The sequence below is a fragment of the Mesorhizobium sp. M4B.F.Ca.ET.214.01.1.1 genome (genome assembly GCF_004791545.1).
Lineage (GTDB): Bacteria > Pseudomonadota > Alphaproteobacteria > Rhizobiales > Rhizobiaceae > Mesorhizobium > Mesorhizobium abyssinicae.
Genome location: NZ_SRUX01000004.1, coordinates 1 through 57,671 on the forward strand (window position 1 = coordinate 1; position 57,671 = coordinate 57,671).

Below are 57,671 nucleotides of genomic sequence, written 5' to 3' on the forward strand. Positions count from 1 at the left end.
GCGTGCGCAAGGCGGCGAGCAGGATTCGCATCACCGGGCAGCTTATCGACGCGACAACGGGAGCACATCTATGGGCCGACCGTTTCGACGGCGGGCTGGAGGACGTTTTTGACCTGCAGGAGGAAGTCACCCGCAGTGTCGTTGGAGCGATCGCTCCGAAGCTGGAACAGGCAGAGATCGAGCGGGCCAAGCGCAAGCCGACCGAGCACCTTGACGCTTACGACTACTATCTGCGCGGGATAGCAAGCCTCCACCAGTTGACCAGGGAATCCACCGCAGACGCCCTTCAGTTGTTTTACAAAGCCATCGAACTCGACCCTGAATTTGCCTCGGCATACGGCATGGCCGCCTGGTGTGCCGTCATGCGCAAGGCCAACGGCTGGATGACGGATCGCAAGCAGGAAACCGCCGAAACCGAGCGCCTGGCTCTGAAGGCCGTGGATTTGGGCAGGGATGACGCGATCGCTCTTTCCCGCGGCGGGACCGCGCTCGCCTACGTCGTGGGCGACAATAATAGCGGGGCAGCGTTCATTGATCGCGCGCTTGCGCTCAATCCGAACCTGGCTACCGCGTGGCTATTCAGCGGCTGGGTCAGGGCCGACCTCGGCGATACGGAAACTTCGCTCCGGCACCTGGCGACCGCGATACGCATGAGCCCAGTCGACCCGCTCATGTTCGACATGCAGAATGCGGTTGCGGTGGCTCATCTCTTCGCTGGTCGATTTGAGGAGGCATCATCTTGGGCTGAAAGGTCGTTGCGGGAAAAGCCCGACTTTTTGGGGTCGTTGCGCTTTGCCGCTGCAAGCTATGCTCACGCGGGCCGAACCGAGGATGCGCAAAAAGTGGTGAGCCGAATGCTCGCCCTCGATCCCGGCCAACGAATTTCCAATCTCGCCGACGTCGTTTCAACTAGCCGTCCGGCCGATATGGCTCTGCTTGCAGAAGGTTTGCGAAAGGCGGGGCTGCCGGAATAGCGCTGTCAGGCTGGCGCATCGATCGCGAGTTGGTAGTTATGACGTGGGCAGCCTGGTGGCACGATGTCGCCGCCAGATAGCAACCAGATCCGTCATGTCGGCGGCCCTCGCGACCAATGGGGTTGGGGTTTCGATTAGCCCAAGCGGCGCAGGCGATCGCTCATTGGCTGGAAGTCACGTGTGCCTGCCAGGGGTCCCCGGATAATTGAGATTCGGGGGCTCCGGCGGAGAATGGGTCTCCGCCGGAGCACGCAACATCACTTCATCAGGTCGGTCCAGATACGGGTATAGAGTTCGTCGACCTCGGCGGGGCAGACTTCCTGCCAGCCGCCGGCGGCAATGTACTCCGCCGGAATGTTCAACTCGGGCGCGGCCTTGATGTCGTCGCGCATGAATTGGGTCGAGCCCTTGATGCCGTTGGCATAGGTCGCGAAGTTCGAAATCAGGGCCGCGTTTTCAGGCGCCATGATGAAGTTCAGGAACTTCTTGGCATTGTCCGGATGCGGCGCGTCGGCGAGAATTGCTACGCTGTCCATGAACAGCGAATAGCCTTCCTTGGGGAAGCCGAGCTTTATGTCGGCATTGACCTGCCGCGCCCGGAATGCGGCGCCATTGTAGTAGAGCTGGGCCAGCGTATCGCGGCTGTCCATCTTTTCGATGCCGTAATCCATCGAGACCCAGGACTTCTTGGCTTCAAGCAGCTTGTCTCGAACCTTCTTCAGCAGCGCCTTGTCTCCGGTGCACCAAGTGCCGCCCACGTACCGGATGGCGGCATAGAGAACATCGTTCTTCTCGGGCACGACATTGATCTTGCCCTTCAGTTCCTGCGGCGGATCGAGCCAGATTGCGCTGGTGTTGATGTCACCCTTGTAGACGGAAGTGGCAACGACCGGCCCAGTCATACCCCACTGCCACGGCACAGAGTAATGACGGCCCGGATCCCAGCTGACATTCACCCAGCGTTCGTCGACATTCTTGAAATTCGGCATCTGGTCGGGCCGCGATTCAAGGAGGAGCCCCTCTTTGATCCAGATCGGCACGAAATTGGCCGACGGAACCACCATGTCGAAACCCGAGCCGCCCGCCCTGACCTTGGACAGCGCGGTATCGTTGGAGTCGTAGTCCGTCACCGTGACCTTGATGCCGGTTTCCTTCTTGAATTTTTCCAGGAGTTCCGGGCTGGTGTAGTTGCCCCAGTTGTAGAGGCTCAATTCTTCCTCCGCGAGGGCCGCTGAACTTGCTGCCGCGAGCAGCATCGCCGATGTCAGCGCCGTCAATATGGATCGCATGCTTGTCACTCCTCTGTAAGGTTGCTTATTTTTTGCGGTTGATCAGATGCACGGCCGTCACCAGAAGGATCGAGGGCACCAGAAGCATGGTGGCGGCAGCATTGACTTCGGGGGTCATGTCTCGACGGATCTGACCCAGCATGTAGGTCGGCAGGGTTTCCTGTCCGCCGGACTTCACCAGATCGGTGATGACGACATCATCGAGCGAAATGACGAAGGCCAGCATGAAACCCGCTACGATGCCGGGCGCCAGCCTCGGAAGCGTCACATGCAGGAACGCCTTCCACGGATCCGCATAGAGATCGGCTGCCGCGGTTTCGAGGGTCAGATCCATGCCTTCCAGCCGAGCGCGGATCGGCAGATACGCAAACGGGATGCAGAAGGCCGTGTGCGCCAGGACCAGATAGCCGGTGCCCGAGTAGCCGGTTGCCGACTTGACTGCGGCGAACACGATCAGAAGCGAGATGGCCGTTACGATTTCAGGAACGATCAGAGGCTGGTTGATCAGGGCGTAGGAGACCAACTGCCCGCGATAGGCGTCGGTTCGGGTCATGGCAATGGCAGCCATCGTGGCCATGACGGTCGCCAGGACGCCGGCCACGGTGGCAAGAAACAAAGAGAAGAGGGCTGCGTTAATGATCAGGTCGTTGTGCCAGGCCTTGACGAACCAATCGAACGAGAAGCCGCCCCAGACGCCGAGCGAGGAGGTCGCGTTGAAGGCGAACACGACGAGGATGAGGATCGGCAAATAGAGAGCGACGATCGCCAATCGCGCAATGATGCTGAAGCCTGGCTGCGCCTTCAAATCGAATGCGTGCTGACTAGCCGCCATGCGCATTCTCCTTACCCGAACTTCCGCGGATGTAGATGATGAGCGCCACTGTCACGATCACCAGGAGGCAGATGGACAGTGCTGCCCCGAGGGGCCAGTTTCGACCCTGACCGAACTGCAGTTCGATCAGGTTGCCCATCATCATGTTCTTTCCCCCGCCCAGGACGCGCGGCGTCACATAGGCGCCGATTGCGGGGATGAAGACGAGGATCGATCCGGCGATCAGGCCCGGCTTGCAGGAGGGGATGACGATATGCCAAAGCACCTTTGAGCGCGTCGCATAAAGATCGTACCCTGCCTCAACAAGGTTGAAATCCATCCGCTCGAGGCTCGCATAGATCGGCAGCACCATGAGCGGCAGGTAGACGTAGACGAGCCCCAGGAGAACCGCCCCGTCCGTGAAAAGCATCTGCATGGGCTTGTCGATCAACCCGGCCCAGATGAGGATGTTGTTGACCGGCCCCTGATTGGACAGGAGGCCCATGATCGCGAAGGTGCGGATCAGAAGATTGGTCCAAAAGGGGATCGTGATCAGCAGCATCCATTGGGACCGGACCTGCTCGGGCCGGGTGGCGATGTAATAGGCGGTCGGGAAGCCGATGAGCAGCGTGGCCAGCGTCGCTACCAGTGCCAGTTTGATGGAACGCCAGAAGATGATGAGATTGGCGTCGGCCAGTACGAGCGTGTCGTCAAAGGGATCCCGCTCCACAAAGACATTCGTCCAGCCGTCGAGGCTGAAGTGACCGAGCGCGACCCCGCCGAAGGCACCCTTTGCCATCACCGAATAGACAAGCATCACTGCAAGCGGCCCGACAGAGGCGATCACGATGGTCGCTAGCGCCGGCGCCTTGAGCAACCAGCGGCGCCGGCCTTCGGCGGTTCGGCGTGTGGCCGCCATCTCAGCGATGCTGGACATGGTCGCCTCCGAGCAGCCGGGCGCTATGGCTATGGATTCGCAGCCATACCTGTGTGCCGGACGTCCTGATTTTCTCTTGTTCCGGGCTGTTGGTCAGGCGGGCCGTGAAAGTCGAACCGTCGTTCAGGCGCAATTGAAGGCGGGTGTCCGTCCCAACGAAAACCTCGTCCTCGACGACTGCAGGAATGCAGTCCGATGACGGGGAGTCGAGGACGTCGACATGTTCCGGGCGGATCAGGACCTGAACCGTCCCGTCGCCGGAAGTTCCGGCTTTGCCGTAGGCGGTAGCGACAGCGCCAGCAATTCTGACCTGGTGAGCATCCGCAGCCGCCTGCCCGACAAGCCGGCCGCTCAGAATGTTCGATTCGCCGATGAAGTCGGCGACGAACCTGTCCACCGGAGCGTTGTAGATTTCCCGCGGACGGCCAACCTGGAGCACCCGTCCACGGTTCATGACGGCAATGCGATCGGACATTGCCAGGGCCTCCTCCTGATCGTGCGTCACGAAGATAAAAGTGATGCCGGTTTCGGTTTGGAGCCGCTTCAGTTCGACCTGCATTTCCTTTCTCAGCTTGTAGTCGAGGGCCGACAACGGTTCATCGAGCAAAAGCACTTCCGGTTGCGGAGCCAGAGCGCGGGCCAGGGCGACACGCTGCTGTTGCCCGCCGGAGATTTCACTGGTCCGCCGGTCGGCAAGCGTTTCCATCCGCACGAGTTTCAGCATCGCGGCCACGCGATCCACGCTCCGGGACTTCGTCCAGCCCAGCATTTTCAGTCCGAAACCGATGTTCTCGGCGACAGACATGTGGGGAAAGAGTGCGTAGTTCTGGAAAACCGTGTTGATGGGCCGCCGAAACGGCGGAAGCGCCGCAATGTCCTTGCCGCGGAGCAGGATTTGTCCATTGGTCGGAAAGTTGAACCCGGCGATCAGCCTCAGAAGGGTCGTTTTTCCGCAGCCGGACGGACCCAGCAACGTAAAGAACTCGTTTTCGGCAATGTCGATCGACACATCGTCAAGCGCCAGAAAGGCCGAAGCGCCGGTCCCATAACTCTTATGCAGGCCGATCGCCTGGACCGCCAGGCGACGATCGGCGGTTTGCGGCTGGATGGGTTGGGACAATGCCAGCATATCAGGCCTCGAAGGTCACGCGACCGCCGCAGACGGTGAGTGCGGGTGAGAGGGTGTTGATCTCCTCGGGTGAAACGGCCTCGATATCGCCGGATAGGAGGACAAAATCGGCGAAATGACCGGGTTTGAGTTGTCCCTTCCGGTCCTCCGCGTGTTCGGCATAGGCGCCTTCGATCGTGTAGGCCGCAATCGCCTCGTGGACGGTGTAGCTCTGGTCTGGCAGATGCGGCGCCCAGGGCTTGCGGTTGACGGCCGCGTGGATGCCAGCCAGGACATCAATTCGCGCCACCGGCCAATCCGACGCGAAGACAACATGGGCTCCCGCCTGCTTTAAGGTCCGCCAGGCATAGGCAAGCGGCCAGCGATAGGGCCCGATGCGGGTCTTGGCCGGTTCAAGCGGGAAATCCATCACGCCTGGGGGATGCGCCGGCTGCATGGATGCGATCGCGCCAAGGGCAGCAAAGCGCGGAATGTCGGTGGGCTGGATGACCTCGATGTGCTCGACCCGGTGGCGCGCGTCCCGCGGGCCATTGGCCTTCACGGCGGCTTCATAGCCGTTCAGGACCGAGCGCACCGCGCCGTCGCCGATCGCGTGCACGGCGATCTGCAAACCGCGCCGGTCCGCCTCGATCGCCATTTCCGTGAATTGGGCCTGGGTGAAGAGCGGTTCCCCGGTGAAGTCGGGCCTGTCAGCATAGCCGTCGACGAGATAAGCGGTGTAGCCTTCGATCACGCCGTCATAAAACGCCTTCACGAGACCGGAATTCAGCCAGTCTCCGCGATAGTCGTCATTCATGCGGGACGCCTTTTCCAGCATGGCCACCGTCATGAAGTTCTTGAAATGGAAGGGAACCTTGACGCGGCAGAGCAGGGCGCCCTGTTCCTGGATCTCGGTGAGCAGTTCCAGCGTGTAAAGATTTCCGTCCATGTTGTGGATCGACGTGATCCCGTGCCTGGCGCACCAGGCCAGGGCGGCTTTTATGGATGCCCGGTCCAGCGCCCTTTCCTCTGGCGTTGGCGGTTCGGGCGGCTCGCCTCCCGTGGAAAGCCCCAGCGACGAACGAAAGGTGCCGGCATAGACATTGACCGGTCCGAAGGCCTCGACTTCGCGCAGTTCGCCGGTGGCGAGGGCGTCCCCGCCCATGACCACCTCGTTGCCGGGCCCCAGTGCCTTTCCATGGAGAAGCCCGACTTCCTTGAGCAGTATGGTATTCGCCCACATCGTGTGATGGTCGAAGGCCACGAAGGCCAGCGGCCGGTCATCGAGAATGCTGTCGAGGAAATGCCGGTCGATCGGCCTGCCGTCGAGCATGTCGTAATCGGCACCTTGGCAGAAAAGGACCTTCGCCTCCGGATTTGCCGCCGCGTGAGCCCGCACTTTGTCGCGGATCGCGGCTTCACCCTTCGTGCCCGTCAGCAACAGGTCATTGAGGATGGCGCCGCCGCCAAACACATGCATGTGCGCTTCGATGAAGCCCGGCAGCACGCTTCGGCCGGCAGCGTCGATTATCCGCGTCGAATTGCCGGCAAGCGGCAGCACTTCGGTTGCGTCGCCAACAGCGAGGATTCGTCCGTTGGCGATTGCCATCGCAGAAGCCGTCGGCCGGGTCGGGTCCATGGTCAGAATTCTTGCGTTCGTGACCACCATGTCTGCTTGCATCAATGACGTTCCCCCAGCCTGCCCAATTCCCCTTTCGGGTAGGGCAGCAATTGACTACGCTTTTTGCATACTTTGTTGTATACAATATGCGCTTGCGAATGCGCGAGTCAACCGGTACCTATTTGCCGCGTTGACGCCAGCCGGTGTTAGGAGCCCCGATGAACGACGTTGCCCGCGGCCATTTGCGTCAGTCGACCTATGAATCGATCAAGGCGATGATCGTGACCGGGCAGCTGTCACCGGGTAGGCGAATTACGGAACTCGAGCTCGTCGAACAGCTTCAGGTCAGCCGGACGCCGGTGCGCGAGGCGCTCAATCGATTGGAGCGTGACGGGCTTGTGGTCGAACGTCCCCGCACCGGATTTGCGGTGGTTCAATTTGACGAGACGATGCTTCGGAATGTGTTCGACATCCGGGCTGAGCTGGACGCCTATGCGACGACCTTGGCGATCGCCCGCATCACCCTCGATGAAGTGGAGCTGCTGCGCGGCTTGGTCGCGGACTGCGAGCGCCTGGCGCAAACCGATTCGGCTCCTCGCGCCCGGCTGGAAGAGATGCAGACCGGCATGGAAATCCATCGCGCAATCGCGCGATTTAGCGCCAACGCCATGCTCGCGGAAATGCTGAACGGACTTTTGGACAAGTGCCAGGTCTATGTCTGGATGGAGTTGACCCAGTTGAACGACTGGAAGGCGGCGCGTGACGACCATCACATGATCGTTGAAGCGATCGCTGCCGGGGACGCCGACACGGCCTGCCGCGAATCCCGCCGTCATATCCGGCAATCGAGGGATGGCATCCTGGACCTCATGCTCAGGCAGCGCGATCTGCGCGACCTGTATCTATCCCGGACCGAGGAGTTGCAGACGCGGCCGGGTCTGGCTGTTTAGGCTTCGCAAAATTGACGTTTCTGCTGGTGTCATCTGCCGGGACATCTGGCGCTGTGTGACGTGGCGGATGCGGACATGCCATCGACGCTTGTCCCGCCATTCGGCGAAGAATTGGCAGGGAGACGCCAGCACCATGATGCACTCGGACCAGATCCATATCGATGCGGATATCGTTCGCGCGATGGTCTTCGACCAGTTCCCGGAGCACCGCCACGAGAAGATCGAGCAGCTTGGCGCGATCGGTACGGTCAATGCAATCTTCAGGATCGGATCGAGTGTAGCGGCAAGATTCCCGCTGCGTGCGATGGCGCCTGTCGAGTGCGCCAATATGCTGCGCAACGAAGCCGCGGCCATGACCGAGTTTGCCGCGCATTCTTCGGTTGCCTGTCCTCGACCGCTCGGGCTTGGTCAACCGGGCCCGCTCTATCCGCTGCCTTGGGCAATGCAGAGTTGGATAGAAGGTGACGTTGCCACGCACGATGGGCTTGCTGCTTGCGCGACCTTCGCACGCGACATTGCCAGGCTGATTGCGGCGCTGCGGGCAGCGACCACGGATGGACGTCGTTTTGATGGGCAAGGGAGGGGCGGCAGTCTTCCGGACCACGACGAGTGGATGTCGATCTGTTTCAACAACAGCGAGGGTCTCCTGGACGTGTCTCGGCTCCGTCGCATCTGGGCTCGGCTGCGTGAACTGCCGCCGTCCGGTCCCGACGTTCTGGGCCATCGCGATCTTATTCCGGCCAACCTGCTGGTGCGTGGGGACCGCCTTGTTGGTGTGCTCGACTGCGGCAGCTTCGGACCGGCCGACCCGGCCTTGGATCTTGTCGCCGCATGGCATCTTTTTGATCGCAGTCGGCGCGAAACCGTGCGTGCCCATCTTGGATCAAGCCAGCTCGAGTGGCAGCGCGGAGCGGCATGGGCCTTCCAGCAGGCGATGGGCCTGGTCTGGTACTATCGGAGCACCAACCCCGCCATGAGTGCGCTTGGCCGCTCGACGCTCTCCCGCATCATCGACGATCTGGAAATCTGATCCGAACCTGGGCGTCGTTCGGGCCTAAGTTCCTTCACAAGCGCAGGGAACCTGCGTAGCGGCAGCTCATGACCGCTCGTGCAGCAAGGCGGCGTGGGCGACCAATGCATCGATGATCACGCGCATGCGCGGCGGTACGACGCGGCCGGCGCTCCACAGCAGGTGGATGGGGGCAGTGTCCACGGCCGAGCTCATCAGCACTGGCACCAGCTCGCCGCGACGCAAGCTGTTGCCGGCGAGCCAGTCGGGCAGGAAGGCAATGCCGCAGCCGGCGACCGCCGCCTGCAACAGCGCATCGCCGTCGCCGATCATCAGCCTGGCTTGCGGCTGGTAGAGCATGGTTCCGTTGCCATCGGGCAGTGGCCATGGGTTGATGAAGTCGCGCCGGCCGTAGACCAGCAGCGCATGCTGGGCCAGCCCTTGGATATCGGCGGGTGTCCCGGCCGTGGCCAGGTAGGCGGGGCTGGCGCACAACAGCGAACGCTGCGTGCCCAGCCGTCGGGCGGTCCGTGAGGCATTGTCCGCGAGAGGGCCGAGGCGCACGGCGAGGTCGATGCCGTCGTCGACAAGGTCGGCGCGGTGGTCATCGAAGCCGATCTCGAGCCGGAGCGCCGGATGGTCCTTGGCCAGCCCGAACAGCACCGGCGCCACCCAGCGGCGGCCAAAGGCCAGCGGCAGAGCTAGCCGCACCACGCCCGCCGGCGCCTGTCGCCCGGCGGCGATGACGTCCTGTGCCTCGCTGAGCCCCGCAAGCGCGCGCCGGCAGGCCTCGTAGTAGATCTCGCCGTCGGCCGTCAGGCTCAAGCGGCGGGTTGTCCGGTTGAGCAGGCGCACGCCCAGCCGCTGCTCGAGCTGCAGCACCTTGCGACCGACGGCCGATTTGGTCAGGCGTAGCCGCGCCGCCGCTGCGGTAAAGGTGCCCGCATCGACGGCTTCGACGAAGGCGAGGGCGCCCCCAAGGCTGCCAGCTATGAGGCTCATTGTATATCCAATCGCAACGATCTTCCGACAAATTCGCACCATTGTAGCTGAATGCGCGATGGTAATACAGGCCGACAGGGTTGGAGATGCGCAATGGATGACATGACTGAAGCCTGGCGCATGACCGGGTTTGGGCTCGACAAGCTGGTACGCGGGGCGGTGCCGTTGCCGTCGGTCGGCCGGCGCGCGCTGTTGGTCGCGGTGCGCGCGGTGGCGCTCAACTTCAAGGACCTGCTGTTGATCGATGGCAAGTTGCCGGCGATGTCGCTGCCCTTCGTGCCGGCGTCGGACGCGGTGGGCGAGGTGGTCGCCATCGGGTCTGAAGTGACGCGTTTCCGCGTCGGCGACCGCGTGTTAGGGCAGGTGATTGCCGACTGGGCCGACGGCGATGGGCCGCCGGTGTTGCACAGACAGACGCTGGGGTTGTCGCTGCCGGGCGTGCTGGCGCGCCACGTCGTGTTCGGCGAGGACGCCGCCGTGCCGGCGCCGGCTTCGCTTGGCGACGAGGAAGCAGCGACTTTGCCAATCGCGGCGCTCACCGCCTGGTCGGCGTTGGTCGAGTCCAGACGGTCGCGGCCGGGCACGACCGTACTTATCGAAGGAACCGGCGGCGTGGCGCTATTTGCACTGCAATTCGCGCTGGCCTTCGGGCAAGTCCCTATCCTGATGTCGCGCCACGCCGACAAGCTCGAACGCGCCCGGATGCTAGGGGCAAGGCTCTGCGTCGACGCCGGCGCCAACCCCGACTGGACCGCACAAGTGCGGACGCTTACGGGCGGGCGCGGGGTCGACCATGTACTGGAGCTGATCGGCGGCGCCAATCTGCGGCAATCGATCGAGACAGTGGCAGCCGGCGGACTTGTATCCCTCATCGGCCAACTGGCGGGTACCGAGCTGTCCGTGCCGACACCGGTGCTGACGCGCAACCGCATTACGCTGCAGGGCATCGCCACGGGCTCGCGACGGCAGTTCGAGCGCATGAATGTGGCAATCGAGGCGCTGGGCGTCAGACCGGTGATCGATGCCGTCTATCCCTTCGAGGCGGTCCACGAGGCTTTCGAGCACCAGCGGCGCGGGCCGTACGGCAAGGTCGTGGTCAGTCTGGGCCAAATGCCGAGCTAGACAGGCATCCCACCCTGATCGTTTTCGCGACGCCGTTGCAGAGCTTCCCTTACCGCGCGCACGACATCAGCGTTGTCGGGAAAGTATCCCTTGCGCCTCGATGTCACGACCTGACCGGCCACCGCGACCTGGAATACGCCCCCTTTGCCGCGCTGGTCTTGCGCCCCGGCAACGACTGCTGCGGTACCTGGACATCATCTCGGATCGGCTCGCTGCCGATGGCTATGTGCGGGGCTGTCTGATCGGCGACTTCAGCCTGGAGGTGGTCCAGGAGAGCGAGCCGCTGCGCCAACATCTCGTCGCGATGTACCGGGAGTGGCTTCAGCCCTTTAGCGACTGCATCGCGGAGGCCCAGGCTGCCGGGGAAATCGACAGCACGTTCGCTCCACGGGATCTGGCGGAGTTTCTTCTTGCCTCCTGGGAAGGCGCGATCCTGCGCATGAAAGTGGAGCGTTCCGGCGAACCGCTCCGACGGTTCAAGGACATCGCCTTCGCTACCGTTTTTGGTCCGCCATAATTTTCCGATTTGACACTAAGGGGTGGCAAGAACGTCTTCAGGATCTGGCTTTTCGCCACTCCTCGTACTCTCCGCGGGCATCGTCATGCAGCGGATAATAGCGTTGCAACGACCCGCCCTGCATGAGCTTTTCGCGCGAGAATTCCTCCCAATCGTGATGCTTCTGCGCCTCTTCGATCACCTTCGCGGCCATTGCGACGGGAACCACCACCACCCCGTCATCGTCGGCAACGATGATGTCGCCGGGGATCACCGTGACATTGCCGCATGCAATCGGAACGTTGACGGCATTGGGATAGATGCTGGTCTGCACATGGTAATTGGGCGTCCAGCCGCGCAGCCATAGGGGCAGATCGAGCTTCTCGACATTGGGCCGATCGCGCATGCACCCGTCGATGACGATGCCAGCGCCGCCTCTGCCCTTGAAATAGGTCGACATCATATCGCCGAAGACACCCGAACTCATGTCACCGCGCGCGTCGACCACGACCACATCGCCCTCCTGAGCGTGGTAGAGCACGTGCCGGTGCAATTGCGTCTCCGGATCGGCATATTCTCCCTCGTTGAAGAGGTCGGGCCGCTGCGGCAGGAACTGCAGCGTCAGCGCCGGGCCGACGATCGACTTGCCGTGGTTCTGCGCCACCGGACCGACCATATGCGGATTGCGGAAGCCCATGTGACCAAGCGTGCCGGCAACGGTCGCGGCACCGATCTCCCTCAGCGCGTCGATCAGGTCCTTGGACGGCCGGGTGATGTCGGGGCTATGCGTCATGGTGGACTCCGGTTGACGTTGCGCTACCAGTTCGTGACAGAACCATCGCGGCGCTTGAGGTGGGGTGCTTCCCAGAAACGGAAACTCTGCGCCTGGATCGCCGCCTCGTTGATCTCGACGCCGAGCCCCGGCAGATCGCTGACCGGATAGTCGGGGCCGTCGAGCTGTGGTTGCACCGGGAAGAACTCGGAACTGTCGAAGCCCAGCTTTCTTTCCGGCGCCCTGGTCTCGAGCCAGGCGAAATTCGGCACTGCGGCGGCGAGATGTATGGTCGCGGCGGTGCACACCGGACCAAGGGGATTGTGCGGCATCAGGTCCACATAGTGCGCCTCGCTCCAGCCCGCGACCTTCATCGCTTCGGTGAGCCCGCCGACATTGCAGACATCGAGCCGATTGAACTGATGGATGCCGCGCTCGATGTAGGGCAGGAATTGCCACTTGCTGGCGAATTCCTCGCCGATGGCGAATGGGATGTCGGTCATCGTGCGCAGGGATTCGTAGGCCTCCGGCGTCTCGTCCCGTATCGGCTCCTCCAGGAAATCAAGCACGCCGCGGCCGAGCTTGTTGCAGAAGCTTGCCGCCTCGGCCACCGACAGCCGATGATGGTAGTCGATGCCGAGCACGAGGTCGTTGCCCAGCGCCTCGCGCGCCCTGTTCAGCATGCTTGCGGTGGCGCCGATCGACTCGCGCGGCTCGAAGATGTCCCTGCTGCTTTGCCCGACGGGAAAGAAGCGTATCGCCTGCCACCCCTGCGCGCGCAGTTCCCCGGCTCGTTCGATGGCGGCTTCGCCCTCGGCCTCGTCTCCGGTCGAGGCGAAGGTCGGGATGCGGTCGCGCTGCTTGCCGCCGAGCAGCTCATAAACCGGCACCCCCAGCGACTTGCCCTTGATGTCGTGCAGGGCGATGTCGATGGCCGAGATGGCCGCCTGCAGGACGCGCCCGCCTTCGAAGTACTGGCTGCGATAGATCTCTTGCCAGATCCGGCCGATCTGCATCGGGTCACGGCCGATGAGGAACTCGCGATAGTGCTCGATCGCGCCGGCCACGGCTTTCTCGCGACCGCTCAAGCCGCTCTCGCCCCAGCCGAAGATGCCCTGATCGGTCTCGATCTTGACCAGCATCTGGTTGCGGGTTCCCACCCACACCGGATAGGGCTTGATCGCCGTGATCTTCAGCTTCGTGGTCATTCACACTCGTTCCACACGCATCCGCCCTGTCTCAGTTGGCCTCGAGGGCCATCTCCGTTTCGCCGTCGAACAGGTGGATGCGCTCCTGGTCGAACTCGAGCCAGATCTGCTCGTCGGGTGCGACGGCGATGGTGGGGGACACGCTGATATTGATGATCGCGCCGGAGAGGAACGCTTGCACGAAGGTGATGTCTCCGGTCGGCTCCACCGTGTAGGCTTTGGCCGGAATGGCGCCGGGAACGGCGCTCTTGTGCAGCTTGATCGTCGAATGTCGCGCACCGAGCACGACCTTCCTGGTGGTCGCTCCCTGGACCTTGCGCGCGTTGAGTTCCGACAGTGCAAGGCTCCAGCCTTCAGCGCTCGTCAGAGCGGTGGCGCCGTTGGCCGTCGATGCCTCCAGCGGAATGAGGCTCATGGCCGGGCTGCCCACGAAGCTCGCGACGAACATGTTGGCGGGATGGGCGAAAACTTGTGCCGGCGAATCGTATTGCTGCAGATAGCCGCCGTTCATCACGGCCATCCTGTCTGCCATGGTGACGGCCTCCAGCTGGTCGTGCGTGACGTAGACGATCGTCGCCTCGAGGTCCTGATGGAAGCGCTTGATTTCGGACCGCATCTGCACGCGCAGCTTTGCGTCGAGGTTGGAGAGCGGTTCGTCCATCAGGAATACCGCCGGATCTCGAACCAGCGCGCGGCCGAGCGCCACGCGCTGCTGTTGCCCGCCCGAAAGTTCGCGCGGCTTGCGCTCGAGCAGTTGCGTCATGTCGAGCACCCGCGCCGCTTCCCTGACCTTCCTGTCGATCTCGTCCTTGGGCAGCTTGCGCATCTGCAGCGGGAAGGCGAGGTTCATATAGACCGACTTTTGCGGATAGAGCGCGTAGTTCTGGAACACCATAGCGATGTCCCGGTCCTTGGGGTCGAGGTCGTTGACCACCCGGTCGCCGATGAGGATGTCGCCCGATGTGATCGGGATCAGCCCAGCGATGAGGTTGAGTGTTGTTGTCTTGCCGCAGCCTGAAGGGCCGACGAGCGCAACGAACTCGCCGTCATCGACCGTCAGCGAAACCTCGTTGACGGCTTTGAAGCCGCCATAGGTCTTGACGAGATCTTTGAGGACCACGTGGGCCATCGGCAACTCCCTAGTGCTTGACCGCGCCTTCGGTAAGGGCGCGTACGAAGTATCGTTGCAGGACGAGGAAGAGGACCACGACGGGCACGCTCATCATGAAGCTGGCAGCCATCAGACCCGGGAAGTCGGTCGTGTTTTCCGAGAAGAAGCGCTGGATACCGACCGGCAATGTCAGCTGCTCGTTCTTGGAGAGGAAGGTGTACGCGTAGATGTATTCGTTCCATGCGCCGATGAAGGAATAGATCGCCGTGGCGATGATGCCTGGCGCCGAGAGCGGCATCACGATCAGGACAAAGGCCTGGAACCGCGTCGCCCCGTCGATGCGCGCCGCCTGCTCGAGCTGCACCGGGATGTTGTCGTAGAAGCCCTTGAGGAGCCAGATTGCCAGCGGCAGGCCGAAGGTGAGGTAGGTGAGAATGAGCGACCCATGCGTGTTCACCAGCCCGATGGCGCGCATCAGGATGAAGAGCGGCACGAGAAAGATCACCGCCGGGAACATGTTGCGCAGCAATACGGCGAAGAACAGGAAGTTCCGGCCGGGAAACGTGAAGCGAGAAAACGCGTAGGCCGCGGGAACCGCCACGATCACCGAAAGGATGGTCGTGGCTGTGGAGACGAAAAGGCTGTTCCAGAAGAAGCGGAGGAAGTCCTGGCCGACGCTGTTCTGCGGATCGAGCAGCTTCTGGTAGCTGGCAAGGGTTGGTTGGTCAGGCCACCATTGCGGCGGGAACTGCATCGCGGCGAAGCCGGACTTGATCGAGGTGAGCAGCATCCAGATCATCGGCAATGCGGTGTAGAGCAGCATGAATATGAGGAAGATACGCCCGCCCCATCGCCATCCGTCGATGCTCGCACGTCGACGGGCCTGACCCAGGCGGGCTGTCTCGGCGATCGTGCTCATGCGCCTGCATCCTTGCGTTCGTTTCCGCTTAGCGCGCGGACGTAGAAGTAGCCGAGCGTCATCAGGATGAGGAAAAGAAGCACCGAATAGGCCGATGCCACCCCCCAGCGCTGCCGGCCGAAGGCGAGCTCATAGATGTGGGTGATCCAGATGTGCGATGCGTTGGACGGCCCGCCGCCGGTCATGATCCAGGGGATGATGAAGGAATTGAAGTTGGCCACCGCCAGCAGCAGGATCGTCACCGTGGAGACGTTTCTCAAATGCGGGAAGGTGACGTGCCAGAAGCGCTGCCATGCATTGGCGCCGTCGACTTTTGCGGCGCGCAACAACTGCTCGGGGACTGTCTGAAGACCGGCCATCATCATGATCATGGCGAACGGAAACTCCCGCCAGATATTGACGACGATCAGGGAGGGCAGCACCGTGCTGACGCTGTCGATGAAATTCGGCGGCCGATCGGCCAATCCGAGGCCGACCAGTACCGCGCCGATGATTCCAAAGTCCGAATGGTAGATCCACTTCCAGATATAGGATGCGGCGACCGCGCTGATGACCCAGGGAATGATCAGGATGGCGCGCAGCACGCCCCGGCCGACAAACTCGCGATGGAGCGCCAGCGCGCAGGCAAATCCCAGGACAAAGGAGATGAAGGTGGATGCCAGTGTCCAGATAAGGGTGTTGGAGGTGACCTTCCAGAACACCGGACTGGTGAGGATGGCGGTGTAGTTGCCGAAGCCGACGAAGATCTTGTCGCGGAGCTGCAGGCCAGGTGGCGTGTTGAAGAACGACAGCTCGATCGTGTAGTAGATCGGATAAGCGATGACGATCAGCATCACGGCAATCGCAGGAAGCACGTACGCGTAGTCAGCGCGATGCTCCCAAATCTTGCCCGGCAGGGGTCGCAATCTTCGCCGAGCCCCGGTCTTTCCGGCCACGATCGTCACTTTGGCGTGCCCTTGTTTTTCGGAGCGAACCGGCCGCGCGCTCGGCGCAGCCGGCAAGATCGGGTCAGGCTTCGGCTAGAGGCCGCCGCCCATCAGGTCTTTCACCTTCTTGGCCGCGTCGTCCGCTGCCTGGTCGACGGTCATCGCACCGGTCAGGGCATTCTGCAGCATGTCCGGGACGATGATGTTCATGATCTCGGGCGATTGCGGCAGCGCCGGGAACGGGATGCCGTATGGCAGCATCGAGGTGGTGACATCGAGGAACTTGATGCTGTCCAGCCGCTCCTTCATCCATTTGGTCTTGAAGCCGTTAAGGTTGCCCGGGTTCGAGCCGGCGTAGGCCATCTTCAGCGACCACTCGGGGCTCGTCCACATGCAGATGATGGCCTTGGCCGCCGGCTCGTCCACCTTGCCGCCTTCGACATATTCGGGCTTCAGGATGTGAATGTTCGAGCCGCCGAACACGACGGCGCGCTTGCCGTCCGGGCCGGTCGGAATCAGGCCGTAGCGCATGTTGTCGATGACGGTCTGGGCCTTGTCCTTGTCGGTGCCGGTCGCCTTCTTCTGCAGGTCGAGCATGACATTGTAGTCGGACGGGTGCGAGATCATCATGCCGAGCTGGCCGGCCAGGAACAGCGGCTGGTTGTCGGCCTGCTGATTGGTGAGTGCCGAAACTGGAACCGACTTATCGCGAACATACATGTCGTAAGAAGCTTGCAGCGCCGCCTTGCTCTGCGGGCTGTTGAGCTCGATCTCCTTATACGTCGGGTTCGCCGTGGCTTCGTCGAAGACGCCGCCGCCATAGGCCCACAACTGAGGCATGAAGCGGTACGGCGTATTGCCGGCATTCTTGCGCGCCACCAGGCCGTAACCGGCGATGCCGAGCTTGTCGTGGATCTGCTTGGAGTACTTGACGACATCGTCCCAGGTCGCCGGAGCCTTGTCCGGATCAAGGCCCGCGCGCTTGAAGATGTCGGCATTCCAGATGAAAGCCATTGTTTCATTGTTGGTTGGAATGCCGTAGGTCACCCCGTCCCAGGTCACGGCCTTCATGGCGCCGGGCCAGAAATCCTCGGTCGAATACCCGACATCCTCCGGCTTGAGCGGCTCCAGATAGCCCTTTGAGGCGAATTCGGTGCCACCCAGGATTTGCAGGCGGACCGCCATCGGCGCTGCATTGCCAAGGAGCGCCGTGCGGAACTTGTCGAGGAGATCGTTATAGGTGAGGGCTTGTTCCTCGAGCTGGATGTTCGGATAGGTCTTTCGGAAGGTCTCGAAGAAGTCCTTGTAGTACTGGCGCAAGAGGTCGGGATCGCCCTCGAACACGCCCTGATACCAGAAAGTCAGCCGCCCCTTGTAGTCGAGCGGGGTGACCTTGCCGCAATCGGCCGCCGTATCAAAATCCTGTGTGCCGGCAATGGAGCGCACATATTCCGGCGACCACTTGCTCAGATCGACCGGCGCCGCACCCAGCGCTGGTGCGGACATCAACGATGCCATTAAGGCAGTGGAGACAGTGCCGCGCAGGACGGCACTGCCGAGTGTAATCCTCGTCATAGGTATCCTCCAGGTTTCTCTCCCATGCCGCTCAGCATCGAGGCGAGCGGTCTTTGCTCGTCGGCCATGGGGATATCTCGTTCAAATGTATCCCTTCGCGCATTTTGTACGTTTTCAGATCACAGATTGTCTGTCAACGCGATAAATCGTACATTGTTTATAGGAACCGTGCGTGATATCGGTCAAAATGTGTATGATTGGGGAACGGGCCTTGGCAGAAACAAGCGATTTCAAAGCGGAACCACCCGAGGGGATTGACGCTCTCGGGGCCTCAAGCGAGGGCGCCTCGCTTTATCAACTGATCAGGGAAGACATCATCGAAGGTCGGCTCGCCGCCAACGAACGGCTGGTGGTCACCGATCTCGCCCGGCGTCACGGCACCTCGACCAACCCGGTGCGCGAAGCCCTGCAACTGTTGCGGGGCGAGGGCTTTGTCACCTTCGTTCCCAACCGCGGGGCGCGCGTGCGGCCTATAGATCAGGATTTTGTCCGGGATATCTACGAGATCGGAGTCCTGATCGAGCCGGCTCTGACGCGATGGTTCGTGAATATGGCTACCGTCGAGGACATTGCTGAGCTCGAACGCATCCAGGGCCTGATCGAAGAGAACAACTTCGCCGACACGTTCAGGCACAGTGAGCTGGATACCGCCTTCCACACCGTGATGTACCAGAGGCACTATAACCGCCATGCCGCCGAGCTTTGGTGGAAGCATCGCGAAGTGCTGCGGGCGGTGAGCCGGCGCTTCAATTTCACGCTCGCCCGGCGCGCCGCGATCATTCGCGAGCACCGAGAGCTCATCGCGCATGTCAAAGCTGGAAATGCGGACGAGGCAGCCGAACTCATTGCACGCCATGTCGAGGGCTCCGGGCGGCATGTCCTCGAACACATGCGCGCGCGCAACGCCGCTCGGGCAGGGTAGGCTATCCGGTCTGGAACGTCGTTATCCCGACCGCATCGGACAAAGGCAGGTGAGATGAAAATCACGAGCATTCGGCCATGGCTGATCAAGTCCGATGCTTCTTATTGGGGAGAGTACCTGTTCGTCGAAGTGACGACCGACGAGGGCGTGAGCGGATGGGGAGAGATCACCACCACCACTAAGCTCGCCAACCGCGCGCTCTGCACGATCCTGCGGCAGATCGGTGCCGCCGTGACCGGCGAGGATCCGGCGCGCATCGAGCATCTCTGGCACAAGGTTTTCCGCAGCTTCACCTATATGGGCAGCCGCGGCGCCGCCGTCGAATGCGTAAGCGCCATCGACATAGCGCTTTGGGACATCCGCGGCAAAGTCCTCGGCAAGCCGATCTATGAGTTGCTGGGCGGACCGGTGCGCGATGAAATCGCCCTCTACACCCATCCCAACCAGGCGAAGTTTACCAGCAAGGAGGCTGTGGTCCGTGAAATTCGAGACATCGTCGAGTCCGGCCACACCGGGCTGAAGTTCGATCCGTTCCCGCACCAGGGCCGCACCACCGATGGACTGTCGCGCGAGCAGCGGGACGGCTACCTCGACGGCAGCATGACCCGCAAGGACGAGCGAGAGGCGGCCGAACTCACAGCTCTCATCCGCGAAACGGCAGGCCCCGATGTCGACATCCTCATCGATGCGCATGGCCGCTTCGACGTTCCCACCGCCATTCGCCTCTGTCGCAGCCTCGAGGAGGCTGGCCAGATCGACTGGTTCGAGGAACCTTGTCCGCCCGAAAGCCTCAACGCGCTCAAGCAGGTGCGTGAGAAGGTCAGCGCCGCCATCTCGTGGGGCGAGCGCGGCCACACGAAATGGGATTTCGTGCCGGTGCTGGAGAACAAGCTCGCCGACTACATCATGCCCGACGTGACCTGGACCGGCGGCATCACCGAACTCAAGAAGATCTCCGCCCTGTGCGAGGCCTACTACATCCCGGTCTCGCCCCATGATGCCGCGGGACCGATAAACGTGGTTGCGGGAGCGCAGGTGATGATGACCGTTCCGAACTTCTACAAGCTCGAAACGTCGGAGTGGAATCTCTCCAAATACGATCATCTCATCGACACGCCGCTCGACGTTTCGAACGGCAGCCTCAAGCTGACGTCGAGGCCCGGTCTCGGTGTCGAGATGAACCGCGACTATCTGCAGGCTCACGAGATCGAGCTGAGTTAGCCGTGCTCGCCGGCCCATGTGCGGGTCACAAGCCCCATCGACCAGAACGAGGATAAGTCATGCCAGAGACGGGTGGAGCCGACGGGGCGCTCAATCGGGTGAACACGAATTCCAGGCCGTCGGAGCTCCGCATCACCGACATGCGGGTTGCCGAAATCGTCGGCGCGCCGTTCACCTCGGCACTGCTCAAGATTTACACCAACCAGGGCATCGTCGGACTTTGCGAAGTGCGTGACGGCGCCAGCGCCACCTACGCGCTGATGCTGAAGAGCCGGCTGCTGGGCGAGAACCCTTGCGACATCGATCGCCTGTTCCGCCGCATCAAGCAGTTTGGCGGGCACGGCCGCCAAGGCGGCGGCGTCTCCGCAGTCGAGATCGCGCTGTGGGATCTCGCAGGCAAGGCCTATGGCGTCCCGATCTATCAGATGCTGGGCGGCAAGTTTCGCGATCACGTGCGCGTCTATTGCGATACCGACGCCGAGAGACCGAGCGGGACCGAAACCGGCAAGCGCCTCAAGGAGCGCATGGACCGCGGGTTCACATTCTTGAAGATGGACCTGGGCTTGATGCAGATCTCCCATGTTCCGGGCGCCGTCGTCGCGCCCGCCGGCGCGCTCGAAGGGTTTCACGCCAATCCGCGCGGCCGTGGCGGCACACTCGAGGAGCGTAAGGCCCGCAACCTCGCCTACGACGCGCAGAACGTGCAGCACCCGTTCACGGGCCTGCATTTCACCGAAAAGGGGATCGACCTGCTCGAGCAGTATATCCACGAGGTCCGCGAGGTCATCGGCTACGAGATCCCTTTAGCCATCGATCATGTCGGCCACATCTCGCTGCAGGACGGCATACGCCTGTCGCGCCGCATCGAGAAATACGCACCTGCCTGGCTCGAGGACGTGATCCCCTGGCAATACACCGAGCAATACCGGCAACTGCAGCAAGCCACCACGGTGCCGATCTGCACCGGCGAGGACATCTACCTCAAGGAGGCCTTCGAGCCCCTGCTCAAGAGCGGCGGCGTCTCGATCATCCATCCGGACCTGCTCACCAGCGGCGGCATCCTCGAGACCAAGAAGATCGGCGATATGGCGCAGGACCACGGCGTCGCCATGGCGATCCATATGGCAGAAAGCCCGATCGCCGCGATGGCTGCGGCGCATGTCGCGACCGCGACCGAAAACTTCATGGCGCTCGAATACCACTCCGCCGATGTCGACTGGTGGGACGACATCGTCACAGGTCTCCCCAAGCCGCTCGTCAGGGACGGCTTCATCACCGTGCCGGACAAGCCGGGGCTGGGGATCGACGACGTCGTCGACGAGGTCATCTCGCATCACCTGCAACCGGGTGTCACGGGGATATGGCAATCCACCGAGCATTGGGACAATGAATATAGCTGGGACCGGACCTGGAGTTAGCCCAGACCACCTTCCCTCCAAGCTCACAAGGTCAACGACCGACCATTCGTGTCGACCTCTCCCAAAGGAGAGGCGAAGAAAGAAACGGACGAAACCATGTTCTACGAACTGCGCATCTATGACTGCCTGCCGGGCAGGCTGCCGGCTTTGCTCAGGCGCTTTTCCGACCAGACGCTGGCCATCTGGGAGAGGCATGGCATCCGCCAAGCCGGGTTTTTCACCACGGCGATCGGCGAAAACAGCAATCGCCTCACCTATTTCCTCGCTTGGGATTCGCTGGCCGAGCGTGAGGCGAAATGGGCGGCTTTCGTCACCGATCCGGCATGGCACAGGGCCCGGGACGAGTCTGAGCGCGACGGGCAGATCATTGCCAATATCAGCAGCCAGTTGCTCACGCCGACAGCTTTCTCGTCTGTGAAATAGGACTGCGCCATGAAGATCACCGACCTGCGCTGTGCCGTCATCGGCAAGCACCCCATAGTGCGCATCGTTACCGATGAGGGCCTCTATGGCCTTGGCGAGGTCGAGTTCACCAAGACGTATCTCAAGCCCTTTGTGCTGCATTTCCGCGACGCGCTGATCGGCGAGGATCCGACCGACGTCGAGCGGGTGATGCTGAAGATCCGCCAACGCGGCTCGTTCAAGCCCTATGGTGCCGCCGTTTCGGCCATCGAGCATGCCTTGTGGGACATCGCCGGCAAGGCGGCGGGCGTGCCGGCCTACAAGCTGCTCGGCGGCAAGGTGCGCGACAAGGTGCGTGTTTACAACGGCTCGATCCGCCGCAAACGCGCGGGCGATCGGCCGGAGGATTACGCCGCCGACGTCAAATGGATGATGGAGCAGCCGCAGAACTTCTTCATGATCAAGCAGGGAATCTCGTTCCATTCCAACATGAAGGACACCATCGAGGGCTTCCATTACGGCGTGACGCAGAAGAAGGCCGGCTATCATGGCGCCATGGATCAGGGCATGATCAGCGAGCGCGGTTTCAATCACATGCTCGACTGCGTGATCGCGATGAAGGAAGTGCTGGGCGACAAGGTCAGCCTGGCGCTCGATTGCGGTCCGGGCTGGATGCTGCCCGATGCGATCAGGTTCGCTCGCGCGGTCGAGAAGTACAATCTGATGTGGCTCGAGGACATGCTGACCGGCGACTATGTGCCCTGGGTCAATCCTCAGGCCTATCGCGAGCTGACGACCTCCACCTCGACGCCGATCCATACCGGCGAGCAGATCTACCTGCGGCACAATTTCAAGGAACTGATCGAGACCCAGGCGGTGCGCGTCATCGGCCCCGATCCGGCCGATATTGGCGGCATTGCCGAGCTCAAATGGGTAGCCGAGCACGCCTATATGCACTCGATCCTGATGGCGCCGCACGGCACCGCCAACGGCCTGCTCGGCCTCGGCGCGCTGATCAATGTCTGCGCCACCTTGCCCGCCAACTACGTGGCATTCGAATATCCCAGCGCCTCGGACCCGTGGTGGAACGATATCGTCATCGGCCTGCCCAAGCAGGTGGTAAAGGATTCAATGGTCGACCTGCTCGAAGCTCCCGGGCTTGGGCTCGACATCGACGCCCAGGGCGCCAAGCAATATCTGCTGGCAGAGGACGCCGGGTTCTTCGACTGATTGGGCGTGAAGCCAGCCAGAGCGAGCAGCCGGTGCCGGCGCCAGGCCGGCGGACACAAGATTATCGCTTCAGTCATCGCTGGTCTTGATCACGTCCCACGCGGCGGATGGTCAGCTCTCGTTCTCATGCGGTCGAGGAGGCGCGTGAACGCTCACCGGATGCGTTGTCCGTCTTCGCCGAAGAGCCGCGCCGATGCGGGCGCAAAATGCAGGATGATCTTGTCGCCGGTCCTTGGTTGCGACGACCGCCGCTCCGCGATGATGGTCTCGCCGGTCGCCAGCGTGGCGTGGACATAGGCCGTAGAGCCCATCGCTTCGACGAATTCCACCTTTGCCTCGAGGTCGACACCCTTGTCCTGGTCGAGATGTTCGGGCCTCAAGCCCAGCTGCAGTTTCCGTCCGGGCTCAAGCGGGGTCTGTGCCGGGCTGTCCATCTCTTGGCCTCCAAACGCGAGACGGCCCCCCGCCTGCACAATGGCGGTCAGAAAGTTCATCCGGGGAGAGCCGATGAAACCCGCGACGAACGCGTTGTCGGGATCTTGATAGAGGTCTTGCGGTGTGCCGATCTGCTCGATGCGCCCACTGCGCAGCACGACGATCCGATCGGCCATGGTCAGCGCTTCAGTCTGGTCGTGCGTCACATAGATCATGGTGTTGCCAAGGACCCGGTGGAGCTTGGCGAGTTCCACGCGCATCTGCACCCGCAGCTCGGCATCCAGATTGCTGAGCGGCTCATCGAAGAGAAACACCTTCGGGTCGCGCACGATCGCCCGCCCTATTGCCACCCGTTGGCGCTGTCCTCCCGAGAGCTGGGCCGGCTTGCGCTGCAAATACTCTTCGAGCTGCAGGATCTTGGCCGCGCGCCCGACCTTGCTGGCGATTTCCTCCTTCGGGCGGTGCGCCATCCGCAGGCCGAAGCTCATGTTGTCCGCCACCGTCATGTGCGGATAGAGCGCATAGGACTGAAACACCATCGCCACTCCGCGGTCGGCAGGCTCCGCGTCTGTCACGTCGTCGCCGCCGATGAAGATCTCGCCCCCGCTCGTCTCTTCGAGCCCGGCAATCATGCGCAGCAGGGTGGATTTTCCGCAGCCCGAAGGGCCAACGAATACGGCGAACTCGCCCTCCTCGATCGAAAGCGAGACATCGCGGATAACGTCCGTCGATCCAAAGCTCTTGCTGACCTGTTTCAGTTCGACACGCGCCATCGGCTAACCTTTCACTGCGCCCACCGCGATGCCCGAAACAATTCGTCGCTGGAACAGGATGTAAAGAACAACGATCGGCGCCGCCGCGATGACGATGCCAGCGGTAAACAGGGGTATCTGGTCCGAGTACTGGCCCTTGAGCGCGGAAATCCCCACCATGAGGGTGCGGTGCTTCTGCATGACCAGCAGGGAGATCAGAATATCGTTCCAGCAGCTCAGCGTGTTGAGGATGGCCAGCGTCACCAATGCCGGCGTTCCCAGGGGCAGCATCACGTGCCACCAGACCTGCAGCAGCGAGGCCCCGTCGATCCGCGCCGCTTCGATCAGCTCGCGCGGCAGGCCGGAGTAGAACGCCGTCATCATGTAGACCGAGAAAGGCAGGAAAAATGCGGTGTAAGACAGGATGAGCCCGATGTGCGTGTTGACCAGGTTGAGGGCAAGCATCGTGCGCATGAAGGGCACCAGCACGACTTGCACGGGGATCATCAGCGACGACAGGATGACCGCGAACAGGAAGCGCCGATAGGGAAAGCGCAGCGACGCGAGGGCGAAGCCGGCCATGGAAGACACGACCATCAACAAGATGACCGCCCCGAGCGTCGCAATCACGGAATTGAGGAAGTACTCATCGAGGTGCGCCCGGGTCCAGGCCTGCACGAAGTTGTCGAGCGTGGGCTGCATGGCGAGCCCGAAGCGGTCGAGCATGTAATCGTGACGTGTCTTGAGTGCGTTGTTGACCGCGAAAAAGATCGGGTAGAGGCAGCTCAAGGCCAGCAACCCCATCGGGATCGCCGCGATCCTGAGGGTTAGCCGCTGTCGTTTTCCTGCTCCTGACACGACCTCTCCTTCAGATGTTCGCGTTGCGCGACAAGATGCGAATCTGCAGCCATGCGAGAATGCTCGTCATGAAAAACAGGACCATCGAGACAGCCGCGGCGTAGGCGGGCCGGTTGAGCTTTCCCTGTGCGGCCCAGATCAGATATTCGGGCACCGTCGTCGCCGTGCCGGGTCCGCCGCCGGTCAGCACGTAGATCAGGCCGAACATCGAAGTCAGCAGGCCGATGGTCGTGATCACCGTCGAGAACTCGATGATCGGGCGAAGCTCCGGGATGATGACATGCCACCAGATCTGCCACATCTTGGCGCCGTCGAGACGTGCCGCCTCGACCATTTCCTTGGAGACGGTCGACAGCCCGGCAAGGAAGATCAGCACACCCATGCCGAAGGTCGACCAGCATTGGATCGCCAGCGTCACCGGAAGTGCGGTCGCCGAGTGCCCCAGCCAGTCCACACCGCTGATCCCCGCTATGCTCAGCAACGCGTTCAGATTGCCATTGAAGCTCAGCACCACGCTGAAAATAGACCCGATGATGACGCTCGAAAGAATGGCGGGAAAGAAATAGACGGAGCGGAAAAACGTGCGCCCCGGCACGCCCTGGTGGATCAGGATGGCCAGCAGCATCGGGATGGTCACAAAGATCGGCACCGAAAGCAGCACCACGACGGCGTTGGCCATGGCGGAGCGGAAATTCGGGTCGTCCAGTGCGCGCAGATAGTTGCCGGCGCCGATGAACTGGCCCGGGTCGGTCGACGTCGCGCTGGTCAGGGAGATGCCAAACCCCCAGAACAGCGGAAAGATGCGAAACACCAGGACAAGCAGGATGGCCGGAAGCAGGAACAGCACCGCAACGCGCGCCTCTGCCCGGCGGCTCCGGCCTGGGCGGGTACGGGTCCGCGCGGCTTGGCCTGTCTGGTGTAACGAATTGGCGGTCATGGGCACGTCACTGATGCGGGGACGGGGGCGCGTCGCAGCGCCCCCACTGTCTGCGTGAGAAGATTGCTATTGCGGCTTGGCTTCAGCCTGGACCTTGTCGAGCGCCGCCGCAGCCTGGTCCACGGTGGCTTCACCGTTGAACAGGAGCTGGCTCTGGTGGTGCCATTCATCGAGCTCGGCCGCTGAAGAATTGGCATGCGTGGTCGGAACGGCTCTGGTCGCAAGCCAGCCCATGATCTGCTTGAGGCCAGGGCTGTCAATGCCGGATGTGTTGACTTCGGTGTTTGCTGGCACCGAGCCGGTGTCGTTGACCAGGTATGACAGGACTTCCGGCGAGGCGAGGATTCGCACCGCGTCGACGGCGAGATCGATGTTCGCGGAGTCCTTGTTCACGCCGTAGCCAACGCCGCCGTCGAGCGGAACGCCGGGGGCACCTTCATGCTGATCGGCAGCAACGGTCGGCGAGGGCATGGGATAGACCCCGACCTTTTCGACGCCCATGTTGGTTTCGAACTGCTTCCAATGCGCGACGTTGGAGAGCAGACCCATCACGTTGGCTCCGACACCTTGCTCGAAGAGGGCAAACTCATCCATGAACATGGTCTGCGAGTTGCCGCCCTCCTGGTACCAGCCATTCTTGGCGGTATCGACCCAGGCCTGCAGGATCGCCTTGATCGGCGGATCCGACCAATGGAGCTTGCCTGCCAGCCAATCGGCCTGTTGCTGCGTGGTCAGCGACTGGTTCGCGGCTTCCGAAAGGAAGAACTCGGCGTTGTAGCCTTCCTTGTTGGCCATCATGAAGCAGGCGGGTTTACCCTGCGCCTTGAAGGCGTCGCAGACCTTGGTCAGTTCGGCCCAACTCGTCGGCGGCTTCTCCGGATCGAGCCCTGCGGCCTTGTAAAGCGCCTTGTTGTAGTAGACGACGTGACCCTGCAGCGTCGTCGGGATGAAGTACAGCTTGCCGTCAGGTCCGGTGAACGCGGACTTTCCAACGAGCTTCGGGATCAGGTCGGGCAGCTTGTCGTCGAGCGGGATTAGCCCGCCGACCAGGGCCTTGGCCTGGGCGCCGCCATTGGCCCAGATGACGTCGGGGCCGGCCTTCGAAGCGAGCGCCGTGCCCAGCAGCGTGTAGTACTCGGCGTCCGGTTGAGACAGGAGGTTGAGAGTTGCTCCCGGGTGCGCGGCCTCGAATGCAGCCTTCGCGTGATCGTAGTATGTCGCGTGGGCGGCATCGTCCACGTTGACGTCCCAGACGGTGATCTCCTGGGCCAGCGCCGGCGACGCCACCACCATGGTCGCAATTGCGGTCAATATCTTCAGCTTCTGCACGTCATTCCTCCCTTTTTATCTACCAGGCCTTCGCTTCATCCAGCGCTCGCTGCGAGTTTGGGACCACGTCAACCCGCGGGGTTGACGGGTGCATCACCAAGGTCTTCGCGCGACAGGATTTCGGGGCGCGTCCAATCCAGACGCCCGGTCTCCGACAAGACCAGCCCATGGCCCGTTCGATCGGGCGCATGAATCCAGCCGTCATGAATTTCGATTGTTTGCTCGACCAGGTGATCGAAGTTCTGGAACGAGTATTCGAGCCACTCGACTTCGGGCAGCGCACAGGCCATGTGTACGCCGATTTCGAGAAACGTATTGCCAAGCGTCACCGGGACGCCGAGTTCGGCTGCCAGCCAGCCGATGCGCATCACGTCCGTCACCTGCCCATGGACATTCAGCATGTCGGTAGCGCCGGCCTGCATCAACAGCCGCTTGCCGGCCGCATCAAGGTATTCGCCTGAATTGATCATGGTCCACGGCGTTGCCGCCTTGAGGTTGCGAAGTCCGTCGAAGTCGTGGCGCAGGATAGGGTCCTCGACCCAAAGCAGATCAAAGCCAAGGCTATGAATTTTCTGCAGTTTTACCGATGCCTCCTTGGCCCCCCAAGCCTCGTTTGCATCAATCATGATCGACGAGCCGGGCCGCACCGTCTTTCTCAACAGCTCCAGCCGGGACAAATCCCGGCCGAAATCGGGATGCCCCACCTTGATCTTGAACGCGCGATAACCAAGCGCCTCGGCATGGGCAAAGAACGCCTGGAATTCATCGTCGCTGAGGTGGAAATCGAGACCGGATGCGTAGGCTTTCACGCGTTTGCGCCGGCTCCCCAGGAGCTCGTGCAACGGCAGGCCGACCAGCTTCGCACTCAGATCCCACAAAGCAACCTGGAGGGCTTCCTCGAAAGGCAAGCCGAAGGCGCGCCTGTTTCCGCCGCGCGGCCGCTGGACTCGATGCACGAGCGCCAAAGGCGATTGCCCTGCGAGATCGGGCCAGGCCTCCTCTTCAAAAACCCGTACGATCTCCGCCTGGTCTGGTAGCGGGTGAAACAAGCTCTGGATAAAGCCCAGGCCGACCAGGCCATTCTCGGCAACGAGCTCAAGCGCGGCCACGTGCGCCGTATCGATGCGGACCTGACTGTCACCGATGGTCCGGTCACGAGCGAATTGATAGCGGGTAATGCGGTACTCGGCGATGCGCATACTGGCTCTCTGATATCTCAGAATGCGCTTTAGATATTTCAGTTTTGGACAAGAGGCAAGTTGCCAGGCGCAAAACTGTCGGGCAGGCAAGCACGCAAATGCAGCAGGCTACGCTTCGTCAACGGGTTGGCGGCCCAGGCTCGTTGGCGCCCGACGACCTCCAGGCAGCCCGGGATACCGGTTGCGCTCAACGCAAGACCCCGGTCAGCCGTATCCTGCAAAGGTGCATTGATAACCGGCAATGCGATACTTTACGATGGCACGGCCAGTAATGTTTCAGAATCATGCTTAGATATTTCAGAGGCGAGGGTCAAAGTGGCGCAGCACGACGATCAGTCCGATGGGGCCGCCGGGGCGGCAGCCGGCCAACGCCTTGGCGATCGTGCCTACACGCGCATTCTTGAGACGCTGTTTGAGCGGAAGATCCCCGCGGGCGCCTTTCTGTCGCAAGGCGATCTTGTCGAAATGCTGCAAATCCCGGTTGCGCCGCTGCGCGACGCGCTCAAGCTGCTCGAGGCGGAGGGGATCGTCATCATCCATTCGCGCTCGGGCATCCAGTTCGTCAAGCCCGGGTTCGAACTGACCAGGTCGACCTACCAGTTTCGCAGCATTCTGGAGCGCGCGGCGACAGGGGTTTACGCGCAAACCGCGGACGAGGCGGATCTGGCGGAACTGGAAAGACGTCATTTGGCGGTCATCGAGGAGATCGAGCGCGGTGGGCTCACCGACCTGGTCAGGGCCGACCTCGAGCAACTCGAGACCTTGCTGCATCACTCCATCATTGCCAGCCTGAACAATCCATTGATCGACAGTTCCTACAAGCGGCTTCACAACTACGTCCGGCTGATCCGGCTGGACAGAAAGGTCACCGTGCCTCTCGTGCTGCAATCCCTGCGCGAGCACATGCAGGTCATCCTGGCATGCAAGGCACGCGACCCGGAGGCAGCTGCGGCGGCAATGCAGGCGCATCTGGCCTCCGCCCTGCAGCGCGGTCTTGGGCTCTACTACGGCTACTAGGCTGAATGAGATCCCACGAGGCGGGCCAATAGTGACGCGGCTTCGGTGCCCGCCACGCCAAGGTCGCGGACGCTGCTCATGTGATTGGCCGCCGCAAGGGTCGTGCGCGAGACAGTCAGCCCTTGCTCTTCCAGGTGACTCGTGAACATCGCGGCCTGGCTGTGGAAGGGCGGCGTCTCATCGGCGCCGACCGAGATCCCTACGGCCACGGATGGATCGAAGCTGTGGTTGATCGGCGAGAACCGGCGGGCTTCTTCGTCGGTGATCGCGATCTCGGCGGCAAGGAATGACATCTGCAACGGCTTCAGGTCGTAAAGGCCGCCGAGCAGCAGCGCAGCTTTGATGCCGGACGGCCGGCTGTCGCCGTCGAAAAGCATCGTCGCCAGATGCGCGCCGGCGGAATGACCGCTGACCGTCAGCAGGTCGGGATCGCCGCCATGGTCCGCGATATGGTCAAGCACCCATCGCTTGGCGCGGCGCACCTGGTCGACGATTTTTGCCATCCTGACAGCCGGCATCAGCGCATAGTCGACGATGACTGCGATCGCACCGGCGTTCGTGACGGTCTCGGCGACATAAGAATAATCACGCTTGGAGAACATGCGCCAATAGCCGCCGTGAATGAACATATGCACCGGCAGGCGGTCCCGCTTGCCCTCGGGAAAGAACAGGTCGATGGTCTCGGTGGCGTCATCTCCGTAGGCGACATCGCCGACCATTGGCACGTTCGCCCTGCTATCTTCGCTTCTGCGCACGATCTCGGCGACGATGTCGTCGAACTCGACCACATGATCGCGAATGCGAAACGGATCTTTGGCGTGTCCGCTCACAGGGTCACGGCGATGTACTTCGCCTCCATGAACTCGGCAACGCCGTGCTTTTGACCGCCTTCGCGGCCCAGTCCGCTCTGCTTGACGCCGCCAAAGGGCGCCGCCGGATCCGACATCAGGCCGCGGTTCAGGGCGATCATTCCCGACTCGATCTTCGATGCCACGCGCATCCCCTTGGCCAGGTCGCGCGTGTAGACATAGGCAGCGAGACCGTATTCGGTGTCGTTGGCCCTCGCAATGGCGTCCGCCTCGCTGTCGAAGCGCATGATCGGAGCCACGGGACCGAATATTTCCTCATGCATCATGGCGGCGTCAGCGGAAACGTCGCGAAGCACCGTTGGCGGGTAGAAGTAGCCTTTGCCTTCGGCGATCGCTCCGCCGCACAGAACCTTGGCGCCACGGGCGACCGCGTCCCGGACGAGACGATCGATCTTGTCCACGGCCTTGCTGGTGATCATCGGGCCGCACTCGGTTTCCGTGTGTGTGCCAGGACCTACATTGAGGGCGGCCATGCGTTTGCGCAGCGCATCGGCGAAGGCATCATGGATGCCGGCCTGAACGTAAAGCCGATTGGCGGCGGTGCAGGCCTCGCCGGCATTGCGCATCTTGGCAACCATCGCACCGTCGAGCGCTGCTTCCAGGTCGGCGTCGTCGAAGACGATGAACGGTGCATTGCCGCCAAGTTCCATCGAACAGGAGATGACATGCTTGGCGGCTTCGGCCAGGAGCACCCGGCCGACACCGGTCGAGCCGGTGAATGACAGTTTCCGCACGCGCGGATCGGCCAGCATGGCCGCCGTCACCGGTCCGGGCGTCGAGGTCGTGAGCACGTTTACGACGCCGGGCGGCACGCCAGCCTCCTCGTAGAGCGCTGCCAGCGCATAGGCCGTCAGCGGCGTCTCGCTAGCGGGCTTCAAAATCACTGTGCAGCCGGCCGCGAGCGCCGGCGCGATCTTGCGCGTCGCCATGGCGGCGGGAAAATTCCATGGCGTGATGAGCACGCAAATGCCGATGGGCTGGTAGTCGACAATGATGCGGTTGGCGCCCGAGGGCGCAAGGCCGAACTCGCCGCTGATGCGGACCGCCTCCTCGGCATTCCAGCGAAAGAACTCGGCGGCGTAGGCGACCTCGCTGCGCGCGTCACGCAGCGCCTTGCCGTTCTCCAGCGAGATCAGCGCAGCCAGTATCTCCGCCCGTTCGGTCATCAGTTCGAAGCAGCGCCGCAGGATTTCCGAACGCCTGCGTGGCGAGGTCTCGCGCCAGCCGGCCGCTGCCTTCGAGGCCGCGTTGACGGCTGCGGCCGCGTCGGCAAGCGTGGCATCGGGAACCACCGCGATCACGGCTTCGGTTGATGGATCGACCACTTCGATCACGCGGCCCTCCGACGAGGGCTGCCAGCGTCCGCCAATGTAGAGACCGTGCGAGACCGTGGCGTAATCGAACATATCTTGATCCTCGTCGGATATGCCTGCGGCGATATTCATGGGGTGAACTCCTGGTCGATCACATCATGGTGGCGGACATGTCGCCATCATAAGCAGCCCTGACCAGCCGTCGCATCGCGGCGAGGTCGAACGGACGCGGATTGTTCTTGATCAGCCGGTCGATGCCGAGCGCCTGCTCGGCCGTCCAGTCGATCCTGTCCTCGGGAAGGCCAAGCTTGGCCAAGTTCGGTGGGATGCCGATAGCGCAAAACAGCCGGCTCACCTCTCGGATGGTGGCGTGCGCCGATGCATCGGCGCCGTCGCCGTTCTGACGGAGGCCGAGAGCGGCGCCAACTTCGGCAATCTCTGCGGCCGCGGCGGGAAGGTTATAGCTCATCACATATGGCAGCATCGTGGCGACGCCCAGACCATGCGCAGTATGTGTAACTGCGCCGACCGGATACTGCACCGCGTGAGCGGCGGCCGTTCCGGCGGTACCGAAGGCGCAACCGGCGGCCAGCGCTCCCATCATGACGTCGGCGCGCGCATTCCCGTCCGATCCGTCGCGATATGCCGTTTCGAGGCTGCGACCGAGCAGCCTGATGGCCAGAAGCGCGAAATGATCGGTCAGAGCGCTTTTGCCGACAAAGACATGCTGCTGCGGCAGACGGGGATCATCGCCGCGTCTGGCCGCGGTGAAGGCCTCGATTGCGTGCGTCAACGCGTCGGCGCCGGCGATCGCCGTCAGGGAAGGGGGGCATGTCGCCGTCAGTTCCGGATCGCAAAGCGCCACCGCGGCGATGAGGTGGGGACTGGAGATACCCACTTTCAGCGTCCGATCCGGATCGGAAATCACGGCGACGGGGGTCACCTCGGAGCCTGTCCCGGCCGTAGTTGGCACAGCGATCACGGGAAGGGTAGGGCCTGGTACCTTGAATTCGCCGTAGTAGTCCTGGGGCCTGCCACCATGGCTGAGCAGAAGTGCTGCGCATTTGGCCATGTCGAGGCAGCTGCCGCCGCCGATCCCGATCACCATGTCCGGCTTGAAATCCTCCGCCTGCGCAATGCAGGCGGCGACGCTGTCGCGGGGCACATCCGGCAGCGTTCGGTCGTAGACCAGCGTCTCTATCGCCGCATTGTGCAGGCCGGCAAGAATTTCGGCGAACTGCGAAGTCGCCGCGAAACGCTCGTCGGTGCAGACGAACGCGCGCCGCCCAAATTTGGCGGCAACAGCAGGCAGCACATGACGCTGGCCTTTGCCGAACAGGATCTCGCGCGGCAGGCGCGCGGCTGCGAACAAGGTCATGGACGGCATCCTTCAGTTCCAGGGGCCGGCCTCGACGTCTGAGTCATTTCCCAAATTATCCTCTATTAAATCGTATAGGATATAGGATTGAATTGCCCGAACCATCGTGCTAGTGAGTGCTCCTGTCAAGAGGGTAAACAATGCAGAACGCGGACCTGACGGAAGCTCCTTCGACAGCCCGTATCCAGCGCGCCAACAGCCTGGCCGGCGACGTTTACGAGGCAATCTTCGCGCAGCTGATGTCGCTCAGGATTGCTCCGGGATCGCGCATCACCGTCGACAATCTCGTGAAGGAATTCAACGTCTCGCATACCCCCATTCGCGAAGCGCTTGGCAGGTTGGAGGGTGAGGGCCTGGTGCTGAAGACCCACCTGATCGGCTATCGGGCCGCCCCGCAAATCACCCGCCGCCGCTTTGACGAGCTTTACGAGTTGCGCCTTCTACTTGAGCCCGCCGCCGCGGCCAAGGCCACTGCAACACTGGACGACGAGCGCCTGACCGTGCTGCAGGAAGCGGCTGGCGTCATGGCCCGGCGGGAGGGGAAAGACGAACGCCTGCGTTATTCGAACTTCGCCCGTCAGGATGCGATCTTCCACGACAAGATCGTCGAGTTCGCCCAGAACGAGCTCATTCGCGAGACGCTCAATCACCAGCATACCCACTTCCACATCTTCCGCTTGATGTATCACTCACGCGTGACCGAAGAGGCCCTCGACGAGCATGAGGCCATTCTCGCCGCCTTCTCCGCGGGCGACCCGGACGCCGCCGCAAAAGCCATGCGCGTGCACATCGAGAATTCGCGGGACCGGCTCCTGCCTGCGTTCGAGTAGGAGCGTCAAGCTCGACGCGCCGCCGATCACCCAGGTCAACGCCAAGGAAAACCATTCCCCGACTTAACCGCTCTGCTCCGATTTCGATCCCTGTCTGGCGAGGCGCCAAGTGCACCTCGCCTTGCCACAACCGAGAGGAAGACCATGCCAGGAAAAAAGATACTGATGCTGACGGGCGAATTCACCGAGGAATATGAAATCTTCGTCTACCAGCAGGCGATGGAGGCCGTCGGCCATACTGTTCATGTCGTCTGCCCCGACAAGAAAGCCGGCGACGTGATCAAGACATCGCTGCACGATTTTGAGGGCGATCAGACCTACACCGAAAAGCCCGGTCACAATGCGCTGATCAACAAGACCTTTTCCGACGCCGAGAAGCAACTGAGCCAATACGACGCCGTCTACTGCGCCGGCGGGCGCGGACCGGAATATATCCGCACCGACAAGCGCGTGCAGGCGATGGTGCGCCACTTCCACGAGGCGAACAAACCGATATTTACGATCTGCCACGGCGTGCAGATCCTGATAGCGGTCGATGGCGTCGTCCGCGGCAAGAAGGTCGGCGCGCTCGCGGCTTGCGAGCCGGAGGTGACGCTGGCAGGCGGCACCTATATCGATCTGTCTCCCACCGATGCCTATGTGGATGGGACGATGGTTTCGGCCAAGGGCTGGACCGCGCTTGCGGCGTTCATCCGTGAATGCCTGAAGGTGCTGGGAACGGAAATACGCCACGCGTAAGCGTTGGTTCCGACGCATCACGCAATGGATGCGCCGGGTCCCTCAAAGCGGCTCGTTCCTATCATTCGTCAAATACGATCAGCGAACGCATCAGCGTTTCTCTTGCCGAGCCCAGATGCGCTCGGCAGGCTCGCTCGATGCGTTCTGGATCGCGGCTTTCGAGCGCCTCGATATAGGCGAGATGCTCCAGGATCGCCGCCTGGTTGCGCTGTTTTTCGTCATGCTTGTTCCACTGATAGTGGTAGTGGAAAATGAAGCTGATGATATCGTAGAAATCGTCGATGAAGCGGTTCGGCGAAGCCTCGTTTATGAGCCGGTGAAACCGGTTGTCGAGGCCGGAAAAGTCGTGGAATCGGCTTTCAATCCGCTTCAGCAGTTCGGTATGCGCAATCTTGAGCACGGCCAGCTTCTCCCACAACGGGGAAGTGTCGGCCTGTCGGGAAAACAGATGCGCCGAGCGCAGCTCGAACATGACGCGGATCTCGAACAGCTCAAGTGCGAAATCTTCAGTAAAGCCCTTGAAAAGCCAACCCGTGTTCGGCCTTTTTTCGAGCAGCCCAAACCGGCTGAAGCGGATCAGGAACTCGCGGATTCCGTTGGTTGCGACACCGAACTGCCGCGCCAGCTCGAGCTCGTTGATGCTGGTGCCGGGTCTGGTGTCACCGCGCAGCATCCACTCCATGAATTGCTGCTCGACGTGCTTGGCCCGTGATGTGGTTTCGGCGTCGGGATAGTAGTCGCTATCCTCGACCGGTCGGCCTGCCGTCCTGACGCCGCTGCGCTCGGCAATAAGTTCGCGGTGGGCAAGTTCTCCCAGGACCTTTCGGACAGTCGTGCGGCTCACTCCCATTTGCCTTCTGAGTTCATTTTCGGAAGGGAGGTCGCCGGTCAATTGTCCGTCGCGCAGCATACTGGCGGCGCGGTTGAAAGCCTTCTTGTAAACAGTGTCGGTTCGCATTGGATCTACCTCAGAGCAACACCTTGTCCTTTTTAGCATGAACTTTATCCATAAAAAACAACTTGACCAAGTGATGTTGGTTGTTTTTTATCGATAAGAGGAAGCTAAAAATACAACATAAGCTTTTGACGACGAGGCTCACACAAGCCGCGGCGGGGAGGGAACTTTGCCTGAAGCGGGAAACACCGGCACCTCTGTCGGCGAGGCCGCAGTGCGAGCACCCAAGAAGCAAGAAGCCGTCCCTGGCCTTGCTCTGGGCTTGGCCCTGCTGAGCGCCGGTCCGGTCGTCATCCTGGCGTTGCTGATTGTCGTTCTCAGTTTTCTGTCGCCCTATTTTTTGACGGGGCGCAACCTCAGCAACATCCTCGCCCAGACCGCCGTCATCTCGGTTGTGGCGATGGGCCAGCACCTGGTCATCCTGACGCGTGGGATCGATCTCTCGGTCGGCTCGAACGTTGCACTGGCTTCGGTCGTCGGCGCGCTCAGTTTCCATGCCGGCGCCCCCGCCTTCCTGGTGATCGCGGTGATGGTCGCCTGCGGTGCGGCGGTCGGCGCCATCAATGGGCTCTTCTACGTCTTCGGCCGGCTGCCGCATCCGTTCATCATCACCCTGGCGACATTGAGCATCGCCAAGGGGCTGGCGCTGCAACTGGCTGACGGGCGCGCCATCCCTGGCATGCCGGATGCCATCGATGCGCTTGGCCGCGAGGCGGTCTGGGGTCTGCCTGGATCGGTCTTTGTGGTCGCCGGCGTTGCCGCGGTTCTTTTCGCAATGGCCAAGACGATGGTCTGGGGACGCTGGATCTATGCCGTCGGCGGCCGGCCCGACGCTGCCCTGCGCATGGGTATTCCCGTGTCCTGGGTGCTGGTTTCGGTCTATGTGATCTCGGGGCTGTGCGCCGGCATCGGGGCGGTCATCCTTGCCGGCCGCACCGACGCCGGTTCGCCCTTGTTCGGCAATCTGCTGGAACTGGATACGATCGCGGCGGTGATCATCGGCGGTGCCAGTTTTCTCGGCGGTCGCGGCCATCTTGGCCATGCCTTGATCGGCGCCATCATGATCGGCGTCATCCGCAACGCGCTCAACCTGCTCAACGTCAATGTCTTCTTCCAACTCATCGTCATTGGCGTGGTCATCGTCATAGCGGTCGAGTCCGACGTGTTGCGCAACTATCTCGAAGGGCGCGTGCGTGTCATGCAGGCCGGGAGGCAGTCGTGAGTGCCGTTCCAGCAAGCGTCGATCATGCAGCCACCGCCGCTGAATATCCCGTGCTTGCGGTACGCGGCGCGACCAAGCGTTTCGGCTCGGTTGTGGCGCTGGACGACGTCAGCATCGAGGTCCGGCGCGGCGAGATCTTGGGGCTTCTGGGCGACAACGGCGCTGGCAAGTCGACGTTGACCAAATGCATCAGCGGGGTGCACCAACTCGATGCCGGCGCGATCCTCCTGGACGGTGCGCCAACGCAGATACGCTCCCCTGCGGATGCGCGCTTCGCCGGCATCGAGACTGTCTACCAGGATCTGGCGCTGTTCGACAATCTGACGCCAGGACAGAACTTCTTTGCCGGTCGCGAACTGGCGGGGCCGCAATGGCTTCCTCGCGGCATGCGATTTCTTCAACAGCGCCGGATGGATGCCGAAACGCGCGTTCTGCTCGCCAATTTGAAAGTCACGTTGCCAAGGCTGGACGCCGTCGTTGCCATGATGTCGGGTGGACAAAGGCAAGCCATTGCGGTGGCCCGGTCGACCGTGTTTGCCCGCAAGGTCGTGATCCTGGACGAACCGACCGCTGCACTTGGCCTGCGTGAATCGCGGCAAGTGCTCAACTTGGTCGCGACGCTGCGCGACCAGGGCAACGCCGTCATCCTGATCACCCACAATATGGAGCATGTCGTCGAGCTTGCCGATCGCGCCGTGGTGCTTCGCCAGGGCCGCAAGGTCGGCGAACTGGTGCCGACCAAGGACAACAAGCAGGAACTGGTCTCCATGATCGTGGGAGCCTGATCCGTCCGAGATTTGGGGACTGTTGCGGTCCGCAAATGCCTGAAGCGACTTCCGCCGGAAGACGCCTCAATCCAAGGGAGGAATGGAATGCCAATGAACCGAAAACTGTTCGCTGGGCTGGCGATCGCCGTTGCGTGCGCGATGCCGGCTTCGGCCGCCGACAAGATCAAGGTCGGCCTGATTACGAAATTCCCGGTGCCGTTCTACTCGACCATGGAGGACGCGGCCAAGAAATACGCCGCCGCTCATCCTGAAGTCGAGTTGGTCACCGGCCAGGGCCAGGCGGCAACCGACATCGAGGGCCAGATTGCCCTGATCGAATCCATGATCACGCAAGGGGTCAAGGGGCTGGCGATCACTCCGGTCGATCCGACCGTCGCGCCGACGCTCGACAAGGCGGTCGCTGCCGGCATCAAGGTGGTTCTCGTCGACAACGGCATCCCGGACTGGAAGGGCCAGACCGCGTTGGTTTCGACCAACAACCTGAACGGCGGCAAGATTGCCGGTGAGTACCTGAAGACCGTGCTCAAGAGCGGCGACAAGATCGGCATCCTGCAAGGCGTTCCCGGAGTGCCGGCGCTGGACGACCGGGTCACCGGCATGATGGAGGGCCTCGGCGACGTCAAGGTCGAGGTGGTCGGCAAGGGCGCAACCAACTGCACGCTCGAACTTGGCACGTCGGTGACCGAAGACATCCTGACCGCCAATCCCGATCTCAAGGCGATCTACGCGGCATGCGGACCGCCAATCCCGGGAGCCGTCAAGTCGATCAGCAATGCGGGGATCGGCAACGACAAGATCATCCTGGTCGGCTTCGACGCCTGCTGTGGTGAGATCGAAGCGATCAAGTCCGGCGCGGAAGATGCCAGCGTGGCGCAATTTCCGGCAAAAATGGGCGAGCTTGGCATCGATACCGTCGTCAAGGCGATCCGCGGGGAACCCGTCGAAGCCAATGTGGATACCGGTGCAGGACTGGTGACGCTGCAGAACGTCAAAGACTTCGAATAGGCTCCACACCTTGGCCCGGCGGCGATCTCAGCCGCCGGGTTCTTTTTGAAACATTTCAGGAAGATAATTCGCATGAAAGCGCTCGTATGCCGCAAGCCCGGCGAATTGGTCTTCGAGGATCGCCCGGCGCCCGGCCCGCCGGGCGCCGGATGGGCGCTGGTCAGCATCAGCCATGTCGGCATCTGTGGCACCGACTACCACATCTATGAGGGCAAGCATCCCTACCTGGTCTATCCACGTGTCATGGGACATGAACTCTCTGGCACCGTGACCGCGGTAGGCGAAGGCGTCGCCATCGAAGTCGGCGAACGGGTCGTCGTAAATCCCTATCTGGCCTGCGGCAAATGCATTGCATGCCGTCACGGCAAGCCGAATTGCTGCGTATCGATCGAAGTGTTGGGCGTTCATCGCGACGGCGGCATGTGCGAAGAATTGCTGGTGCCTGCCGACAACCTCTACCCGGTTGCAGGACTGCCTCTCGTTGACGCGGCAGCTGTCGAGTTCCTGGCGATCGGCGCTCACGCGGTGAGACGCTCCAGGCTTGCTGCCGGCGCAAAGACGCTGGTCATCGGCGCCGGGCCTATCGGACTGGGTACGGCATTGTTTGCGCGTATTGCCGGCCAAGCGGTGACGCTCATGGACACCAGCCGGGAACGGCTCGACTTCGCCGAAAGCCAACTCGGGTTTCCCGTCATCGACAGTGCATCGGGCTCACCTGTCGAGCAGGTGAGAGAGCGAACCGATGGCGACTTTTTCGACCTCGTCTTCGATGCGACCGGCAGCAAGGTCTCGATACAAGCCGCGTTCGGCTACGTGGCCCATGGCGGCGCCCTGATAATGGTAAGCGTCATCAAGGACGAGATCACCTTCTCGGATCCCGAATTCCACAAACGCGAGATGATGTTGATCGGCAGCCGCAATGCGCTTCGCGTCGACTTCGACCACGTCATGGCGGCAATGCGCGATGGCGCCATTCCTGCGGCCAAGCTGATAACGCACGACACGACCCTTCAGAACAGCCTGCACGATATCGCTCGTTGGACACATCAGAAGTCGGGGCTCATAAAGGCCGTCATCGCCTTCTAGAAAGAACGATGCTGGCGCCTCCGCAGACCCTGGAGTCCGATCCGCCAAGGCCAAGCACATGCGGTCGCCGGCTAGATCCTGACGACGAGAGCGCCGCCGCTGAGGCCGGCACCCGCCGCAGCCAGAAGGATTTTCTCGCCCGACCGAAACGGCTCCGCATGATGGGCCAACGACAGCGACAGCGGGATCGTTGCTGCGGAAGAGTTGCCGTATTCGACGATCGTCTTGACGATCGCTTGATCGGTGATGCCAAGGTTCCGCCCCACCGCGTCGAAAATGCGGGCGTTGGCCTGATGCGGCACGAACCGATCGATGTCCTGCGGCCGCATGCTGGCAGCAGCGAGCGCGTCCCGCGAGCAGGCTGTCATCATATCGACCGCCTTGGCGAACACCTCGCGGCCGTCGATGATGGTCATCCGGGTCTCAGCGAGGTCGAGATCGGCCTGGAAGGGCTTGTTGCTTCCGCCCGCGGGAATCTGGATCAGCCCGTAGCGCGAGCCGTCGGAATCAACCGATGCGCCGAGAATGCCTCGATCCGGATCCTCGCAGGGACCGATCACCACGGCGCCTGCGGCGTCGGCAAACAGCACGGCGCTGGTGCGCTCGGCCGAATTGATGCGGCGGCTGAGGATGTTGGCGGCGATGACAAGGCTCGCTTTGCCGTGCAGGCGTGTAAATCCGTCCGCGAACATCAGCGCATAGATGAAGCCGGCGCAGGCGCCGGTCAGGTCGATCGCGCCGGCGCGGCCGAGCCCCAGTCGATGCGCGACCAGCGGCGCGCTGGGCGGCAGGAGGTGATCGGGCGTCGAGGTGGCAAGCAGCAGCAGGCCGATGTCGCCGCGCTCGATGCCGGCGTTCGCCAGCGCCATGTCGCCGGCGCGCGTGGCAAGGCCCGACAGCGTGTCTTCTTCCGTTGCCCAGAAGCGCGACCGAATGCCGGTGCGCCGCTCGATCCAGCCGGGCTCGAGCCCGAGACGGTTTTCGATCTCCGGGTTCTCGACCCTGCGCGCCGGCGCATGATGGCCGAAGCCGAGAAAGCGCGACGACCTGTTCATGGCTTTGCGCCAAAGCGTTCGCCGGCCTCCTCGATGGCGTCATAGAGGCCGTCGAGCTCGTCGCCGGTGATGCAATAGGGCGGCAGGAGATAGAGGACATTGCCGAGCGGACGCACCAAAAGTCCGCGTTCGAGGAAGAACGCGCGCAGCTGGGGCCCGATCTCGGCCAGATAGCCGGCGGAGCCGGTGCGCAGATCGAGGGCCGCGATTGTCCCCGTTGCGCGGCTGTCGCTAAAAAACGGATTGTCGCGAAAACGTCGAAGCCCGGCAGCCTGTTTTGCGCTCAGGTCCGCGACCCGCTCGGCCACCGGTTCGTCGCGCCAGATCTCGACATTGGCGAGCGCCGCCGCGCACGCGATCGGATTGGCGGTGTAGGAACTCGAGTGGAAGAATGTCTTCCGCCGGTCCTGCGAATAGTGGGCCTGGAAGATTGCATCGGTCGCAAGCGTCGCCGCCAGCGGGATAACGCCGCCCGTCAGGCCCTTTGAAGTGCACAGAATGTCCGGTGAGATCGATGCCTGCTCACAGGCGAACATGGTCCCGGTGCGGCCCCACCCGGTCATCACCTCGTCGGCGATCAGCAATGTGCCGGAGGCTTCGGCGATCTTCTTCAGCTCGGCCACAACCCATGCCGGATACATCAGCATGCCGCCGGCGCCGAGCACCAGAGGTTCGACGATCAGAGCGGCCGCGCGCCGGTCGCGGGAGACTGCCTCGAACCGATCGAGCGTCTCCTGCTCGCGACCGGCGGCCGGGAAGGGGATGGTGTCCACCTCGAACAGCAAGGGCTCGTAGGCGGCGTTGAACACGCCGCGGGCGCCGACGCTCATCGTGCCAATCGTGTCGCCATGATAGCTGTGCTCCATGACGACGATGCGAGAGCGCGGCGCGTCGATGTTGCGGAAGTAGCCGAGCGCCATCTTCAGCGCGACCTCGACGGCGGTCGAGCCGCTGTCGGAATAGAACACCCGATCGAGGCCGGCCGGAGCGAGGCCGACAAGCGCCTTGGCCAGGCGTTCGGCCGGCTCGTGAGTGAAGCCGGCGAAGATGATCTGGTCGAGGCTCGCCGCGGTCGTCTCGATGGCCTTGACGATGCGGGGATGGCGGTGGCCGTGGGTGACGACCCACCAGGAGGAAATGGCATCCAGGATGCGCGTGCCGTCGGCCTTGCAGAGGTAGGCCCCTTCCGTCCGGACGATTTCGGGGATAGCCGGCTCGAGCGCGTGCTGGGTGAAGGGATGCCAGACTTGAGACTGCGACATCATTCGCCCCCCGCGATCGCTGAGAGGTCGAAGCCGGCAACCATCGCTTCCCTCAGCGTCCCGCTCGTCAGCGGATCGAGCAGCGGCAGCCTGCCAAGCTGGCGCACGCCGCTGAATTCCACGATTGTTCTCTGCGTGTCGGCCACCTCATCGCCGATGAAGGCAATGCCGATGAGCGGGATGGAACGGGCCCTGAGCGCCTCGATCGAAAGCAGGGTGTGGTTGATCGTGCCGAGCTTGGTACGGGCGCACAGGATGACCGGCACTCGCCACTGCGCGAAGATGTCGATGAATTTGGTACGCCGGTTGAGCGGCACCATCAATCCCCCCGCGCCTTCGATGACGAGCGGACCCGGCAAGTCTGGAAGCGACAGCTCTGCGGCGTCTATCGCGACGCCGTCGAGTTCGGCTGAACGATGCGGCGACAGTGGCTCCTTCAGGCGATACACTTCGGGCAGCACGCGCCCCGGCGGCAGGCCGGCGAGCCGTTCAACGACCTCGCTGTCGGTCTCCTCATCAAGCCCCGATTGCACCGGCTTCCAGTAGAAGCCGTCGAGCAGGCCGGCCAATGCCGCCGAAAACACCGTTTTGCCGATCCCGGTATCTGTTCCGGTGATGACGATGCGCTTGGTCATGCCGCGGCCAACACCTCGACGAGCGCCTCGACCATGGCCGAAATGTCGGCCTCGTCGACATTGAGCGTCAGCGAAATGCGCAACCGCGATGTGCCCTCGGGGACGGTCGGCGGACGAATGCCGCGAATGTCGAAACCGCGCGCCTGCAGCGCCGCCGCCAACGCCATGGTGCGCCCGTTGTCGCCGATGACGAAGGGCTGGATCTGCGAGCCGCTGGGGGCCACGCCGCAGCGCTCGGCCAATTGGCGGCCCGCGAAGGCAACGCGCTCCTGCAACTGGGCACGGCGTTGGGGCTCGTCGGACAGCATGGCAATCGCCTCGCGCGCTGCCACGGCCATCAGCGGCGATGGCGCGGTGGAATAGATGAAGGGCCGGCAGCGGTTGACGAGATAGTCACACAGCAGTCCCGGCCCGGTGACGAGCGCACCGGCCGCGCCGAGCGCCTTGCCGCATGTGTGGAGCGCGACGATGTTGTCGCGGCCCTCGAAAGCGGCGGCAAGGCCGCGGCCGTCTGGCCCCCAGACGCCGGTGGCATGCGCCTCGTCGACGACGATGAAGGCCTCGTGGCGGTCGGCCAGCACGACCAGACCGTCCATCGGCGCGCGGTCGCCGTCCATGCTGTAGAGGCTTTCGACCACGATCCAGACGCGCCCGGTGCCGCCTTCGGCGCGCCAGCGCGTGATTGCATCCTCGAAGGCATCGACGTCGTTGTGCACGGCGAGCTTGAACTCGGCACGGCCGGCGCGGGCCCCCTCATGCATGCTGGCATGAGCCAATTCGTCGAGGACCAAAAGGTCACCCTTCTGCGGCAGGGCGGTCAGCAGGGCGAAGTTGGCGATGTAGCCGGTGCCGAAGAACAGCGCGCGGTCGGCTCTGAAGAACGCTGCCGCGTCCGCCTCCAGTGCCTCGTGTTCCGGCGCGTTGCCGCGCAGCAGCCGAGATCCGGTCGCGCCGACCGGCGTGCCCTGCGCGATCGCCGCCGCCACCGCGTCGCCGAGTCTTTTGGAGGCGGCGAGCCCGAGATAGTCGTTGGACGAGAAATCGAGCCCGGCGCGCGGCGAAAGCGTCCGCAGACGGTCCTTGCGCGCCAGTCCGCGCAAGGTCGCGTCATAGCGGGCAAGCGGCGCTTCGTTCATTGCGCCTCGAGGTCCATCGGCTCGATGCCGAGACGGCGGAACAGAAGGCTATCCTTGTCCTCGCCAGGATTGTCCGCCGTCAGCAGCGTGTCGCCGACGAAGATCGAATTGGCGCCGGCAAAGAAGCACAGCGCCTGCATCTCGTCGGTCATGGCGGTGCGCCCGGCGGAAAGTCGGACATGCGATTTCGGCATCATGATGCGCGCCAGCGCGATCACGCGCACGAACTCGATCGGCTCGATCGGCCTGGCATCGGCAAGCGGGGTGCCGGCGATCGGGATGAGCATGTTGATCGGAACGCTTTCCGGATGTTCCGGCAGGTTGGCCAGCGTCACCAGCATGTCGATCCGGTCCACCGGCTCTTCGCCCATGCCGACAATGCCGCCGCAGCAGACCTTGATGCCGCTGTCGCGGACATTGGCCAGCGTATCCAGCCGGTCGGCAAATGTCCGGGTCGAGATGATCTCTGAGTAGTAGCGCTCGGAGGTGTCGATGTTGTGGTTGTAGTAGTCGAGGCCAGCCTCCTTCAGCCGCTGCGCCTGGCCGAGGTCGAGCATGCCGAGCGTCATGCAGGTCTCCATGCCCAGCGCCTTGACGCCTTCGACCATCGCCACGACCGCATCCATGTCGCGCCCCTTGGGATTTCGCCAGGCGGCGCCCATGCAATAGCGGGTGGCGCCGGCGTCGCGCGCCTTGGTCGCCTCGGCGATGACGCGCCTGACCTCCATCAGCTTCGACGCCTTCAGCCCGCTTTCATGGTGCGCCGACTGGCTGCAATAGCCGCAATCCTCCGGACAGCCGCCCGTCTTGATGCTGAGAAGCCGGCTGAGCTGGACCTTGTTGGGATCGAAGTTCTGGCGGTGAACGGTCTGCGCCTGAAACAAGAGGTCGTTGAAAGGCGCATCGTGGAGAGCCTGGGCTTCTTCCAGGCTCCATACCTGGCGGTCGCCGAGGGATTGAACTTCAGGCGCGGTCTTTTCCGAAATCGCTGCGTGCATTTCGATCCTGTTCCTTGCGTTGTGGCGAGCCGGCTAGACTTTAGATGGCCTGGTCCGACGATCAAAGCTCACGATAATCGAGGCCGATATCGAGGATCGGGGCGCTGTGAGTCAACCAGCCGATGGAAATCAGGTCGATACCGGTTGCGGCAACGGCTGGCGCAATCGCGGCGGTGATCCTGCCAGACGCCTCGGTGACCGCCCGGCCATCAACCATGGCCACCGCCTTGCGCAAGTCATCGACTGACATGTTGTCCAACAGGACTGCGTCGGGGGCAAGCGCCAAGGCTTCTTCCAACTGGGCCAGCATATCGACCTCGACTTCGACCTTGACGAGATGGCCGACGCTCATTCGCGCCCGCTCCATCGCCGGGCGAATTCCGCCGGCGATGGCGATGTGGTTGTCCTTGATCAGGATGGCGTCGTCGAGGCCGAAGCGGTGATTGGCGCCGCCGCCGGCGCGCACGGCGTATTTTTCGATTGCCCGCAAGCCCGGTGTCGTCTTGCGGGTGCAGACGATCTTCGCCTTGTGCCCGCGGATCGCACTGACGATCGCTGCGGTCGCCGTGGCTATGCCGCTGAGATGGCACAGGAAATTGAGCGCCGTGCGTTCCGCCGTGAGAATGGCACGGGCCGGGCCGCTCACCGACGCGATGGTCTCCCCCTGCGCTACGTCGCTGCCGTCCGCGCGCTCCACCGTCATCTCGACATTCGGATCGATCAGCTTGAAGGCGAGCATCGCCAGATCGAGGCCGGCGATGATGCCTTGCTGGCGAGCCGCAAGCACGGTCGTCGTATGGCGATCTCGTGGTACGATGGCGTCCGTGGTCACGTCGCCGGCTCTGCCGAGGTCTTCGAGAAGAGCCGCCCGCACCATCGGCTCGAGCATGATTGCGGGAAGTGGCGAGAGGGTCATCAGGTTACGGTTTCCAGCGCTGGCGAGTGTGCAAGTTCCCGCGCTGCCGCAAGTGCTGCTTCGAGCGTAATTTCGGAGCGCCGGCCATCAGTCGCGTGATGGGGAAAGTCTGTCCGATAGTGAGCGCCGCGGCTTTCCCGGCGCAGCAACGCGGCAATCGCGATCATCAACCCGACGGCCGCCGGGTCCGCGCCCTCGTGCTCGGCGAGCGGCAACAAGGACCGTGCGGCTGCTTTCAAGCCTTCACCGTCCCGCACGACGCCGAGCGCACGCGACAAGAGGGGACGCACCGCCTCGGGATCGGACGGCGGGCAGTCGCTTGCATTCGCTTGCCTTGTCCGGAGGGCAGCGGTTCCCGCGATGCTTTCGGCGACCCAGCGCGCGCAGACCACCGCCTCGGTCAGGGAATTGCTGGCAAGCCTGTTCGCGCCGTGCAACCCCGTCGCGGCGACTTCGCCGCAGGCCCAAAGCCCCAAAACGGACGTGCGGCCGGAGCCATCCACGGCGATACCACCCATGTGATAGTGCTGGGCAGGGCGTATGGGAATGAGATCGCGCGTCGGATCGATGCCGGCCTTGCCGCAGGCCGACGCGATCGTCGGGAACTGCCGCGCGAATGCCGGGCCGGGTCTTTCCCGCACATCGAGAAAGACGCGGTGGCCGTTCGCAAGATGGTTCCAGACGGCACGCGCCAGCACGTCGCGCGGCGCAAGTTCCGCCCCTTGCACGCCTTGAAGAAGACGCCGGCCGCTTCCATCGACGATGGTTGCGCCTTCGCCGCGAACAGCCTCGCTGATCAGCGTCATGGGGCGGCCGGACCCGTCAAGTGCGGTCGGGTGGAACTGGACGAACTCAAGGTCGGCAAGGGTAGCGCCGGCACGCGCTGCGAGCGCCAGGCCTTGTCCGCAACTGCCCAATGGATTGGTGCTGTCGAGGAACAGGCCACCGATGCCGCCCGTGGCGAGGACGACCCGTCCCGTGGCGAAGAACACCGGACCAGTCGAGCAGGTCGCCAGCACGCCGGCGATGCTGCCGTCCTCCACGGCCAGCCGGCGCGCTTCGAACCCCTCAACGACCTCTATCGTCGGCGTCGAGCGGACGGCCGCGACCAAGGCACGCATGACCTCTCGTCCGCTGCCGTCACCACCGGCATGGACGATTCGCCGCCGGCTGTGCGCTGCCTCCAGTCCGAGGCGGAATGTTCCGTCTGGTGCCCGGTCGAAGCGGACCCCGAAGCCCGCAAGCCGATCGATGGCGCCGGGCGCGGCATTGAGGATACGGCTGGCCATCTCCCTGTCGCAGAGCCCATCGCCGGCGGCGAGGGTGTCGGCCAGATGCAGTGCCGGATCGTCGTCGTCGCCGAGGCTGGCGGCCAGCCCACCTTGCGCCCAGGCGCTCGATGCGTCAGCCCCCAGCGGTGCCCTGGACAGAAGAAGCACCGGCTGCGGCGCCAGATGCAGCGCGGTCATCAGTCCGGCAATGCCGCCGCCGATGATGACGGGGCGGCCGTCGAGATTTTGCACGCTCATACGGCCAGCATCCGCTCGACGGCCAGGCGCGCGCGGCCGGCGATGCCGGGCTCGATGCTCACGACATGGCGGTTCTCTTCGAGTGCCGTGCGAATGTTGGCCAGCGTTATCCGCTTCATGTGCGGGCAGAGATTGCAGGGCCGGATGAATTCGACCTCGGGATGCTGAAGCGCGACATTGTCGCTCATCGAGCATTCCGTCATCAGCACGACGCGGGGCGGCTTTTGCCTTTCGACATAGCCTGACATGGCGGCGGTCGAGCCGGAAAAATCGGCCTCGGCCACCACGTCGGGCGGGCATTCGGGATGCGCCAGCACCGTCACGCCGGGATGGCTTTCGCGCAACTCGCGAATATCGGCGGGCGTGAAGCGCTCATGCACCTCGCAATGTCCTTTCCAGGCGATGATCTCAACGTCGGTCTGCGCGGCGATGTTCTGGGCCAGATATTCGTCCGGCAGCATGATCACCCGAGGGACGCCAAGCGACTCGACGACCGCCTTCGCATTGCCTGACGTGCAGCAGATGTCGGACTCGGCTTTCACCTCGGCCGACGTGTTGACATAGGTGACGACCGGCACGCCCGGATAGCGTTGCCTGAGCAGGCGGATATCTTCGGCGGTAATGGAGTCCGCCAGCGAACAGCCGGCGCGCAGGTCGGGAATGAGCACGGTCTTCTCAGGGTTGAGCAGCTTCGCCGTCTCGGCCATGAAATGCACGCCGGCCAGCACAATCACGTCCGCTTCGGCCGATATCGCCTTGCGGGCAAGCGCCAGACTGTCGCCGACGATATCGGCGACGCAATGGAAGATCTCCGGCGTCTGATAGTTGTGCGCAAGGATGACAGCGTTTCGTTGCCGCTTCAGGTCGAGAATGGCGTCGATGTCGCCGGCGAAGGCGGGCCATTCGATCGGCGGGATAGCCCGCCGCACGCGGTCGTACAGCGCGGCGGTGCGCGTGGAGGCGTTGAACATGCCTTACCCTCATTATGCTCGCGTTGAGTATAACTAGGGTATATGCTTAACTTGAGCATAAGGAATGTCAAGCGCGTGAAAGTGGCAATTTTGTCCCTGCGACAGTTCGTTCCGCCAGAACCGTCTGGCGGAAGCGGAAGCGCTTGGCCGGTCTCCCGCCGGTGTCCGACATCGTCTCCCCGGTCTCCTCGACCAGATCCTGCTGTTCGATGAGGCGCCGGAAATTCTGTTTGTGCACGAGCCGCCCAGCGAGCGCTTCGACGGTGCGCTGCAGTTGCAAGAGCGTGAAAGCCGGCGGCATCAGCTCGAACACGACGGGGCGGTATTTGATCTTGGTTCGAAGCCTGGCGATCCCGGTCGCCAGAATGCGGCGGTGGTCGGCAGTCATTGGTCGGCCCGGAATGGCCGGCGGAATGCCATTGTCCCGGCCGCGTGTAGCCTCCGGCACCAGCGCGGCCTCATAGAGCAGTTCGTAGCGCTGCAGAGCAAGCTCCTCGTTCCAGCCGCGATCATCCAGGCCGAAGGCATATGCCACGCGTTGCCGGCGATCGCGGCGCACGCCGAGATCCTCGGCAACGTCGGCCCAGGCCAAAAGCCGGGGCATGAGGATATCGGCCAGAATGGGCGGCGCGCCCACGCGGTGATCCTCCCACGGAAAATACTCATACCAGCCCCGCCAACCATGCGTTGGCGACCTTTCGGCCTGCTCTTCCCGTGTCAGGCCGAGATAGCTGATCGATATCTGCACGCGCGCATCGCCTGTCCTGTCGCGATCGGCAAACGTGTAGAGCTGCTCGATATAGCCTAGCAGGTGACCGGTCTGCCGCTCCACCCATGCCCGCAAGCCCGATTGCAAGGAGCGATGGTCGAGCTCGAAAGGGCCGGACGGCAAAGCTTGCGCCTGCTCGATGGTCAGGACGCGCGGCTCGCCATTCGTCACGGCAATGACGACAGCGATCAGGTCCGCACTGACGGGATGGCTCTGATCGTTCCTCTGAGCCTGCCTTGTCGCCTGGGTTGTATCGTATTGCATGGACTTCGATGGATTCCAGAAATCAGGTGGATGGCAGGCAAGCGAAGGTGAACTGCCGCCTGCCACCCGTCAACGTTTTGCACGGAAGAACGGTCTCGAGATCGGCCTCTGGAGGCTCATTGCATCGGCGTCTCGCCGCGAAACAGCGGCTGGTGCGCTTGCATCAACGCGGCAATCCGGTCGGCGACTTTTCGCACTGGCGGCGAGTGGCGTTCTTCGTGATGGGTGACGATCCATTGGTCGGTTTCCAGTTCGGGGATGGGCCGGGCGACGCGCACCAGTCGTGGATCGCTGTCGCCGACGAAGCACGGAAAGATCGAAAGGCCGGCGCCGGCGGCCACCAGTTCTCGCACCGAATGGGTGTTGTTGCCGCGCACCGCAATGCGGTCGCCGTGATGGGCTTGCAGCCAGCGCGCCGAGGCAACGTTTGCCCCTTCGCCGGTGACGCCGACGAACAAGCCGGCGGCGATGCCGTTGATCAGGTGGCGTCCGGAGTAAAGCGCGTGGGCGACCTTGCCGCTCTGACGGCCAGCCAGCCACTGCTCGGTCGGGCGCTCGCTGCGGATGCCGACGTCGGCGGCACGACGTCCGATGTCGACCCGGTCGGTGGTGGTGACGAACTCCATCCTTATGCCGTCATCGACCGTCCAGACCTCGCCGATATGGGCGGAAATGAAAGCCGAGGTCCATGGCCCGGCCGAGACGCGGACAATGCGGTCGGGCAGGCTTCCTTCGCGCCAGCGGGTCAGCGACTGCATTGCCGCCTCGACGTCCTCGGCGCGCCGCAGCAATTCTTCGCCGACCGGGGTCAGCCGGTAGCCGGTCTGCTGACGCACGAACAGCGGCTCGCCGATCTGCTTTTCAAGCGCGGTGACGCGTCGTCCAAGGGTAGCTGCGCTGAGGCGCGTGGTCGCCGTCGCCGCGCTCAGGCCACCCAGTCGCGCAACGTCGAGAAACAGCCTCAGATCGTCCCAGCCAATATCCATTTTGCAGAAATGAAAAATGCCTTGCGACCTTGGCTGTAGCGCGAAGCGGGCATCATCGCAAGTATGCAGCCATTGGCGGCCTTGGACAATCGTGCCTGGCGGGACAGCGGCAGGCGCCCAGGCTGGTCAGAAAGCCAGTGCAGTCCCTTCGGTCATGCACCCGCTTGCACAGGCTCTTTGCGTTTTCGAGAAACCCGGCGTGCGGGGCATTCCGCGCGCCAAAGGAGACAATCATGTTGTATGAACTTCGAGACCGTTTCACCCGCTGGCTTGTCTATCGTCAGACGCTTGCGAGCTTGCGGCGGGTTCCGGACAGAACCCTGGCGGATGCCGGCATTTCTCGCGAACACATCCGTGAGCATGCCCGTCGCGCCAGCCAGCATCATTGAGATCACCGAAGTGGCGGCGCCAGGATCCCGCCTTCATCGGCAGATCGTGCATCTCGACGAGATTGGGAAAGCGCTGGCATCACCACATGATGTTTCCAGCCTGCGGCTGAACCGGTCGGCCGGCTGGAGTCGGCACGCAAGCGTATCTATCCCCGCATGATGCGATAGACGGTTGCATCACCCTCCACGCCCCGAAGGGGCGCGTCAAAACCAAACACGCGATGGCCGGCAAGCATTTCGCTGACCCCGGGCGCGGAATGGAGCGCCTCGGAAATGCAGATCTGGCCGGCTTCCGCCAGCGATTGCACGCGCGCGGCGACATTCACCGTCTGGCCGAAATAGTCGAGGTTGTCGTTGAGTGTCACGGCGATCGACGGTCCACAGTGGGCACCGATCTTGAGGATGATCCCTGGCCCGTCATGCTCGCCGTTGAAGCGATCGATGTCTTCAAAGATGTGCAGTGCAGCCGAAATCGCATCCGAAGGCTGCGAGAAGACTGCCATCACCGCATCCCCGATCGTCTTGACCACCGCTCCGGCATGTTGCTGCACCGCCGCGTTGACCAGGGCGAAATGCTCGCGGACCAAAGCGTAGGCGTTGAGGTCACCAAGCCGTTCATACATGGCGGTCGAACCCTTGAGGTCCGTGAACAGGAAGGTGATCTGCCGGATGCCGAGCCCCTCCTTCTCGTCGACACGTTCGGATCGGAAGAGCTGGCGGAAGGTCTGCCGCGCAAGCAGCGCTCCACCGGAAACATAGGGGTCGAAATCGAGCGCCGGCTTGGTCGTCAGCGCGACAAGCTCGGGCGGCCAGTTGATGGCAAGCAACGAACCTCGCACCGGCCCTCTGTTCGCGACCTCGATGACAATCGGACCGGGTGGCACGGCGGGCAACGCCGGCAAGAAGCGTTTGCCGTCGTAGTCGATCTTCAGCAGTGTCGGCGCAGATACCTGGTCGCCTGATATCGGCACCGCGAATGCGGCCTGCGTCTGCACGTTGACGCCCGCAAGCGCGCCCGGTCCCAGGTCGGCGCGGAGCACTGTGGTGGTGCCGGGCGGCAGAAACGTCATGCCCCGAACGAAGCCGCGCAGTAGGTCCAGAAAGCGAACGTCTTGCCCCGGTAGCCGCCCGTCATGTCCGAAGTGGAGTTTCCAGTGAAAATCCTCGACAGAAAGCGTCTCGGGATCGTGGTACGGCAGGCGCCGCAGCTTCGGCGATATCGAGAAGGTGACCTCGATGAAGTCGTCGAGGTCGGTGTCGCCGGATACGTCGCACAGGCCACAGACGTAGTGGGTCTTCAGCGTGCGCAGGGCGCCGAAACTATCGAGCACCATACCGGACTGTGGACAGAGCACATCCCAGCTCATGTCGAACAAGCCGCAGCGGGCGGCATGAAGGAAGAGGTCGATTGCTTCAGGCTCCGCGACCGCGCGGTCGCGAGCAAAGGTCAACGGATTGACGCGATGGAGTGAGTGGTCGTCGGCGCTCCTGATCAGCGTCTCGAATTTCGAGATGACGCGTGGGCTCCAGGCTCGCGACTGCTCCACCTTGGTCATCTTGCTTTCGAGAAGACGATCGTTAAGTACCGTCACGCCGGATCCTCAATCTTGATGGGCTGCGGAGGCTGCTGGAAACTTTCCAGCGAAATCAACAGCGGAGCTATCCAGCGCCCGCCGGCCGATCGTAGCTGGCACAAGGCGTCGATCACGCCACGTCTGCTGCGATGAACCAATCGTTGATCTCCCGCAATTCCGCACGGGCCTCTTCGAACCTGCCCTGTGACCGCAATAGCTTCGCCAGACTGGTGGTCGCCTGCAGCTCCCAACTCCTGGCGTTCTGCCGCCGCGCAAAGGCAATCGCCTCGCGGAAAGAAGCCTCTGCCGCCCTGTCTCCCGCTCCGTTTGCAAGTTCGATCTCACCGCGAATGCGAAGCAAGGCGGCTGTAAAGTAATGCTCGCCGATCTTTTCGGCCTCGTGCAGACCTTTCTCAACGGTCTCTGCCGCTATATCGAATTGCCCGGAGTTCATGAAAGCCTTGGCGAGTAAACCTAAATAACACGACTTGTCGACCTCCTGATCTTCAAGGTCATTTTCGGTCAATGCCATCATGTGGCTTCCCGCCAGATTGTCATCGAGGTCCGATGCAGCCAGGCCGCCAAAAAAGCGCGCCACCCTTGCCCAGAGATTGAAGCCATTTTCCTGCGCCAGCGGCAGGAGTTCGTCGGCCAGTCGAGCGATCAAACTGCTTTCTTCGCGGAAGGCGAACAACACGCAGCCGTTTCCCAGGCAAGCGGCCAAGCGATAGGCGGGCTGCTGCCGAACGGTCGTCTCGGCCTCGAGGTAGAGTTTGAGCGCCTGACGGCGATACCCCAGAATGTGCAAGGTCCAGGAAAGGTAGATCATGGCCATGCTCGGAAAGTCGCTGCCGACCTTGTCCGCGCTTTCCTTGTGGCTGAGAGCGCGCTCGAGATATTGCCGGGCCGCCACCAACTCGCCCTGACTGAACAGGGTCATCCCCTTGAACTGCAAACCTATGACGAGCGCATTCAGGTAGCCGCCCTCCTCGCCAACCCGGATCAACTCATCGCTGGCTGCAAGGGCCTTGCCAAACTGGCCCGAGTTGAAATGGGTTCCGAAAAGCCCGTCGAGCGCCCTGATCGTCGCTTCCGGTTCGCCGAGCTTCCCGCTCAGTGCTATGGCCCGCTGATATGCGGCACTGCCTTCGCCGGTCACGTAGCCTTGCGCGGCGTAGAGCACGTCGCCCAGCTCCAGTTCGAAGCGAAGCAGCTTGCGGCTGCGATCGTCGGAATCGGGCAAGAGTTTCGCGGCTTCAAGCCCCTTCCTGAAGATACGCACCGCGTCAGCTTTTGCCCAAGTCTTGGCTGCCTTCACCCCTGCCAGCAGCCAGTAATCAGCGGCGCGATCGAACAGACCTGCGTCGGCGAAATGCTCGGCGAGCACTTCGGGACGGGCAAAAGCCGCGTTGCGGTCGCGCAGTTCGATACATTCGGCAATCAACCGATGAATCTGCTGCGCACGTTCGTGCAGCATCGTGCCTCTGGCGGCCTGCTGCAGGAGCACGTGGCTGAACGAAAAGCCCGCGCCGGCTGTCCCTCGCTCGGCGACGACCAGCCCCGTGCGCATCAGGTCGCCAACTGCGTTGCGCAGCTCCGCTTCGGGCCAATCGCAAATCTCGCGCAGTATGTCGAAGTCAAATTTTCGGCCGATCGCCGCTGCGATCTGCGCAACTTCCTTTGCTGGCCCCAGCCTGTCGAGGCGGGCAAGCAGCAAGAACTGCAGGGAGTTTGGAATGTTGTTCGTGAGTGACAAACGCTTGGGCTGCGCTGCGTCCAGCCGCAACCCTGTTTCGACCACGCTCCGGGTAAGCTCTTCGATATAGAGCGGGACGCCTTCACTGCGATCGAGCACCACTGAAACATCAGCGGCGACCGCATTCGGACTGATGTCATGGACAATAGCTTCGGCATCCTCGCGTCCGAGCGCTTCAAGCCTGATGTGATGCACATCCGGCCTGTTGAACCATGGAAGGCTTGCGGTGTTCCTGCTCGATACGAGCAGCAGCGCGGGGGTCGCAGCCAGGCTGGCGACGATTTTGTCGAGAAGCTCGCGCGAGGTCGCATCGGCCCATTGTTCATCTTCGAACAAGATCAGGATCGGGGTGGTGCGCGCCAGATAACCGACCAGATCCATCAACGCCTGTTCGGCGATGTTGCGCTGCCGTTCGGCGCTAATTCCCTCGAGCCTGTCCGGCCTGGCCGTTGGTATCCCGAGCAGGCTTGAGAAGATCGCCAGCGCGACGTCGCTGGACACCGAACCCATCGACAATCCGTTGCTGAGCTTTCGGAGCTTTTCCTCCGTTGGGTCACCGTCCTCGATCGTTGCGATCCTCTGCAATTCGGCGAGGAACGGATAAAGGGTGCTGTTCTCGAAGGTCGGAGAACATTGCATGGTCAGCTGCGGAAAGCTGCGCAGGCGCTGCTGGATCTCGTTGAGCAACCGGGATTTGCCGATACCCGACTCTCCCGAGACCCACACCGCACTGCCGCGCCTGTCGCGCACGACGGTCTCCCAGCGCTCCATCAGCAGTCGCAGTTCGGCATTGCGGCCGCACAGCCTGGTCATATGCGCGCGCTTTGCAAAACGGGTCGGCACCATGCGCTGCCGCTGCACCTGCCAAACCTGGACCGGTTCGGCGAATCCCTTCAGCTCATGTTTGCCGAACCTGGTGAAATCGATTGCGCCGCTCGCCGCCTCGAAGGTCGCCGCGTCGACAAGGACCATATTCGGCTTGGCCAGTACCTGCAGCCGCGCCGCCAGATGCGCGACGTGGCCGAAGGCGACGGTGGATACGCCGCTCGGCGCGCCGACGAACTCCCCCACCACCACCTGGCCGCTCGCGATGCCCACCCGCACTTGCAACGGATATCCCTGATTTGCCGAGATGGTGGCCACCGCATCGACGATCTCGAGCGCCGCCAGCACCGCGACCTCGCTGTCGTCCTCGCCAGCTATCGGATAACCGAAATAGGCCTGTATGGCGTCGCCGATGTAGCTGGCCGTCACACCCTTGTGGCGCCGCACGACGCTGCTGCAGGTCTGCAGAAAGGTCTCAATCAGGCGTTGGAAATCCTCGGGATCCAGGCGGTCGGCATATTCGGTCGACCCCACCATGTCGCAAAACAGGATGGTGAGATAACGCCGCTCCGCAACAGACTTCGCCGGGCCGGGCAAAATCGGGCTAGCCAATGGAACCGGCGTGGTCACGCTCCGGGACCCTCCTTGGTGCGGCGACCATGTAGCACCCGGTCATGTTATCGCAAATCGCGGCGCTCACCAGCCGCTTTCGATCGCGTCAGATGGATCATCGATGCTCGTCACACCGAACGTCGGCATAGACCAAATGGTCTGCCTCGCTGAATGCCGCTTGGCTTTGGTCGAAGCAGAACCGTTTGGGCACCAGCCGGATCAAGGTGCGTCGGTTGCATTCGCCAGGCAGATCGATCTGGAAGGTGCGCGGCGACATCGACGGCGTCGGGTCGCTCCATTTCGTGTGGCCGGCAAACGAAACGTCCTGGACCAGCAAGCTGGAGCCGGCTGAACTGACGGGACCGGAGATGGCCACGGCGTCGGTTCCTTTTGCCTGCTCGATGCTCGGATATTCGCCGCTTTGCGGTGGATCCCCGTTTGCCGGAATCGCGGCGGCGCCGACTGCCACATTGATCCTGACATCGTCGCGCTCAGGAACGCCACCGTAGCTGTTGCGAAAGGTCCAGCTTACGCGAAGGACAGGCGTCTTCACCGCCGCTCCGGGCAGGGGAGGCAAAACCTGAATCCTGGCATCGGCGAGCGAAGAGCCTTCATCCTCCGCCTCCGCCTCCGGCGCCGGGCAGCCGGTGTAGAGCGGGCGGTAGCCGCACTCGGAGCCGCCGGCTCCCCACAGACAGTCGCTCAGCTTGCGCCAGTCTTCCGAGCTCAGTCGCGGCGCGCTGGAGGACAGGTCATTGCCCGACCCCGGCAACATCCAGGGATGGATGCCACCGCTGCCGGCCGCCCAGTTCGTGCGGTGTGCTTCTATCTCGGCGTAGACGACCTGTTCCTCGTGCAGCTCGAGCAACTGGACCCAGGTCGGCAACGTGACTGTCGGCTCGTGCCCCGCCGCGTCGGCGGCAAAACGGCGGCCCGTGACTTGTGTGGTAAGCGTGTGGCAGCTTGTGCAGTTGCCCGTCGGATCTTCGACCGTCCTGGCTTGGCTGAGTTCATTGCGGTAGGTGCCGGTGTAGCCGGAGCCGACCACGCGGAACGGCGCGTCCGGCAACCGCGGCCGGTGCGGTAGAAAATCGCCCAGGCTGAAGGCGGTCGATCTGGCATCGCCGGCCGAACGAAAACCGACCCTGCTCTGCGCAATGTGCGGATCGATCACATAGGGGCTTTTGTTGTCATGGCATGCATGGCACGAGATCTGGAACGTCGGATCATAGATTTTCTCCGCCGTGTCCCTTCCCGCTTCATCGGAATAGCTGCGCCCGCCCGGCGGAACGAGGGGCTTTGACCAATCGAACTGGCTCTGGTCCTTGCGGCCGTCGAAGAAGACAATTTCTCCGGATTTCCGGTTGAACCCGATGGTGCCGAAGACAGAAAACCTCGGATCCGACCGCGTCCAGTAGGGATCGGTGCTGACCTCCTGGCTGATATTCGATTTCCTGCAGAGGAACAGCCATTCCACGTTGCCGCGCACGACTCTGACGACACGTGAGTTCAGCCCACAGTAGGTCGTGCTGCCGGTCAGCGAAGGCTTGTCGCATTTGGGCAAAGTCGCCGTCCATTTCACCACCTCTCCGTTCTCGTTCCTGTGCTCGAACTCCAGCGGAGTGCCCGGTTTTGTTGGATTGGGCTTGAGGTCGACGACATTGCCGTCGACTTCCAGTGGGATGACCTTCATCTGTGGGCTGTCGCAATCGCCGTCGGGAATAGGACCGAAGATCGCTCGCGCTTCATCGCCAGACCTGGTTATGACGTCGGTGCTCTTTGAGGCCGGCGCCCAAAAGATGTCGGGATTCCATCGCGTAACGGCGTTGGCGAACGACTTCGAATCCAGGTCGTCCTGATCGGAGCCGTGCCTCTCACCGGCTTGCGGCGTCGATACGAAAGCTGCATGTCGAAGCCCGATCGTCCCGGATATTAGGACAAACACAATGCCGAGGACCGCAGCGATCAGCGCAACGGCACGCATTTCAGCCCACTGGAGCGTGCCAGTGAACCCATGGCCGATCTCTGGGCGTCATCGCTTCTTCGCTGCGATAGAGCCAGCAACATAGTCGGCGTGGACTGTAAGCGATTGAAATCGCCACCTGCCGTCGTCCCCCTTTACAAAAGAGGCCCGGGCATCCGCCGAATAGTCAAGAACCGGTGCCGGAGAGTGGGAGTCCTGCAGAGTCACCAGGACTATCGATTTGGTGTTCACCGTCTTATCGTCAACCACGTCGAACAAGGTATTGGTCACGAGGTG

Annotated in this window: 52 protein-coding genes and 1 pseudogene (1 of these 53 running past the window's edge); 18 read left to right on the top strand and 35 right to left on the bottom strand. The window is 62.6% G+C overall.

The genetic code is table 11. The features are described from left to right. On the top strand, positions 1-974 hold a 974-nt coding region (locus tag EN857_RS09350; RefSeq protein ID WP_135858486.1), incomplete at its 5' end, for a tetratricopeptide repeat protein. Positions 975-1,231: 257 nt separating this feature from the next. Here the strand turns inward: EN857_RS09350 and EN857_RS09355 are convergent. From EN857_RS09355 to EN857_RS09375, 5 genes are read right to left on the bottom strand one after another with little or no spacing between them, the layout of a single operon-like run. After that, positions 1,232-2,263, bottom strand: coding sequence for an extracellular solute-binding protein (locus tag EN857_RS09355; protein ID WP_127308713.1), 1,032 nt, complete (start codon positions 2,261-2,263; stop codon positions 1,232-1,234). 25 nt (positions 2,264-2,288) lie between these two features. Beyond that, complete coding sequence (locus tag EN857_RS09360; protein ID WP_127284784.1) at positions 2,289-3,095, bottom strand: ABC transporter permease; 807 nt, start codon at positions 3,093-3,095, stop codon at positions 2,289-2,291. Further along, positions 3,085-4,011, bottom strand: a complete 927-nt coding sequence (locus EN857_RS09365) for an ABC transporter permease (RefSeq protein WP_127284780.1) — start codon at positions 4,009-4,011, stop codon at positions 3,085-3,087. The genes EN857_RS09360 and EN857_RS09365 overlap by 11 nt, the downstream gene beginning before the upstream one ends. Then, entirely contained in the window at positions 3,995-5,140 is a 1,146-nt protein-coding gene (locus EN857_RS09370; RefSeq protein WP_127308714.1) for an ABC transporter ATP-binding protein, read from the bottom strand. The genes EN857_RS09365 and EN857_RS09370 overlap by 17 nt, the downstream gene beginning before the upstream one ends. 1 nt (position 5,141) lies before the next feature. Beyond that, positions 5,142-6,800: an amidohydrolase gene (locus tag EN857_RS09375; RefSeq protein ID WP_127390795.1), complete on the bottom strand. Its 1,659-nt coding sequence runs from the start codon at positions 6,798-6,800 to the stop codon at positions 5,142-5,144. A 158-nt stretch (positions 6,801-6,958) separates the two neighbouring features. Between EN857_RS09375 and EN857_RS09380 the strand changes: the two genes are divergently transcribed. Beyond that, positions 6,959-7,690, top strand: coding sequence for a GntR family transcriptional regulator (locus EN857_RS09380; RefSeq protein WP_127282681.1), 732 nt, complete (start codon positions 6,959-6,961; stop codon positions 7,688-7,690). Positions 7,691-7,823: 133 nt separating this feature from the next. Further along, positions 7,824-8,720 carry an aminoglycoside phosphotransferase family protein gene (locus EN857_RS09385; protein WP_187331230.1) on the top strand — a complete coding sequence of 299 codons (897 nt, stop codon included), beginning with the start codon at positions 7,824-7,826 and terminating at the stop codon, positions 8,718-8,720. 66 nt (positions 8,721-8,786) lie between these two features. On the opposite strand, the gene EN857_RS09390 is transcribed toward EN857_RS09385, so the two are convergent. Beyond that, positions 8,787-9,701: a LysR family transcriptional regulator gene (locus EN857_RS09390; protein WP_127308715.1), complete on the bottom strand. Its 915-nt coding sequence runs from the start codon at positions 9,699-9,701 to the stop codon at positions 8,787-8,789. A 93-nt stretch (positions 9,702-9,794) separates the two neighbouring features. Here EN857_RS09390 and EN857_RS09395 point away from each other — a divergent pair, with 93 nt between their 5' ends. Both EN857_RS09395 and EN857_RS09400 read left to right on the top strand, forming a co-directional pair. Beyond that, positions 9,795-10,823, top strand: a complete 1,029-nt coding sequence (locus EN857_RS09395; protein ID WP_210212270.1) for an NAD(P)-dependent alcohol dehydrogenase — start codon at positions 9,795-9,797, stop codon at positions 10,821-10,823. Positions 10,824-10,980: 157 nt separating this feature from the next. Continuing rightward, positions 10,981-11,340: pseudogene (locus EN857_RS09400) on the top strand (TetR family transcriptional regulator C-terminal domain-containing protein); the annotation flags it as partial. A gap of 37 nt (positions 11,341-11,377) precedes the next feature. Here EN857_RS09400 and EN857_RS09405 read toward each other — a convergent pair. The 6 genes from EN857_RS09405 to EN857_RS09430 all read right to left on the bottom strand — a co-directional run bounded on the left by EN857_RS09405 (position 11,378) and on the right by EN857_RS09430 (position 17,830). Further along, entirely contained in the window at positions 11,378-12,112 is a 735-nt protein-coding gene (locus EN857_RS09405; RefSeq protein WP_127308717.1) for a ribonuclease activity regulator RraA, read from the bottom strand. Between the two features lie 23 nt (positions 12,113-12,135). Beyond that, positions 12,136-13,299, bottom strand: coding sequence for a mandelate racemase/muconate lactonizing enzyme family protein (locus tag EN857_RS09410; RefSeq protein ID WP_127390794.1), 1,164 nt, complete (start codon positions 13,297-13,299; stop codon positions 12,136-12,138). A 31-nt stretch (positions 13,300-13,330) separates the two neighbouring features. Continuing rightward, the gene (locus tag EN857_RS09415) at positions 13,331-14,428 is read right to left on the bottom strand and encodes an ABC transporter ATP-binding protein (RefSeq protein WP_127308719.1); all 1,098 of its coding nucleotides are present in this window, start codon (positions 14,426-14,428) and stop codon (positions 13,331-13,333) included. A gap of 10 nt (positions 14,429-14,438) precedes the next feature. Further along, positions 14,439-15,329 (bottom strand): carbohydrate ABC transporter permease, encoded by an 891-nt coding sequence (locus EN857_RS09420; protein WP_127308720.1) that lies wholly within the window; start codon positions 15,327-15,329, stop codon positions 14,439-14,441. Then, a complete protein-coding gene (locus EN857_RS09425) occupies positions 15,326-16,273 on the bottom strand; it encodes a sugar ABC transporter permease (RefSeq protein ID WP_127308721.1) in 948 nt (315 codons plus the stop codon). The genes EN857_RS09420 and EN857_RS09425 overlap by 4 nt, the downstream gene beginning before the upstream one ends. A 75-nt stretch (positions 16,274-16,348) precedes the next feature. Further along, complete coding sequence (locus EN857_RS09430; protein WP_127308722.1) at positions 16,349-17,830, bottom strand: sugar ABC transporter substrate-binding protein; 1,482 nt, start codon at positions 17,828-17,830, stop codon at positions 16,349-16,351. 211 nt (positions 17,831-18,041) lie between these two features. Here EN857_RS09430 and EN857_RS09435 point away from each other — a divergent pair, with 211 nt between their 5' ends. The 5 genes from EN857_RS09435 (at position 18,042) to EN857_RS09455 (ending at position 23,023) form a co-directional block, all read left to right on the top strand. Then, positions 18,042-18,752 (top strand): GntR family transcriptional regulator, encoded by a 711-nt coding sequence (locus tag EN857_RS09435; protein ID WP_127308723.1) that lies wholly within the window; start codon positions 18,042-18,044, stop codon positions 18,750-18,752. Between the two features lie 54 nt (positions 18,753-18,806). After that, positions 18,807-19,973, top strand: coding sequence for a mandelate racemase/muconate lactonizing enzyme family protein (locus EN857_RS09440; protein ID WP_127308724.1), 1,167 nt, complete (start codon positions 18,807-18,809; stop codon positions 19,971-19,973). Between the two features lie 59 nt (positions 19,974-20,032). Continuing rightward, positions 20,033-21,391, top strand: a complete 1,359-nt coding sequence (locus tag EN857_RS09445) for a mandelate racemase/muconate lactonizing enzyme family protein (protein WP_127308725.1) — start codon at positions 20,033-20,035, stop codon at positions 21,389-21,391. 96 nt (positions 21,392-21,487) lie between these two features. Beyond that, entirely contained in the window at positions 21,488-21,814 is a 327-nt protein-coding gene (locus EN857_RS09450; protein WP_127282693.1) for an NIPSNAP family protein, read from the top strand. A gap of 9 nt (positions 21,815-21,823) precedes the next feature. Beyond that, positions 21,824-23,023 (top strand): mandelate racemase/muconate lactonizing enzyme family protein, encoded by a 1,200-nt coding sequence (locus EN857_RS09455; RefSeq protein WP_127282694.1) that lies wholly within the window; start codon positions 21,824-21,826, stop codon positions 23,021-23,023. Positions 23,024-23,175: 152 nt separating this feature from the next. Here the strand turns inward: EN857_RS09455 and ugpC are convergent, their stop codons facing one another. The 5 genes from ugpC to EN857_RS09480 all read right to left on the bottom strand — a co-directional run bounded on the left by ugpC (position 23,176) and on the right by EN857_RS09480 (position 28,533). Next, positions 23,176-24,231, bottom strand: a complete 1,056-nt coding sequence (gene ugpC / locus EN857_RS09460) for a sn-glycerol-3-phosphate ABC transporter ATP-binding protein UgpC (protein ID WP_127308726.1) — start codon at positions 24,229-24,231, stop codon at positions 23,176-23,178. A gap of 3 nt (positions 24,232-24,234) precedes the next feature. Beyond that, on the bottom strand, positions 24,235-25,068 hold the full coding sequence (locus EN857_RS09465; RefSeq protein WP_210212271.1) for a carbohydrate ABC transporter permease: 834 nt from the start codon (positions 25,066-25,068) through the stop codon (positions 24,235-24,237). Positions 25,069-25,078: 10 nt separating this feature from the next. Further along, positions 25,079-25,915, bottom strand: a complete 837-nt coding sequence (locus EN857_RS09470; protein ID WP_245478072.1) for a sugar ABC transporter permease — start codon at positions 25,913-25,915, stop codon at positions 25,079-25,081. A 156-nt stretch (positions 25,916-26,071) separates the two neighbouring features. Beyond that, the gene (locus EN857_RS09475; protein WP_245478073.1) at positions 26,072-27,334 is read right to left on the bottom strand and encodes an extracellular solute-binding protein; all 1,263 of its coding nucleotides are present in this window, start codon (positions 27,332-27,334) and stop codon (positions 26,072-26,074) included. A gap of 68 nt (positions 27,335-27,402) precedes the next feature. Continuing rightward, complete coding sequence (locus EN857_RS09480; RefSeq protein WP_127308728.1) at positions 27,403-28,533, bottom strand: mandelate racemase/muconate lactonizing enzyme family protein; 1,131 nt, start codon at positions 28,531-28,533, stop codon at positions 27,403-27,405. A 315-nt stretch (positions 28,534-28,848) separates the two neighbouring features. Here EN857_RS09480 and EN857_RS09485 point away from each other — a divergent pair, with 315 nt between their 5' ends. Next, the gene (locus EN857_RS09485) at positions 28,849-29,550 is read left to right on the top strand and encodes a GntR family transcriptional regulator (RefSeq protein ID WP_127282711.1); all 702 of its coding nucleotides are present in this window, start codon (positions 28,849-28,851) and stop codon (positions 29,548-29,550) included. Here the strand turns inward: EN857_RS09485 and EN857_RS09490 are convergent. From EN857_RS09490 to EN857_RS09500, 3 genes are read right to left on the bottom strand one after another with little or no spacing between them, the layout of a single operon-like run. Beyond that, positions 29,547-30,380, bottom strand: a complete 834-nt coding sequence (locus tag EN857_RS09490; protein ID WP_127308729.1) for an alpha/beta hydrolase — start codon at positions 30,378-30,380, stop codon at positions 29,547-29,549. The genes EN857_RS09485 and EN857_RS09490 overlap by 4 nt on opposite strands. Next, on the bottom strand, positions 30,377-31,825 hold the full coding sequence (locus EN857_RS09495; RefSeq protein ID WP_245478075.1) for an NAD-dependent succinate-semialdehyde dehydrogenase: 1,449 nt from the start codon (positions 31,823-31,825) through the stop codon (positions 30,377-30,379). Before EN857_RS09495 ends, EN857_RS09490 begins: the two co-directional genes overlap by 4 nt. Before the next feature lie 58 nt (positions 31,826-31,883). Further along, positions 31,884-33,110 carry an iron-containing alcohol dehydrogenase gene (locus EN857_RS09500; RefSeq protein ID WP_127308731.1) on the bottom strand — a complete coding sequence of 409 codons (1,227 nt, stop codon included), beginning with the start codon at positions 33,108-33,110 and terminating at the stop codon, positions 31,884-31,886. Positions 33,111-33,250: 140 nt separating this feature from the next. Here EN857_RS09500 and EN857_RS09505 point away from each other — a divergent pair, with 140 nt between their 5' ends. After that, complete coding sequence (locus EN857_RS09505) at positions 33,251-33,940, top strand: GntR family transcriptional regulator (protein ID WP_127308732.1); 690 nt, start codon at positions 33,251-33,253, stop codon at positions 33,938-33,940. Between the two features lie 144 nt (positions 33,941-34,084). Beyond that, positions 34,085-34,678 (top strand): DJ-1/PfpI family protein, encoded by a 594-nt coding sequence (locus EN857_RS09510; RefSeq protein WP_127308733.1) that lies wholly within the window; start codon positions 34,085-34,087, stop codon positions 34,676-34,678. A 61-nt stretch (positions 34,679-34,739) separates the two neighbouring features. Here EN857_RS09510 and EN857_RS09515 read toward each other — a convergent pair whose 3' ends face one another. Then, positions 34,740-35,636 (bottom strand): GntR family transcriptional regulator, encoded by an 897-nt coding sequence (locus EN857_RS09515; RefSeq protein WP_127308747.1) that lies wholly within the window; start codon positions 35,634-35,636, stop codon positions 34,740-34,742. A gap of 166 nt (positions 35,637-35,802) precedes the next feature. Between EN857_RS09515 and EN857_RS09520 the strand changes: the two genes are divergently transcribed. From EN857_RS09520 to EN857_RS09535, 4 genes are all read left to right on the top strand, one after another. Beyond that, a complete protein-coding gene (locus tag EN857_RS09520; RefSeq protein WP_245478074.1) occupies positions 35,803-36,855 on the top strand; it encodes an ABC transporter permease in 1,053 nt (350 codons plus the stop codon). Beyond that, on the top strand, positions 36,852-37,640 hold the full coding sequence (locus EN857_RS09525) for an ATP-binding cassette domain-containing protein (RefSeq protein WP_127308734.1): 789 nt from the start codon (positions 36,852-36,854) through the stop codon (positions 37,638-37,640). The genes EN857_RS09520 and EN857_RS09525 overlap by 4 nt, the downstream gene beginning before the upstream one ends. Positions 37,641-37,733: 93 nt before the next feature. Further along, entirely contained in the window at positions 37,734-38,648 is a 915-nt protein-coding gene (locus tag EN857_RS09530) for a sugar ABC transporter substrate-binding protein (RefSeq protein ID WP_127308735.1), read from the top strand. Between the two features lie 72 nt (positions 38,649-38,720). Further along, the gene (locus tag EN857_RS09535; protein WP_127308736.1) at positions 38,721-39,734 is read left to right on the top strand and encodes a zinc-binding alcohol dehydrogenase family protein; all 1,014 of its coding nucleotides are present in this window, start codon (positions 38,721-38,723) and stop codon (positions 39,732-39,734) included. A 71-nt stretch (positions 39,735-39,805) separates the two neighbouring features. Here the strand turns inward: EN857_RS09535 and EN857_RS09540 are convergent, their stop codons facing one another. From EN857_RS09540 to EN857_RS09585, 10 genes are all read right to left on the bottom strand, one after another. Next, on the bottom strand, positions 39,806-40,789 hold the full coding sequence (locus tag EN857_RS09540; RefSeq protein WP_127308737.1) for a beta-ketoacyl-ACP synthase III: 984 nt from the start codon (positions 40,787-40,789) through the stop codon (positions 39,806-39,808). Then, complete coding sequence (locus tag EN857_RS09545) at positions 40,786-42,051, bottom strand: adenosylmethionine--8-amino-7-oxononanoate transaminase (RefSeq protein ID WP_127308748.1); 1,266 nt, start codon at positions 42,049-42,051, stop codon at positions 40,786-40,788. Before EN857_RS09545 ends, EN857_RS09540 begins: the two co-directional genes overlap by 4 nt. After that, positions 42,051-42,686: a dethiobiotin synthase gene (bioD, locus tag EN857_RS09550; protein ID WP_127308738.1), complete on the bottom strand. Its 636-nt coding sequence runs from the start codon at positions 42,684-42,686 to the stop codon at positions 42,051-42,053. Before bioD ends, EN857_RS09545 begins: the two co-directional genes overlap by 1 nt. Beyond that, complete coding sequence (locus EN857_RS09555; RefSeq protein WP_127308739.1) at positions 42,683-43,822, bottom strand: 8-amino-7-oxononanoate synthase; 1,140 nt, start codon at positions 43,820-43,822, stop codon at positions 42,683-42,685. Before EN857_RS09555 ends, bioD begins: the two co-directional genes overlap by 4 nt. Next, a complete protein-coding gene (gene bioB, locus EN857_RS09560) occupies positions 43,819-44,820 on the bottom strand; it encodes a biotin synthase BioB (RefSeq protein ID WP_127308740.1) in 1,002 nt (333 codons plus the stop codon). The genes EN857_RS09555 and bioB overlap by 4 nt, the downstream gene beginning before the upstream one ends. Positions 44,821-44,881: 61 nt before the next feature. After that, the gene (gene nadC, locus EN857_RS09565; protein WP_127392942.1) at positions 44,882-45,736 is read right to left on the bottom strand and encodes a carboxylating nicotinate-nucleotide diphosphorylase; all 855 of its coding nucleotides are present in this window, start codon (positions 45,734-45,736) and stop codon (positions 44,882-44,884) included. Continuing rightward, complete coding sequence (locus tag EN857_RS09570; RefSeq protein ID WP_127312017.1) at positions 45,736-47,265, bottom strand: L-aspartate oxidase; 1,530 nt, start codon at positions 47,263-47,265, stop codon at positions 45,736-45,738. The genes nadC and EN857_RS09570 overlap by 1 nt, the downstream gene beginning before the upstream one ends. Continuing rightward, entirely contained in the window at positions 47,262-48,236 is a 975-nt protein-coding gene (gene nadA, locus EN857_RS09575; RefSeq protein ID WP_127312018.1) for a quinolinate synthase NadA, read from the bottom strand. The genes EN857_RS09570 and nadA overlap by 4 nt, the downstream gene beginning before the upstream one ends. Before the next feature lie 67 nt (positions 48,237-48,303). Continuing rightward, complete coding sequence (locus tag EN857_RS09580; RefSeq protein ID WP_127310793.1) at positions 48,304-49,269, bottom strand: hypothetical protein; 966 nt, start codon at positions 49,267-49,269, stop codon at positions 48,304-48,306. Positions 49,270-49,385: 116 nt separating this feature from the next. Beyond that, positions 49,386-50,255, bottom strand: coding sequence for a LysR family transcriptional regulator (locus tag EN857_RS09585; protein ID WP_127310792.1), 870 nt, complete (start codon positions 50,253-50,255; stop codon positions 49,386-49,388). Between the two features lie 233 nt (positions 50,256-50,488). On the opposite strand from EN857_RS09585, the gene EN857_RS09590 reads away from it, so the two are divergent. Then, positions 50,489-50,644: a DUF1127 domain-containing protein gene (locus tag EN857_RS09590; RefSeq protein WP_127283540.1), complete on the top strand. Its 156-nt coding sequence runs from the start codon at positions 50,489-50,491 to the stop codon at positions 50,642-50,644. Between the two features lie 146 nt (positions 50,645-50,790). Here EN857_RS09590 and EN857_RS09595 read toward each other — a convergent pair whose 3' ends face one another. The 4 genes from EN857_RS09595 to EN857_RS09610 form a co-directional block, all read right to left on the bottom strand. Further along, positions 50,791-52,236 carry an adenylate/guanylate cyclase domain-containing protein gene (locus EN857_RS09595; RefSeq protein WP_127310790.1) on the bottom strand — a complete coding sequence of 482 codons (1,446 nt, stop codon included), beginning with the start codon at positions 52,234-52,236 and terminating at the stop codon, positions 50,791-50,793. A gap of 112 nt (positions 52,237-52,348) precedes the next feature. Next, entirely contained in the window at positions 52,349-55,429 is a 3,081-nt protein-coding gene (locus tag EN857_RS09600) for an adenylate/guanylate cyclase domain-containing protein (protein WP_127310789.1), read from the bottom strand. Between the two features lie 97 nt (positions 55,430-55,526). Further along, entirely contained in the window at positions 55,527-57,395 is a 1,869-nt protein-coding gene (locus tag EN857_RS09605; RefSeq protein ID WP_127392098.1) for a hypothetical protein, read from the bottom strand. Positions 57,396-57,443: 48 nt separating this feature from the next. Continuing rightward, positions 57,444-57,671, bottom strand: the 3' portion of a protein-coding gene (locus EN857_RS09610) for a nuclear transport factor 2 family protein (protein ID WP_187331229.1). The gene runs 396 nt beyond the window's last position; only the last 228 of its 624 coding nucleotides appear in the window; the start codon falls outside the window, past its right edge — the gene reads right to left on this strand; the stop codon is at positions 57,444-57,446.

Excerpts from the sequence above, each read along its gene's own strand:
- EN857_RS09355 (WP_127308713.1), bottom strand. The coding sequence starts at position 2,263 with ATGCGATCCATATTGACGGCGCTGACATCGGCGATGCTGCTCGCGGCA.
- EN857_RS09360 (WP_127284784.1), bottom strand. The coding sequence starts at position 3,095 with ATGGCGGCTAGTCAGCACGCATTCGATTTGAAGGCGCAGCCAGGCTTC.
- EN857_RS09365 (WP_127284780.1), bottom strand. The coding sequence starts at position 4,011 with ATGTCCAGCATCGCTGAGATGGCGGCCACACGCCGAACCGCCGAAGGC.
- EN857_RS09370 (WP_127308714.1), bottom strand. The coding sequence starts at position 5,140 with ATGCTGGCATTGTCCCAACCCATCCAGCCGCAAACCGCCGATCGTCGC.
- EN857_RS09375 (WP_127390795.1), bottom strand. The coding sequence starts at position 6,800 with ATGCAAGCAGACATGGTGGTCACGAACGCAAGAATTCTGACCATGGAC.
- EN857_RS09380 (WP_127282681.1), top strand. The coding sequence starts at position 6,959 with ATGAACGACGTTGCCCGCGGCCATTTGCGTCAGTCGACCTATGAATCG.
- EN857_RS09385 (WP_187331230.1), top strand. The coding sequence starts at position 7,824 with ATGATGCACTCGGACCAGATCCATATCGATGCGGATATCGTTCGCGCG.
- EN857_RS09390 (WP_127308715.1), bottom strand. The coding sequence starts at position 9,701 with ATGAGCCTCATAGCTGGCAGCCTTGGGGGCGCCCTCGCCTTCGTCGAA.
- EN857_RS09395 (WP_210212270.1), top strand. The coding sequence starts at position 9,795 with ATGGATGACATGACTGAAGCCTGGCGCATGACCGGGTTTGGGCTCGAC.
- EN857_RS09405 (WP_127308717.1), bottom strand. The coding sequence starts at position 12,112 with ATGACGCATAGCCCCGACATCACCCGGCCGTCCAAGGACCTGATCGAC.
- EN857_RS09410 (WP_127390794.1), bottom strand. The coding sequence starts at position 13,299 with ATGACCACGAAGCTGAAGATCACGGCGATCAAGCCCTATCCGGTGTGG.
- EN857_RS09415 (WP_127308719.1), bottom strand. The coding sequence starts at position 14,428 with ATGGCCCACGTGGTCCTCAAAGATCTCGTCAAGACCTATGGCGGCTTC.
- EN857_RS09420 (WP_127308720.1), bottom strand. The coding sequence starts at position 15,329 with ATGAGCACGATCGCCGAGACAGCCCGCCTGGGTCAGGCCCGTCGACGT.
- EN857_RS09430 (WP_127308722.1), bottom strand. The coding sequence starts at position 17,830 with ATGACGAGGATTACACTCGGCAGTGCCGTCCTGCGCGGCACTGTCTCC.
- EN857_RS09440 (WP_127308724.1), top strand. The coding sequence starts at position 18,807 with ATGAAAATCACGAGCATTCGGCCATGGCTGATCAAGTCCGATGCTTCT.
- EN857_RS09445 (WP_127308725.1), top strand. The coding sequence starts at position 20,033 with ATGCCAGAGACGGGTGGAGCCGACGGGGCGCTCAATCGGGTGAACACG.
- EN857_RS09450 (WP_127282693.1), top strand. The coding sequence starts at position 21,488 with ATGTTCTACGAACTGCGCATCTATGACTGCCTGCCGGGCAGGCTGCCG.
- EN857_RS09455 (WP_127282694.1), top strand. The coding sequence starts at position 21,824 with ATGAAGATCACCGACCTGCGCTGTGCCGTCATCGGCAAGCACCCCATA.
- ugpC (WP_127308726.1), bottom strand. The coding sequence starts at position 24,231 with ATGGCGCGTGTCGAACTGAAACAGGTCAGCAAGAGCTTTGGATCGACG.
- EN857_RS09480 (WP_127308728.1), bottom strand. The coding sequence starts at position 28,533 with ATGCGCATCGCCGAGTACCGCATTACCCGCTATCAATTCGCTCGTGAC.
- EN857_RS09495 (WP_245478075.1), bottom strand. The coding sequence starts at position 31,825 with ATGTTCGATTACGCCACGGTCTCGCACGGTCTCTACATTGGCGGACGC.
- EN857_RS09500 (WP_127308731.1), bottom strand. The coding sequence starts at position 33,110 with ATGACCTTGTTCGCAGCCGCGCGCCTGCCGCGCGAGATCCTGTTCGGC.
- EN857_RS09505 (WP_127308732.1), top strand. The coding sequence starts at position 33,251 with ATGCAGAACGCGGACCTGACGGAAGCTCCTTCGACAGCCCGTATCCAG.
- EN857_RS09510 (WP_127308733.1), top strand. The coding sequence starts at position 34,085 with ATGCCAGGAAAAAAGATACTGATGCTGACGGGCGAATTCACCGAGGAA.
- EN857_RS09515 (WP_127308747.1), bottom strand. The coding sequence starts at position 35,636 with ATGCGAACCGACACTGTTTACAAGAAGGCTTTCAACCGCGCCGCCAGT.
- EN857_RS09530 (WP_127308735.1), top strand. The coding sequence starts at position 37,734 with ATGAACCGAAAACTGTTCGCTGGGCTGGCGATCGCCGTTGCGTGCGCG.
- EN857_RS09535 (WP_127308736.1), top strand. The coding sequence starts at position 38,721 with ATGAAAGCGCTCGTATGCCGCAAGCCCGGCGAATTGGTCTTCGAGGAT.
- EN857_RS09540 (WP_127308737.1), bottom strand. The coding sequence starts at position 40,789 with ATGAACAGGTCGTCGCGCTTTCTCGGCTTCGGCCATCATGCGCCGGCG.
- EN857_RS09545 (WP_127308748.1), bottom strand. The coding sequence starts at position 42,051 with ATGTCGCAGTCTCAAGTCTGGCATCCCTTCACCCAGCACGCGCTCGAG.
- bioD (WP_127308738.1), bottom strand. The coding sequence starts at position 42,686 with ATGACCAAGCGCATCGTCATCACCGGAACAGATACCGGGATCGGCAAA.
- EN857_RS09555 (WP_127308739.1), bottom strand. The coding sequence starts at position 43,822 with ATGAACGAAGCGCCGCTTGCCCGCTATGACGCGACCTTGCGCGGACTG.
- bioB (WP_127308740.1), bottom strand. The coding sequence starts at position 44,820 with ATGCACGCAGCGATTTCGGAAAAGACCGCGCCTGAAGTTCAATCCCTC.
- nadC (WP_127392942.1), bottom strand. The coding sequence starts at position 45,736 with ATGACCCTCTCGCCACTTCCCGCAATCATGCTCGAGCCGATGGTGCGG.
- EN857_RS09570 (WP_127312017.1), bottom strand. The coding sequence starts at position 47,265 with ATGAGCGTGCAAAATCTCGACGGCCGCCCCGTCATCATCGGCGGCGGC.
- nadA (WP_127312018.1), bottom strand. The coding sequence starts at position 48,236 with ATGTTCAACGCCTCCACGCGCACCGCCGCGCTGTACGACCGCGTGCGG.
- EN857_RS09580 (WP_127310793.1), bottom strand. The coding sequence starts at position 49,269 with ATGCAATACGATACAACCCAGGCGACAAGGCAGGCTCAGAGGAACGAT.
- EN857_RS09585 (WP_127310792.1), bottom strand. The coding sequence starts at position 50,255 with ATGGATATTGGCTGGGACGATCTGAGGCTGTTTCTCGACGTTGCGCGA.
- EN857_RS09590 (WP_127283540.1), top strand. The coding sequence starts at position 50,489 with ATGTTGTATGAACTTCGAGACCGTTTCACCCGCTGGCTTGTCTATCGT.
- EN857_RS09605 (WP_127392098.1), bottom strand. The coding sequence starts at position 57,395 with ATGCGTGCCGTTGCGCTGATCGCTGCGGTCCTCGGCATTGTGTTTGTC.